The following is a 55,628-nucleotide window of genomic DNA, read 5'->3' as shown; positions in this document are numbered from 1 at the left end:
TTCTCCCCGTATAGTGACGGGGAGAAAGACGCCTTCGCAAAAGATTTCGCCAACCCTCAAGCGTTGCAGGAAGGCTGCCCAGGTTGCGGCCAGCTCCTTCTCCCCGTCCCTATACGGGGAGAAGATGCCGGTAGGCAGATGAGGGGCAGCGCCGACATCCACGATTGGCTTTTCCAACATGAGTTTATCTTAAGCGATTGCCCTGATCAAACACGTACGGCGTGTGCTAGCTTCGCGAACATCACAGACGACCCGGGGTAATTTTTCCGATGACCAGTTTCTCCTCCCGCGTCGCTGCCGCCGCTGCCGCGATCCGCCGGATTTTCCCGGAGACGCCGCTGCAGGAAAACGACTATCTGTCGAAGAAGACCGGCGCGCGCGTGCTGCTGAAACGCGAGGACCTGTCGCCGGTGCGCTCCTACAAGATCAGGGGCGCCTTCAACTTCTTCCGCAAGGCGCTCGATGCCGGCAACGATGCCGAGCTGTTCGTCTGCGCTTCCGCCGGCAACCATGCGCAGGGCTTTGCCTTCGTCTGCCGTCATTTCGGCAGACGAGGCGTGGTGTTCATGCCGGTGACGACGCCACAGCAGAAGATCGACAAGACGCGGCTGTTCGGCGGCGAATTCGTCGAGATCAGGCTGGTCGGCGACTTTTTCGACGACTGCTACCGCGCCGCCTTCGAATTCACCGAGAGTGCTGGCGCGCACATGGTGCCGCCGTTCGACCACAAGGACATCATCGAGGGGCAGGCGACCGTCGCCTACGAGATATCAGGCCAGATGCCGGGCGCGCGGATGCCCGACATCATCATGCTGCCGGTCGGCGGCGGCGGCCTGGCGGCCGGTGTGACGCATTATTTCGCCGACCAGCGCCGCGACGCGCGTTTCGTCTTCTGCGAGCCGGCCGGCGCGCCAAGCCTGAGCGAGAGCCTCGCCACCGGTAAGCGCATCAAGCTCGCCAGGGTCGACAATTTCGTCGACGGCGCGGCGGTGGCCGAAATCGGCCGCGAGCCGTTGCGGCATCTCAGGGCGTTTGCTGCTGACACAGTGCGGCTGATCCCGGAAAACCGGCTCTGCGCGACCATGATCGAGATGCTGAATGTCGAAGGCGTGGTGTTGGAGCCAGCCGGCGCACTGGCGATCGACGCGCTCAAGGATTTTTCGAAGAAGGAAATCAGGGGCAAGACCATCGTCGCGGTGGTTTCGGGCGGCAATTTCGATTTCGAGCGGCTGCCGGACGTGAAGGAAAGGGCGCTGCGTTTCGAGGGGCTGAAGAAGTACTTCATCATCCGCTTTCCGCAGCGGCCGGGCGCGCTGCGCGATTTCCTCGAATTGCTCGGGCCTGACGACGACATTGCCCGCTTCGAATATCTGAAGAAATCGGCGCGCAATTTCGGTTCGGTGCTGATCGGCATCGAAACCAAGGACCGCCGTAATTTCGAGCTGCTCAACGCCAATTTCGAGGCCGAGGGCGTCCAGTATCAGGACATCACCGACAACGAGACTCTGGCCGGGTTCATCATATGAGCGGCCAGGCGAAGATATTCGTTGCGTTGTTTTCCGGCATCAATGTCGGCGGCAACCGCATCGTCAAGATGGCCGAACTCCGGTCGTTCTTCGAGGAGCTCGGCTTTGGCGACGTCGCCACCTATGTGCAGAGCGGAAATGTCGTGTTCCGTTCGGCAAAGGGCGATGCCGCCACTCTGACCAAACAGCTGGAAGCGGCCTTCGAGAAGAAATGGGGATTTCACTCGCGCATCATGGTGCGCGATCTCGGCTGGTTCGTGCGGCTGGTGGCTGAAAATCCCTATCCGGAAGTCGCCGGCGACCCGACGAAGCTCCACGCCTATGTGCTGGAGCACTCCCCGACCGCCGACGAGGTCGCGCGGCTGGCCGAAAAATGCACCGGTCCCGAACGGTTCGAGATCAGGGGCGACGTGCTTTACCTTCACGCCCCGGAAGGCCTCGGCAAATCGGTGTTTGCCAACCTCATCCCGCGCACGCTGAAAGTGCCCGGCACCGCGCGCAACTGGCGCACGGTGCTGATGCTGCTGGAGATGGCCGGTCAGGCTGACCAAACCAGCAGCTGACTGCCGCTTCGTTTACGCTGCCGAAGCCTTTTTCCAGTCGAAGGTCAGCTCTTCGCGGAAAGCGAAGCGTTTGAGGTGATCGGCGACGACCGTTTCCAGGCGCTCCAGCGAGCCGGCTTCGTCAGCGGTTACCGCGATATGCAGCGCTGCCGGATCGGCATCGAGGACCGTGCGGCCCAGTGAGAGGTCGATGGTGCCGTGGTTCGGATCGAACTCGACGGGAAACTTGTGCGCCCAGTGTTTGCAGAGCTGCTGCAGATAGCGGCTCGCATGTTCGGTGGCGACATCGGCATGGCTGGTCGGCATGAATGGATTGTTCCCTGATGTGGCTGGTTACCAGCTTCCGGTATTGGGCATCGAGGCCCAGGGCTCGGCCCTGGGCTTGGCCGGGCCTTTCTGCAAAAGCTCGATCGAGATGCCGTCCGGCGATCTGACGAAGGCCATGTTGCCGTCGCGCGGCGGCCGGTTGATGGTGACGCCCTTGTCCATCAGCCGCTGGCAGGTGGCATAGATGTCGTCGACCTCGTAGGCGAGGTGGCCGAAATTGCGGCCGCCCTTGTAGTCCTCGGGATCCCAATTGTAGGTGAGCTCGATCAGCGGCGCCTTGTCTGCGATGCCGCTTTGCTCGTCTTCGGGCGCGGCGAGGAAGATCAGCGTGTAGCGCCCCTGTTCGTTTTCGTGGCGGCGCACTTCCTTGAGGCCGAGCTTGTTGCAGTAGAAATCGAGCGATGCATCGATGTCGGCGACGCGGACCATGGTGTGGAGGTAGCGCATGTGATCTTCCTCGAAATGTTGCGTTGCGGCGGAACATAGGGGCCACCCGGCCAAAGGGCAATTCCCGATAGCCGGTCCCGCCGGCAAAACAACAAATCCGGTATTCCTGCAATGAACCGTGAAAAAAGGCACGGAAGGTCTTGCACACAGCGGAAGCGGCAGTGTTAATCTAACGTCAAGAATCAGTTGCGGTATTCTTGGAAAAAGGGGGGCGTTGTTATGGGGGAAAAGGCCTCTTTCATGGGGCGGGACGGAACCGGTAACGCCTTGCGAAGGGACGAGAGCGGCGATGCGGCCGATCTCGTCGAAGTTGCGGGCGCCATCAAATGGTTCGACGTGGCCAAGGGCTATGGTTTCATTCTTCCCGATGACGGCGTTTCCGGCGATATTCTCCTCCATGTGACGTGTCTTCGGAAGGACGGTTTCCAGACCGCCCTGGAAGGCGCTCGCGTCGTGTGCCTCGTCAAGCATGGCGAGCGTGGATTGCAGGCGTTCCGTGTGCTCTCCATGGATCTCACCACGGCGACCCATCCGGCGGAAATGCAGGATCAGCGCACCCATGTCTCGGTGACGCCGGAAAGCGGTCTCGAGCGGGCGCTGGTGAAATGGTTCAACCGCACCAAGGGGTTCGGTTTCCTGACCCGGGGCGAGGGCACCGAGGACATCTTCGTCCATATGGAAACGCTGCGCCGCTACGGCATTACCGAGCTCAGGCCGGGGCAGGTCGTGCTGGTCCGCTTCGGGCGCGGCGACAAAGGCCTTATGGCTGCCGAAATTCACCCGGATATGGGTACCTTGCCCGTCTCGCACTAAGGTCCCATCCCGATCGAATCGGGACGCTACCTGGTGCTTTCTACTTGACCATGATCTTTTCCGAACCGTAGGTTCGGGATCATGGTTTAGGACGATGGCCGAGGATTCTGAATGACTTACAGGAACTGGCTGACAACGGGCGTGGTCTGCGCCGCGATCGCCTTTGTCGTCGCCTCAGGCGCTTTCTTCCATTCGCAGCAACCGGCTTCGGCAGACAGCCGGGCGATGATCCTTGCCGTCGACCCGCAGCCGCTGGTCGCGGTGACGAAAGGCGGCGAACGCTCGTTCTCCGTCGAAATCGCCGACACCTCCGCCGAGCGCGAGGCCGGCCTGATGTTTCGCGAGGAGATGGCCGACGATCATGGCATGCTGTTCGTTTTCGAGGAGCCTCGGGATGTGAGCTTCTGGATGAAGAACACGCCGATGCCGCTCGACCTGATCTTTGTCGGTCAGGACGGCAGGATCCGGGCGATCAAGCAAGGCGAGCCGCAATCAGAGGCGATGATCTCGCCCGGCGAGCCGGTTCGCTTCGTGCTCGAGCTCAAGGCGGGCACCGCCGCCAGGGGCGGCATCGAGGCTGGCGACCTGCTGCGTCACCCGGCAATCGGCACTGCGCACGACTGACCGCGCAGGAACCGTCGCAAATGCAGTTTTTCTCCCATGGCAGCTTTGATCTTGCCTTCCTCGACCGCCAGCCGGCAACGGGGCAGGGCGATCCGGTGCTGATGATCCACGGCTTTGCCTCGACCCATTACGTCAACTGGGTGTCGCCCGGATGGTTCAAGACGCTGAACGATGCCGGCTACCGCGCCATCGCCTTCGACAATCGCGGCCATGGCGCCTCGTCGAAGAGCTATGAGGAGGCCGATTATACGCCGGACCGGATGGCGTCCGACGCTGCGGCCCTGCTCGACCATCTCGGCATCGAACGCGCCCATGTCATGGGCTATTCGATGGGCGCGCGGATATCTGCCTTCCTGGCGCTTTCCGACCCGGACAAGGTGGCAACGCTGGTCTTCGGCGGTCTCGGCGTCGGCATGGTCGACGGCGTCGGCGACTGGGATCCGATCGCCGCTGCCCTTCTGGCCGACGACCCTGATGCCACCAGCCATCCGCGCGGCCGTTCGTTTCGCGCTTTCGCCGACCAGACCCGCAGTGACCGCCGGGCGCTGGCCGCCTGCATTGCCACCTCGCGGGAATTGCTGGCCGAGGCCGACATTGCGCGCATTGCCCAGCCGACATTGATTGCCGTCGGCACCAAGGACGATATCGGCGGTTCGCCCGACGAACTGGCCGTCCTGATGCCGAACGCCAGGGCCTTTCACATCGAGGGCCGCGACCACATGCTGGCCGTCGGCGACAAGACCTTCAAGCAGCGGGTGCTGGAATTCTATGCCGAAAATCCGTTGTGAGCACATCGGTGGTTGAGTTGCGCGAGAAGATGAGCGAACCGCCTCCGGCGACATTTTTCCCGTCCGGAGCATCGGGCGTTGAGATCCAGGTCGAGCCCAACCCGGAGATGGCGCAAGCGCCACTCGCTCGCTGCATTCCTCGGCCACTGTAGCGGCATGGATCCATGCCATGACCTTCGAGCGTCGCGGCCTTCGTAGGATGGGCTTGCCGGAGGCTGGAGCCATGGGCCGGTCGACCGGCATCACCTGAAGAGAAACACGCTCTAAGGGCTTTCCGGGTCAGGTCATGCCTCAAGCGCTTCGATCGAACGCGCCATGTTTTGCCGAGCCTGAGCCTCGAACCGCTGGCGGAACTCCTCGGTGTGAAAGATGCGCGGGCGGGCGAGGAAACTCTTCAGAACAGTACTGCGGCCGGCACGCCACATCGGCTCTTCCACCCAGCCATATTCGCGGCGAACCGCCTGTTCATAGGCGTTGAACGCATCAGGCGTCGCACCCAGGATCGCCAGGTCGATGTCGAGAAACAGCGCTGCGTCGCGGGCGGCATTCTCGTCGTCAAACTGCGGCAACTCATGCGTGGCGGTGGCTGATATCATCGCCGTGATGCGGCCAAGGCGCTGCGCATCGGTGCGGCCGGCGAGCTTTTTCTCGGCAAGGGCGGCACTCCTCGCTTCGTTGTCCTTGGCCCGGCTGTCATAGACGGCGTCGTGAAACCAGATCGCCGCTTCGACCGCCTCGGGGTCGTGCAGGGACGCCCGATAGTCGCCGGCCAGCGCCAGCATCGCCTCGATATGGGCAAGGCTGTGATAGTGGCGGCCCTCGGCCCGGTAGAGCGCGGAAAGCTCATTCTTCATCGGCGCGTCGATCAAGGCTTCGTTTTCCATGGCCGCTTGAATTTCCGTGAACCAAATCCATTTGACAAAGCACTAAGGAAAATTGAGTTCAACCGTGCTATGATCTGGCTTATAGAGCATGTCGCGCAAAAGTGCGCAGCGGTTTTGGGACAACGACATGCTCAAAACAGGCACTTGATGCGCATCGCCTGAATCACTTTGATCGCGATTCGCATTATGCGGCCGGAGAATAGGCAAGTCGCCAAGCCGGAGACGTTAGATGGCCGGAGATCATTGATGAACAGCGTTACGATTGCCCGCCCCAGCATGGTGAAGCCGATCGACCCGATCTGGCGCTCGATCCGCGACGAAGCGATGGAGGCGGTCAACCGCGATCCGCTGCTGGCGGCATTCCTCTATTCGACCATCCTCAACCAGGAAAACTTGGAGGAAGCGGTCATCCATCGGCTGGCCGAGCGGCTCGCCCATCAGGATATCGGTTCCGATCTCATTCGCCAGACATTCAAGGCGATGGCGGCCGATGACAACGACTGGTCGTCGACGGTGCGTGTCGACATCCAGGCCTATTACGATCGCGATCCGGCCTGCGACCGCTTCATCATGCCGGTGCTCTATTTCAAGGGTTTTCATGCCATCCAGACCCACCGGCTGGCGCATTGGCTGTGGAACCAAGGCCGCCAGGACTTCGCGCTCTACCTGCAGAGCCGGTCGTCCTCGGTGTTCCAGACCGACATCAATCCGGCCGCCCGCATCGGCAAGGGCATCTTCCTCGACCATGCCACCGGCCTCGTCGTCGGCCAGACGGCGGTGATCGAGGACGACGTGTCGATCCTGCACGGCGTGACGCTGGGCGGCACCGGCAAGGCCGGCGGCGACCGCCATCCAAAAATCCGCTATGGCGTGCTGATCGGCGCCGGCGCCAAGATCCTCGGCAACATCGAAGTCGGCCATTGCTCGAAGATCGCGGCAGGCTCGGTAGTGCTGTCGCCGGTGCCGCACAACAAGACGGTTGCCGGCGTGCCGGCCCGCGTCGTCGGCGAGACCGGCTGCGACCAGCCTTCGCGGCAAATGGACCAGCTTTTGCCGTCGCAGTCGATGGATCACGTCGTCAGCTTCGATATCTGATTTCAAGTCCGCGGGGCGGGCAGCCGAACTCCGTTTGCCGGCTCCGCCGCCTGTCGGTTCTCGCATATCCGGTCAGCTTGCCTTTACATCGCCATTGTCGACGTGCCAGAAGCGCGCTCAAACGAGCAAGACCGACGATCGGAGAAGACTTTTGAAGCCGGACGAAATCAGAAAGCTGGACGCCTATTTCAAGCGCGTCTTCCAGAACCCCAAGCTTGAAGTGAAGGCGCGGCCGCGCAAGGACGATTCGGCCGAGGTCTATGTCGGCGACGAATTCCTCGGCATCGTCTTCAAGGACGAGGACGACGGCGACTATAATTTCTCGATGGCGATCCTCGACATCGATCTGGCCTGAGCCGGGGATTCGCGGTTACCGGCAGGCGCCCGTCATCCCTGGGCGGAGAAGGGGGCTCCGCCGTTTGCGATTTGCCTCCAAAGCGCGTCGCATAATCCCTTCAGACACAAAGCGTTAGCGCCCTGTCTTAAGCATACGCGCAGCCTCGGCGGCGATGGCTGCGTCGAGCGCCTGCCAGTCGCCTAGAAATTCCATGGGAAAGCGGTAGGTGAGGCTGAGACTGTTGCCGACCAGAATGTCGCGTTCGCAGGGCGCCAGCGATTGCGCGGCACTTGGGCCGCTCAGGCAGCGGGCCACGAACGGGTCCTTGCCCCGGCTATTGGCGACCGCCAGCACCTCGTTGAAATAGCCTGAGTTTTCGGTGAAGCCGTAGAGCGTCGTGCCGCCCGGGCCGGGCGTGCCGGGCTGGACAATCAGTGCGCTGTAGATCGGCGCGAAGCGCCCGCTCATGTCACGCGACATGACCTGTCGTTCGAACGACAGAAAGATAATCCTCTTGCTCGATCCGGTGTGGTTGAAATCGTCGCGCGCGGCCTCGCTGTAGCCGTCCATTTCGGGATAGCGCAGATAGAGGTCGAACCGCGAGGCGATGCCATCGCGCCGGGCCTGGTCGAAGCGGATGACATTGGCCGGCACGGCGATGACGTTGTTGCCGATCACAACCTCGTGGATTGTCGTGTCGTCGGTGTATCCGGCCATGGCGATCGAGCGGCCAAGCCATTTGCCGCCAAGGCTGATCGCCACCGAAAGCATTGCCAGCCCCGCGAACACGTAGAACACCCGCTTCATCAGCTTGGAATCGACGACGGTGAGCTGCGGACCGTTGGCGGTGGCTGTCTGCTTCATCGCGATCCCCAATTTCGGCCGCCCGTCCCAAGATGTCCCTGGGTGTCCCCTGGAGACGTCCCTCTTGGGTGTCCTTAAGCAGCACATGTGGCGCGGCACGGCTCTTGCAACGGCGCCTGTCGAACACGACTGTGCGATTTCATGGTAAATGGAAGGTAAAGATGGGTCCGGTCGAACACACACTCTTTGCTTTTATGGTTGGGCTGACGGCGTGCGGCCTGACCGGATCGGCTATGGAGCTGATATCAGGCCGCCGGCTTGCCTTCGTCGAGCCCTCTGTGTCGCCGGCGCATGTGCTGCGCTCGCTCTTCGCGACGGCCTGCGCCGGGCCCCTGATGTTCGCCAACGAAGCCCTCCACGCCTGGCGGGAAGGCCGCATTTCCGCCCCGGCGCTGATCTCTTGCGGTTGCACCGCTACGGTCTGGGCCTTGGCGTTGGGCGTCGTGCTGATCGACATTGCATCCCGAGCGGGCATTCTCCTAGGTTCGGCTGATTTTTCAGTGTGAGACGATTCGGAGGCGAAAAATGCCGCTCTATGCGATCGACGGAAAAGCCCCTGGTTTCGAGGACGCGGACAGCAACTGGATCGCGCCCGACGCGACATTGATCGGCGATGTCAGGGTCGGCCGCAATGCAGGCTTCTGGTTCGGCGTCGTCATCCGCGGCGACATCGAGCCGATCGTTATCGGCGCTGATACCAATGTGCAGGAGCACACGGTCATGCATACCGACGTCGGTTTTCCCCTGACCATCGGGCAAAGCTGCACGATCGGCCACCGGGCCTTGCTGCATGGCTGCACGATTGGCGACAACAGCCTGATCGGCATGGGCGCCATCGTGCTGAACGGCGCGAAAATCGGCAAGAACTCGCTGGTCGGCGCCGGCGCGCTGGTCACCGAAGGCAAGGAATTCCCCGACAATTCGCTGATCATTGGCTCGCCCGCGCGTGTGATGCGAGAGCTGGACGATGCCGCGGTAGCCAGGCTGCGCGCTTCGGCCGCGCACTACGTTGCCAACGGCAAACGCTTCAAAGCGGGACTGACGAAGACCTGAGGCCAGCCTTGCTCAAATCTTCGGCTATGGTTTCACCGGCATCGTCCCCCAACTCACCGTCCATTGGAGCCGCGCCTGGTCATCGCATCGCGCAGCAACGAAGCGCCGGCTTCAAAGCCGGCATTGTCGGCGTCCTCGAGGGCCGTCGTATAGTCGTCGATGCGGGTTTCGAGCGATGGGTCGGCGCCCGCCGCCAACAGCAGGCGGATGGCATCGACGCTACGGATGGCGACCGCATAGTGAAGCGGCGTCCAGTCGTTTACGCCCCGCATGTTCAGGTCTGCGCCACCATCGATCAGGATTCGGACGATTTCCAGTCTGTCAGCCCGGTCGGCGGACAGTGCCGCAATGATTGCCGGAAAACCGCCGTGGTGGTGATAGTTCGGGTCCGAGCCCGCATCCAGTAAGATCGAGATGAAAGCGGCGGGGCTCCAATAGATCGCATACTCCAGTGGATGCCCAAGGCCGAGTTCAAAGGGCATCTGCTCGTCGAACCAGCCGGGTGAGCCGCCGAGAGCCACACCGAGGCCCTCGAAGTCGCCCGCCTTGAACGCGTCATCGATGGCCTTGAACAGGCGGTGGCGCTCGCATCGATCTTCCGGGATTTCCAACATCGCAGCGATCCGGAGGTTGAATTGGCCGCCATATTGCTCCCATCCGCCGCTGCCTGAAAGCCTCATGGGCGGGTTGCGATTGGAGAGCAGGTCGATAGCTTTGCGCAATGGTACGCCGATCTTACCGCATCGACATCAAGTTCGTCATCAGACCTGCCTTGATGTCGAGTGCGGGTCGATGGGCCTCCGGATGACCGATGTCGTTCAGCTGATCGGGCGTCAAGTCGGCTAGTGCCCTGCGTCTTGCGACGGTCCGTCGCCATCCCCCGAAGGCGGCGATCATTTGTGCTATGCTTTTCCTGCTAGATCCAAACAGGCGTTTTTTCGACGCGCTGCGGCCGGTGCGAGTTTCCGTATGAGCCATTTCTAGTCTCCCATTCGATGTTTGTGGGTGGGAGCGTGCCACGCGGGTGTTTTCGGGCTGTTCGGCTGTGCGTGAAAAGAACGGAAAAGTCCGACGAGCTGCCGTTAAATCGGTGTTAAAATTATCTTCTGAAATGTATTCTGCCGCGGCGGTCAAAGTCTGGAGACCATCTGTGCGCATCAGGTTGCTGGGCGGCCTCGAGATTACTTCGCCGGAGCGCCGGCCCGTCCGTTTCGCCACGCGCAAGACTTCGCTGCTTTTTGCCGCCCTGGTGCTGGCGGGCCGCCGCGGCCATCGTCGCGAGCAGCTTTCCGAAGCCTTTTGGCCGGGACGAAGCAATGGCCAGGCCCGCAATAGTTTGCGGCAAGCGCTGGTCGACATCCGGCGCTCGTTCCCGATCAGCAAGGATGCCACCCTCTACATCGATGGGGATCAGGAAGCCGTCGCGCTGATTGCCGGTCCGGATGAGACGGACATCTCGATCTTCGACCGCAAACTGGAGGAGGGCCGGGTGGCGGATCTCGCCTACGCCGCCGACCTCTACCGCGGTGGGGTGCTTGCAGGGGAAGCCATTCCTGAGGAACTGGATGAGTGGTTTGGACCCTATCTGAACAGGTATCAGCGCAAGGCGCTGCAGTTGGTGGATCGGCTGAGCCTCGCGCTGCCTACCCCCGGCTCGGCGGAAGAGACCGCCTGCGAGGGGCTCGCGGAGAGATTGCTCGCCTCAGATCCCACCGCGGAGGCCGCCCATCGGGCGCTGATCCGGATCCACGCGCATCGCGGTCACGAAAACGCGGCCTTGCGCCAGTTCGAGCTCTGTCGGATTGTTCTGAAAAAGCAGCTGGACGCGGAGCCGGAGGCGCAGACAAGCTCACTGGCGGCTTCCCTGCAGTCCCGCGATCGAACTGGACATCAGCGGCCGGGGCCAAGCTCTGGCGTCGCGGCGCCGGCGCAGGTGCTGGCAGTCCCAACGAGACACGATGATCGACCGTCGGTGGCAGTGTTGCCGTTTCAAAATCTGAGCGGCGATCCAACGCAGGACTATTTTGCCGATGGCATTGTCGAGGACATTATCACCGTCCTGGCTCAATTCCGCCATTTGTTCGTCATCGCCCGGAACTCGAGCTTCACGTACAGGGAACGGGCTGTCGACATTAAGCAGATCGGGCTGGAGTTGGGCGTCCGCTATATCGTCGAGGGAAGTGTGCGGAAAGCGGGTGAGCGCCTGCGCATCACCGGACAACTCCTCGACGCTTCGAGCGGCCTCCACCTGTGGGCTGACCGTTTTGAAGGTACTCTAGCCGAGGTTTTTGATTTTCAGGACCAGATCGCCTCGAGCATAGTCGGCGCGATCACCCCAAAGGTCGAGGAGGCGGAAATTGAACGCGCCAAGCGCAAGCCGACTGAGGACCTCGACGCCTACGACTATTATCTGCGCGGGTTGGCGTCCCACGACCGAGCGGTCAACACCAAGGAAACCATGGATGACGCTCTGCGGTTCTTCATGAAGGCGATCGGCTGTGACCCGGTGTTCGCTGCCGCCTATGCCCGGGCGGCGCGCTGCTATGCGGCGCGAAAGAGCAACCGCTGGATGATCGATCGCTTAGAAGAGACTGCCGAGGCGACCCGACTGGCAAAGAGAGCGATCGAACTTGGATGGGACGATGCAATTGCCCTTTCGTACGGCGGATACGTGCTCGGCTATGTAGGCGGCGATGTGGAGGAAAGCGCGGCTTGCATCGAACGTGCGCTTGGCCTGAACCCGAACTTGGCTGCGGCGTGGGGTTACAGCGCCTGGGTTCAAGCGTGCTTAGGCGAGCCGGAGAAAGCCGTCGAGCGCGCCGCGCAGGCAATGCGCCTCAGTCCGTTCGATCCTCGCTTTTTTGTTTGGGAATTTTGCACCGCGCTCGCTCACTTTTGTGCCGGGCGCTACAACGATGCTGCTGAGTGGGCGAAAAGGTCTTTGCGCTCGCAACCAAACTACGCGAGTGCGACGCGTGTGGCGACGGCAAGTTACGTCTTGGCCGGTCGGCTTTCGGAAGCCGAGAAGATGATGGCTCGCCTGCGCGAACTCGATCCTACGTTGCGGCTTTCGAATCTCGCCGAGGTGCTGCCGCCGTTTTATCGACCGGACGATCGCAGCAGATATATCGAAGGCCTTCGCAAGGCGGGCCTGCCGGACTAACGCGGTATCACCGTGAAGCGAGGCATGTCGGCTTCACCGACGCATACTGGATTTCGAAAACCTAGCGTAGCCGGATGCTTATTCAGCCGCAGTGGCGGCGGCGCGGTTGCTGGGCACGCGTCACGTAGCCACGTTGGCTAGAAGAACTCACGCGCCGCCCGCGCATCCTGGCTGTCGTCGAGCTTACCGACAAGCTCGCCGTGAGGCGCGATAAATTCACGCGCTTTCTCGACATCTCCAAGGCTTCGAAGACAGCGAGCGAGTTCCACAGCGATACGCAGTTGGCCAATCGCGGAACGCTGCAAGGTAGCGACGTTCGCAGCGTTGTGGAGCATCTTCTCGATCTCGTCAGGTCCGCCACCGCTCTTTTCGCGGATACAGGCTTCGATCCTAAGTACTTCGGCGAGCTGGAAATAGGTTCCGTTGTAGCGGCCGAGCTCGAGGGCAGCTTCAACCGACTTGCGAGCGCTGTCCAGCCTGCCGCTGTCGCCCAGCGCTTCGGCGTAAAGGCCTATCAGATAGGGCAGCCCCATTTCGGCGCCGGTCCGGCGAATGGCAGATATAGCTTCCTCCATGCCGCGCAGGCCGGCCCCCCGTTCCCCAAGCCGGAATTGCCCCCATCCAACCTGGAACGCGGCTTGGCCGACGAGGAGCGGCAACTGGAATTTCTCTGCTATCTGCAACTCGCTTTCCGCCGCCCGAAGCGCGGCCTCAGGCTCCCCCGCGAACATATGGAGGTAGCTGGTCCCCCAATACGCAAGCGCCATGCTCAGCGGATGCTCGAAACGTCCGGCGAGCCCGGTTGCGTCTTCGCACCGTAGCCTTGCCTTATCCGGCTCGCCGGCCAGCCAGGCTGACAATCCCGAGAAGCAGCGGCAGCAGACGCCCGGGTCGTGACCGGAGTACTTGTACGTAAGATAATGATCGCGGTCGGGGTCGTAGAGGCCGATGGCGCGTTCCGCATGGTTCTGGGCCGCCGCGGTCTCCCCAAGGAAGAAATTGTTTGTCCAGAACATGTGCTCGGTCTCGATCGCGAGACCGGGATCGCTGTCGTCCTTAGCCATGCCAGCCCATCGGCAGGCCAGTTCCTGCGCCGCTGCCGGCTTACCGCTAAGCATGTAGTATTGGGCTCTCCCGCGCAGCGCCGTGAACAGACGCGCCTGGTCGCCGATCTTACCGCAAAGTTCCTCGGCGCGCTCGAACGCGGCGAGCACTTCGGTCGCACCCCAGCCACGAGCCGCCATGAGGGCCACGCCCCTCGCGAGCTGGAACTCGATCTCTTGCTCATCGGCGTCGGCGACATCGTTGCTCCTCAGCAGCCTGACCCCAAGGTCCAGCTGCTCAAGTGCACTGACGTGCGCCGACCGCCTGATCGCCTTGCGAGCCGAGATCAGAAGATAGCCGACGGCTTCGACCCAGAGGTGAGCCTGTTGCGCGTGTCTGGCCAGGCGTTCGCTGTGCTCCTCAAGCCGGTCCGCGTAATGGGCCTTCAATTCGGCAAGCGCAGTCCTGTGGAGCTCAATGAGCGCCGACGATACGATACGTCCTGACACAGCAGTTCGGATGAGGACGTGCTTGAAGCGGACGAAAGCCTCGGGAAAAACCTGAAGCTCCACTAGGAGATCGGCCTTCTTCAAATTCTCGAGGGCGGCATCGAAGCGAAGGTTCGACAGCGTCGCCATCCTTCGTAGCAAGGGCACCGGAATCTCTCCGCCGAAGATCGAGGCGACCTCGGCTACCCGCTTCGAATCCTTGTCGAGACGTTCGAAGCGAGCGTCGACGATCGTCTGGATACTCGCCGAAACGACGATCTCGTCGACCTCGCCAGAAGGCCGGTAGCGGCCCGGCTGCCCTTCCAGCTTGCCGGTCTCGGCGAGAGCGCGGACGGTCTCTTCCAGGAACAATGCATTGCCTTTGCACGCATCCCCGACTGCACCGCGGAGCTGCGCCAGCTCAGGGTCCCCGCCAACCAGGTAGTCAAGAAATGCTGCTGCTTCGGCCGTATTGAACGCCGGCAGGCGGATTTCGGAAGGTCCTGCAGCGGCGAAGGCACCGCGATCGTATTCGGGTCGACAGGTCAGGATAAGCAGGCAGCGGACAGTGGGCAGTGCCTGCGCCAGCCGCACCAGGACCCCCTCACTCTCGGCGTCTATCCAATGAAGGTCCTCGACCAGGAGAACGACGGGCTTCCTGCGGCCAAGGAAGAGCAGAAGCCCAACCGCTGCTTCCTGCATGCGCCGGGATCGCTCCTGGCCAGAAATGATAGCCCAGTTCGGATCCTGAACGGGCAGTTCCATGACTGCCATGATCGGATCGAGGAGCCGCTCATCGAAGCCTTGCGCGCTTTGCGCGGCCAGTACCTTTTCGATTGCGATTGGCGGCGCTTCGGTGTCGCCCACGCCGAACAGGGTTTGCAGCAGCTTCCGAATTACGACGAAGCCGCTGCGCAGGTCCGTTTCGAGCGCGCCGACCTCCAGATTCTCAGCATCATCGTGAGGTATGGCCCCAACGAATTCATGCGTGACACGCGACTTGCCGTGACCGGGATCGCCGACCACGAAAACCGTCTGACCTTCGCCGTCGAATACGTCATGCCAGGCCTTGTTCAGAATCTGCAGCTGCATCTCGCGGCCGACGAACGGCGACAGCTGCGTTTCGGCGCGCAACTGCCAGCGCGAGCGGCCCCGCCTGATCTCGATCACTTCAAAGAGCCGCTGGTTCTTCGGGTATTCCGACAGAAGTGGCGCTGCCAGCGCTTCCATACTGACGAAGCCGCCAGCCGATGCCCGGGTCCTGGCGGTTGCCACCACGAGATCGCGCCCCAACGCCTGGCTCAGCGTATGGGCCACGGACACCGGCCCGCCGCGTACCTCCAAAGCCCCGTCACATGCCGGGCTGACGATCACGACGCCTGTGTCCAGGGCAGCACGAACGCCGGTCATCCAATCGCCATGGCGCAGCGCGAGCTCGCGCAGCGCGAGTGCGGTCCGGCAGGCAAGTGCAGCATGTCCTTCGAGCGGCTCAGGCGCGCCAAACGACGCGACGAGCTCATTCTCGGAAATCGTCAGAACCGTTCCTCCGTTGTCACGCACGAGTGCGGTGGCCTGCATGAGGAAGGGATCGACCCGCTCCAGCGCGACATCGGGAGGCAGGTTCTCCATCACCGGTTCGGCGTATTGGAAATCGGCGCACAGGATCGTTGCCTGTCGCCGCGTCCTCGGGTCGACCGCAACGACCGTTTGCGCCTGAAGCGCCTCGTTGGCAAATGCCGACGCCTCGAGAATGAAGTTGCGGAACGCGGGTTCCTCGGCAAGAAGGATGTGATTGGCGCTTTCCAGTTCGACGAAGCGGGCACCAGTTATCGATCTGGCGAGCTCCAAACCTTCCGAGAAAGGCGCGACCCGGTCGCCGTTGGCATGCAGGACGAGCGCTGGCACATGCAGCCGTTCAAGCGATCGCGATATGTCAATGTCGGCAAAGACATAGCTCAACCGCATCGCGTTTTCCGGCGTGAGTGTCCGGCGCTGCAGCTCATTGAACCAATCCATCTGCACGCGATTGGCGCCCGGTATAAACAGGTTGGTGAACATTTGGCGGAACAATGGGTCGTCCTGACCCCAGCCCCGGCGCATCAACGCCGAGATTGCTTCGCGTCTGACGATCTCCGCCGCATTTCCGCGCGCTCGCCATCCACGAACATATCCCCCCCAAATCAAGAGACCCGCGACCTTCTCGGGATGGCGAATGGCGTATTCGACCGAGAGAGCACAGCCTTGCGATATTCCAAGGAGGACGAAACGGTCGAGGCCCACGGCCTCCACGACGCATTCGAGATCGTCGACGAATGCATCGAAAGACACATCCTCACAGACTGTGTCGGAAAGGCCGTTCAGGCGCCCGTCGTAGCGTACAAGCGTGAAGCCGCTGGACAGGCCGTCGATCCAATGTCCCCAAACCGGGCTTTCCCAATCGAAGTCGAGATGGGACATCCAGTGCGAGGCACGCACGATCGCTGGCCCGGATCCGCTGATGACATAGGCGATCTGGGTGCCATCGCGGGCATTGACGTAGCGTATCTGCTGCTTACCTGACGAAACCTTCGTCGAAGGCGACGGGACGGGTTCGGGCACAGGCCCCGTCAGCGGAGGTTCGGGGGCCGGCCGGCTAACAGGTCCAGCCGTCGTGCCACTTCGGATCGGGGCAGCGGCGACGGTCAGTCGAGCCTGATCGTTAATGCGGGCGATCTCGTCTGCTAGATCATTGTCCGGAAGAAGTGACTGCAGCGTGTGCAGGTGGGGAAGCGCCCGCTCAGGCTCGTCGCCCAGGCGATCGATCAGGGCGCGTAGCGCCTTCAGGTGCAGAATCTCGGTCTCGTTCGAACAATAGACGCGCCAAGCCTCGAACGCCTGGCAGCGCGGCAGATAGAGGTCCGACAAGAACGGGCCGGCGAAAGCCGCAGCGATCGCTTCCAGACGCTCTGTAGGCAGCGAACCAACCGCATCGGCCGACAGGCCCCTGATCAGATCGTAGTCGAGCCAGATCGATCCCGGCTTCAGTTGGACCACGTTGCGATCGGCCGCAAGCCGGGTCTCGCCGTCGGCGTTTAAGATCTGGCGCAGCTTCGAAAGGCTCCAACGCAGCGCGCCCCGAGGATCATCAGGGACGTCCCAGAACATCTCACAAAGCCACTCGCGGCGCTGCTGCTTTTGCTGCACGGCCAGATAGGCGAGTAACGCCCGCGTCTTGCGCGATTGCGTTAGGGCCACAGGCTCGCCGTCACGGCGAACCGTGAGGTCGCCAAAGACCCTTACTTCGAAGGCCGAGCTCAATCCGGTTGTCCTGACCGTATGGTCGGCCTTACATTAGCGACGAAGCATTTGGGTTCGCAACACCCAAACCGATGGCGGACGTGTCTTCACGCCCGCCATCGCATTTGACCCGTACTCCGTCACCGGATCTCAGCCCTGCGAGCGATCTCGCAAAGGCGTCTGAAGTTAATCACCCGGTCGAGGTGCTCCCGGACTGCCTCGAGCGGCGGACCTTTGCGGATGTCTTTCCACAGAGTGGATGTCGGGGTTGCATAGATACCGAATGAGATGTTCATAAAGTTGGCTCCTTGGTTTGCAGCGGACCATTCCGCTTAGTTCCTCGAACATGCGTTCTGCCCGTTGGAGACAGCGTGTGGGAGAGCATGGAAATGCGGAGCCGCCCGGCAGCCTATGGCGGCTAATCGAGCGGCACAGTGTAGGTTGTTGCCGTGCCGGACAGGCAAATCTCGCCTGCCGAGTTTGCGACGGTGGTTGACAGCGTGCAGATCGGCTTGTCTTCCCGCACGCTAAGCACCTCCGCGCGTGCGACGATCTCCTCGCCGATACCGACGGCCTTGAGGAACTTCCACTCGACGCCAAGAAAGACGCTGCCGGGTCCCGGTAAGTCCTCGGCCACCAGAGCATTGAGAAGGCCGGAAGTGACACCGCCCTGAACTATGAGACGGCCGAATACGGTGCGGGCGGATACGACATCATCGTAGTGGAGTGGGTTTCTGTCGCCGGTCATGTCGCTGAACGCAATGATGTCGCTAGCCCGAGTGATGCGCCTTCGCTCTGCACTGGCCCCGACTTCCGGTTGTCCGAACCGGACTCCGGACCATCCGGATCGTATGGTCGTTTGCATAGCCTTGCTCCTTGTTTTGTGTTTCAGATTGCCTCTAGCTGCGACGTCACTAGCCCTTGCGGGAGAGGCGGAACCTCGCGATCGCGCGCCGCCCGGGCCAAGAGCACAGCGACTTCGGATTTCATCGCCTCGCTGAAGCGCTTGTGGCGCTCAGGTAGCTCTTCGAGGGACCAGTCGAAGGCACTGATGGCGTCCGTGGTCTCAAGGATGGGCAGCGCGAGGCTGTCGCGTACTTCCTGGAACTCCCGCAATGCGGACTCGCGACAGGAAAGTATTGCCGTCGCGGCCCCTTCGGCATCACGCAGGGCGTCGGAAATACCATGCGAGGTCAGCGGATCGCGGAAGAAGGCGGCATCGCCGACCAGCATCCAGCCAGGGCCGTATGCCTGCCGCAATCGGCCGGGCGTGCCGCGGAAGGCCTTCAGACGTTCGCCACCATTGCCAAAGACCCGCGATCCCAATCCGGGTGCCAGCGCTGCCAGGGCAAGCTGTGCGGCGGAAAGATCGAAACGGAACTCCGCATCAAACCGCTCGGTCGGAACGGATGCGACGATACAGGCAAGCCCGTCATTCGTCGGTATCACGCCGCCGGATAAGTTCCGGCCGAAACACCAGTGGTATCCCGAGAACGCCGGCGCGGGGGCGTAGCCGAAGACATGTGCCACCGAGCACCGCCCCTGCACCAGCGTCCGTACCTCGACCTTGCGAGCGATAAACGAGCCGAGCCCGTCTGCTCCAACTACGATATCGGCGCTTATCTCGCGAGTTTGGCCGCCGGCATCTCTCAATGTGACGCCGCGAACACGGCGATGTGCGTCGAACATGAGATCATGGACCGGAGTGTCGTGCATAATCGTGGCTCCAGCGGCTCGTGCTGCATCGACCAACATGCGATCAAGCACCGTGCGGCGTGGAGCGATCAGGCCCGGAATATCTGGCTCGGGCCGAATGGGCACCGTGACCTCCTGCTCGCCATAGTGAAAAGTGGTAGACCTGATCACCGGCGCACCGCTTTGGATCAACGGTTGGAGCAGGCCCCAACGCGAAAGCTGCATGACGGCTGGTCGCATCAGCGCGTGTGTAGACAGCGTGTCAGATCCATAGGACTGGCGGTCGACTGCCAGCACCCGCAATCCTGCCCGGGAGAGCAGCATTGCCGTCGAGGCTCCGGCGCAGCGCGCGCCGACGATGATGGCGTCGTAGTGAGAATGTGCGGGGACGACATTGGAAAGCATCGGAATGTCCTTATGCTGCCTTGAGGCCGCTCTGACCGAGATAGTGTGAGACATGGTCGGCGATCGCTTGCGCGTCCGGCCCAACGCCTCCAATGAAATTGGAATCGCGCTTGCGCAGAAAGCGAAAGCCAAGCGCATAGAGGCCGGCGACGGTCGTTATCCCGCCCTTGTGGGCCAGTTCACCATCTGCGGTGATGACGGGCAGTTTCAGCCATGAAAACGAGCGGCTGTAGCCGGTCGCCCATATGATGGTGCCGATGTCGTCGTTCGCGAACGACAGGCGCTTGAGGCAATTCGTCGGCACCTCGATCGGGGCGGGGGCGCCGGCCATGGATTTGTGACCCGCGAACTGGTCGACCTGGCGAAGGAGCCGGTCCTGCTTGGCGTCCGCCGCCGTGATGCTATCTTTGAGATCATCGGCAAAGCCAATTGTCCCGTTCGAGATGCCTTTCAACCGCCCGGTGAGTTCGACTCCGATGCCCTGGAGGGTCGCCAGATCGACATTGGAGCGATCCGCCCGACCGGCAAGTTGAAGTGAAGGCTGTCGTCTGGCGCTGTCGGGATCTGTCAAATCGTCCAGCCGCTGGGACATGAATCCCATATGGTAGAGCCACCAGAAGATATCCTTGTCTCGCCAGATGCGCGGCAAACGCGTGTGCTTGCCGACGGACAGGATTACGCGTCTGCCACTGCGTCGCAGCTCGTCGGCAATCTGGACGCCCGACGACGATGCGCCGACAACCAGCACGCCGCCTGACGCAAGCTGGTCGGGACTTCGGTACTGCGAAGCGTGGATGCTGACCGGTTGGTCCGCGCTGGTATGCAGCGGGAAGGGCATGCTCGGCACGTCGCAATGACCGGTGGCCACAACGACGACTTTCGCCGACCAGTCGCCGGCGGTCGTCCGCAGCCTGAAGCCTTGCCCATCCTGTTCGCACGACAAGACATCGACGTACGAGCGCACCGGCGCTTGCGATCGATGGGCATAGCCAACCAGGGTTTCCACAAACGCGTCGCGGCTCATATAGCCGTCGGGTTCGGAGCCACAATATGGGGAGTCTGGCAGCGCGTTCAGCCAATTGGGCGTCAAAAGGCGGAGCGAACGCCATGTCGAGGACCGCCACCGTTCGCCAATGCGCCCGCGTTCCAGAACGACATGCGAGATCCCGCGTTTTCGAAGGCAATGGCTCAAGGCGATGCCCGCCTGGCCAGCGCCGACGATGACAACGTCAGCCTGTTCCATATTGTTTCCATCAGTTTTGGAGGGCGACGGTTCAGACACCCGTCCGAACCGCCTTTCCGGGTGGATCACTGGATGGTTTTGACACCGACCGAAACGGAAACACCGTTCGTCAGCACGTCGAAGACCGCGGACCGTGCCCGTGCCTGCTCGACCAGTTGCTGGAGCTTCTCGGACGGCGCATCGCCCTCGATTTCGAACGCCACCGTGACGTTCTGAAAGCCGTTTCGGACCTCGTCGGAAATCCCGAGGATGCCGCGCAGATCGATGTCACCATCGACCGAGCACTGCACCTTGGTCAGCTTGATGCCGCGCGCCGCGGCGATGTTGGCGACGCCCGCCATCAGGCAGCTGGCGAGCGCATGCAGCAGCCATTCGACCGGGGTGGGGCCGTGATCGGCGCCGCACAGCACGGCCGGGTGGTCGCTGTCGGCGTAATAGGCTTTGGCATGCTTCTGTTCCTGGCCGGCGCCGTGGAAGCCGAGCATGACGCTCTTGCTGTGGGTGCCTTCGACCCACTCGTTGTGGGCGCGGAACTGGAACTTGGCCAGTTCAGGCTGGCCGGCGACAAAGTTGATCGTTGCCAGAAGGTTCGGCGTGTCGACGCCGTTCAACGGTGGCCTTGAGGCATTGGTGGTGTGTTGCATCGTCTTCTCCAAGTGAATAGTGCGGCGAATTTGCCGGACCGCTTCCTTGTGACGACGCTGCGTTTGAACGAGGGTGGTTGCGTTCGTGGAATTTGCCATGGAATTGCTTGATCCACATGCTTCCACCCTACGAACCGATCTGCGAGACGTGGGCCTTGTTCAAAGCGCCAAAACCCCGGCGAGGTGATCGCCAGGGATTGCGCGGTTGAGTAATTTTTGTGTTGAAGGCCTGGCCCGACTTCGGGGCAACCTCTCGCGCCCGTCGAGCCGAGCCTGTTCAGCAGGCCGGGTCAATGTGGATCAGCATCATTTCGCGTTCAAGCGACCGCGTTGAGCGCTGTTGGCAATTGTAAACCGCATGGACGTGACGTGATCGATCTCCGAGCGGCCGATGCCCATGTCGTTGAGCAGATAGTCGGGCATTGAATGTAGCGTGACTCGCTCGCTGCGCATCTTCAATGCACGGAAGGCCAGGCGGATCGCGGATTTGGCGAAGCCGATAGCGTCGAGCCTGTCTTTCGAGGCGGAATAGTTTGCGTGATCGATAGTGGTCATTTTTGTCTCCATCCTCGCGACGCGACCATTCGCGCTGTCGATTAGAGGAGGTTGCGATAAGACCAGGGGAGTGAGCGTTTGAGCCTCCGTCGAATTATGGTCGAATTCGAGGGAATGGATCCGTTAAACTGCGTATGCAACCACGGGAATCGACAGCCACTGTCAATCCCGGCCGCTGGGCTGGGCCACGGGCGCGTTTGGTTTCAAAGCGCGAACATCGCTAACTTAAGTGCCGATTGTTCTGGCATCGGATGCCTCACGCTGCGAGCTGATCCTCGCGGGCAGCCGCGATCATCACACTTGCGAGCAACGCATAGGCTGCCTCCCAAGCCTCGCGGACCGCCGGCGTGAAGGCCGTGCCGAGGCCGGCCGCCATCGTGTCGATCAGCGCTTGCCCGACGATCGGGTAATGATGCTCCTTGAAACCGCAGGCCACATGACGCTTGGCGAGCTCGCGTACGGTCGGAAGGACGGTGTTGGCACGATCCAGTCCGCGCACGACGGAGCCCAGGCTCGCCATCAGCTCTGCGCCTTGCTTGGGCATGTCGCTCGCCAGAAACAGTGCGCGAAGATCCGAGTCGATCGCGAACAGGCGTTCATAGAACAGAGCCGCGGCTGCCACGCGTATCGGGAGGACCTCGTGGAAACTATCCTGGACAAGTCGAATCTGGTCGGGTGTCATTGGCGACGCTCCTGCGCTCCTGGCCTGCGTGCGGCTCGACCATCCGCCCAAAACGTTTCGCATGCATGTCGCCCGGCGCGTCGATGTGTTTCAGTTGTGTCTCATCGGTTTGCGCTCAGTTGTATTCAGGTTCCTTCTGTGTCCTGACGGTGCCCGGAAATCTCTCAATGTGACCAAGCGTCTAGGAAACATTCCCGAACAGTCCTCTGATCACAGATCACTCGAATTTTCATCGCCTGGTAGCTCACGGCCGAAGCTTATTGCGCCGCTGAATTTGTCGCAATCGGACCAATGTCCGCATCGGTCGTCTCCCGCCATTCCCAACGCGCAAGTCGGATCGTCATCACCAGAAGCCCAATACCGCTTGAAAAAGTGGAGCCGGCCCGGGGACGGGGCCGGCTCCTAAAACCCGGTCTTGGGGACGGGGAGGGTGGGGACTCGACCGGGTTTTTGCGTCGCGTCCTTAGCGGACGCTGGCGACCGCGTCGGAGCGGCCGTCGTTTATCGTTACCCAAGCGCCCGAATTCTGGCTCGATTGGCGCTTCAGGTAGGTGTACTCGGTGGCGGTCCAGGACAGCACCCTGGTTTCGAGATTGTCGAGGATGAACTCTCCGAGGCTGGTGCGCACGGTCAGCACCGCGTGACCGTCTCCGTTCGGCTGGCGCGCAACCGTCATCAGCAGGTCGCCGGCCGGAACGCCGATGTTCATCAACGCGCGGCGCTTTTCCAGCGCATAGTCCTCGCAGTCGCCGAAGCCGCTGTTGGGATAGGACCAGATCTCTTCCTTGCCCGACAGTTCCATATCGGTGCGTGGCGCGACGTTGCTGTTGATGGAATTGTTGATGCTCACGATCTTCGCCCACAGCTTGCGGGTCAGCTCGATCGGCGCCTGCTTCGGCGTCCGCTGATTGCATTCCTGCGGAATCTTCTGGCAGAACTCGTAATGACCGACCGGCTGTGTGGTGCGGCTGCCGGTGTGCATGAAGGCAGGTCCCGCTGCATACGCTGTTCCCCAGGCGGTAAGCTGCATCGCCATTGCCAAGAGCAACAGCTTGCCCCTCTTCTTCTTCATCGTCCAGTCTCCCCGTTTGAGGAGACAATGACACGGTTGGATTTATTCGACGCAAAGGTCCGAAGTAGACATTAAGTAAAACGCCTATAGAATAAACATAAAATTTGAATCGTTTCAGTATAAAATTGTTGAGGCGGTTTCGCGGGAGTCACATCGGCGCGACGCGGTGCCTTGGCGCGGCATCGGTTGGCAGCCCGCGACGGCCGGCGCGGGTCAACAAAAAAAAACGGCCGAAATGGGCCGGTCGATTGCGGCAATGTGCGCTGTTTGTCAGGTGCCGGATGCGTTGAATTCGGAATCGAGTGTTTCGGGCCGCTGGATGACCGCGAACTCGATGGCGACGCCGTCCTCGAAATGGCGCACCACCTGGCCGCGCATGGTGCCGAGCATGACCTGGATGCCGATCGCCGGCTTGACGTCGATCTCGATCGCGGCGCCCGAAAGCGACAGATCGATGATACGGCACTGGTACTGGCGCCCGTCACTGAGCTGAAGCACGCTGGTCGGATTGCGCGGCGCCACGCGTTCGTGACGACGGTCTTCCGGCAGGTCGAGCTCGTGCTTGTTGGCAAGCCAGGTCAATTGCGCGGCAAGCTTGTCCTTCTTGCGTTCCGACGCGATGACCGTCATCGCGAAACCGTCCTGCAAAATGCGGGTGACGACGCCCTCGATGCGGCCGATGTGATCGATATAGGCGATGACTTTCTCGCCCGGCATGCCGATGCGCTCGGTGCGAAGCGCTACATTGCCCGGCGACATGTCGACCACCTGGCACGGATGTTCGGTGCGATCCTCCAGCATGAAGCGTCCGTAGATCTTCACGCGGACGCGCTGAAAGTTACGCCTTTCAGCTCGGGACGGCGCGGTGTCGACCGCCGCTGACCTCATGACTGCCTACACCCCGTTTGGCATTCCGCGCGTTGATGCGAGGAACTTCGTCGGAAAGCTACAGCAAAGCAGGTTAACAAAGGGGAAAGCCTGATCCCGCTACTTTAGCGTTTGGACTATTCCTCGCGCCCGCCGTCGAACACGACCAGATGGCGGATGCGGCGCGCCTGGCCGAGCGCCGAAATCGTCTGGGGCGGATCGAGTTCCGACGGGACAAGCGAAGGAACGTCGATGGCCGGCCGGCTCCTGGGGAATTTCGGTTCCTTCTCCGGATCGACGACACGGATTGAATCGATCAGGGCGTCGGCGATCGGATCGGCACCCAGCCAGAAGGGTTTTTCAGCAGCGCTTATCACGCCGAGGCAGCGCGGATTTTCAACGCCGCCGTCGAGCGGCAGGGCGAGCAGTTCGAACTTGCTGGAGCGGTCGGTGCGGCTGAAACCTTCATAGGTGATGAGCACCACGGATTTCTGATCGAAGACGCCGTGGATCAGTTTTGAGACAAGCCGCTGGTCCTTCTCGCGCCATAGCGAGGGAAAGGAAAACCCCTTGAGCTCACGGCCATAGACCGCGCACAGCCTGGTGCCGGCGAGCCGAAATACCGCTTCGCCGCGCGTATCCTTTTCCAGGATGAAGGTGTCGGCCAGCAGCGACTTGATGTCGGCTGGCTCGACTTCCGAACGCTTCGGGGCAGGGCGCCCGTCACGCAGCCGGTTCCAATAATGGAACAGCGTGATCGATCCGTTCTGGTTCATGCTATGCTGCTCCGCGCAATCTGTCGTCTGATGTCCCATCGGTGAACAGAAGGGCGCCCTCCGAGGACCTACATGCGTTGCGGAGCAGGATGCGTGCCAGCATCGTTAACACTTGTTCACGGGTCGGGGTCGTTAAGGTTAACAAGTGGTTTACGTTGCGCCCCGCCCACGCCCGTGGCACGCTCAAACCACTCCAGAAGCGGTCGTTTCGCAGCGATCGGCAGCAGTTCAATCAAGAGTTTGGGGGAGCACGGGGGCTCGACCAGCCGTTCAAGGGCAACCTTGGACGGCTTCTTTTTGATTCGCGCCAATTTTGATTCGCCCCAGTTTTGACTTGCGTGGGGCGATTCGCCCCTTTGTGAATCTGGTGACCGTGATCTACATGCTCGCGAAGTCGAATCCAGCGACTGAGTGCGAGCCATATGAGCGAACCAGCAGGCCCATCGGAAATCGAACAGGGCAAGGGCGGACCTGTCGGCCGCGAGCCGGAGCCGCGCCGCGAGCCGGTATTCAACATGCCGCCTGTTGTGCTGGCCCTGATCGGCATCTGCGTCGTCGTTCACGTGATCCGGCTCTACTGGCTCACCGAGGACCAGGATTTCTCCCTGCTGATCCGGACCGCGTTCATTCCGATCCGCTATTCCGGTCGCTTCGACCTCGATTTCTACGCGTTTTCGAGCCCCTTCACCTATGCCTTCCTGCATGGCGGCTTTGCTCATCTTGCCGTCAACATGGTGTGGCTGGCGGCTTTCGGCTCGCCGCTGGCGAACCGCTTCGGCGCGCTTCGTTTCAGCCTGTTCTTCGCGGCGACGGGGCTGGCGGCGGTGGTGCTGTTCTGGGCCGTGCATCCGCTCGGCCAGGCGCCACTGGTCGGCGCATCTGGGGCGATTTCCGGCATGATGGGGGCCGCGGCCCGCTTTGGCTTCCGCACCGACCGCTCGTCCGGCAAGGCCGCCTTCGCCGGCGCGCCGCTGCCGATGGCGGCGGTGTTCCGCTCGCGCGGCGTTGTGACTTTTCTTGCCATTTGGATGGTGATCAATCTCGCCACCGGCCTCGTTGCCTTCGCGCCCGGCATCGAAAGCCAGATCGCCTGGGAGGCTCATATCGGCGGTTTCGTCGCCGGCTTCTTCGGCCTGCGCGCTTTCGATCGGCGGCAGCAGGCGGATGAGTTCATGGTCTGAGCCTCGCCGCACTTGAAAAGCATTCGATCGCGGCGCACGATGTGGGGCACTATCGAAAGCCGGTCAGGGCAGGAAACCGGCAAGTACGGAGGAGGACGCCATGACTGTTAAGGCAATTCTCGAGCAGAAAGGCCACGACGTGTTGACGCTCGGGCCGAACGAAAAGCTGAGCGAGGCCATTCGCATCCTGGCCGAACACAGGATCGGTGCGCTGGTCATCACCAATGGCGATCACAAGATCGTCGGCATTCTTTCCGAGCGCGACGTCGTGCGGGTCCTCGCCAGGGAAGGAGCCGCCGCACTGGATATCGCGGTGCGCTCGGCAATGACGCCCAAGGTGAAGATCTGTAATGAGAACCACACCGTCAACGAGGTCATGGAGATCATGACCAGTGGCCGCTTCCGCCATCTGCCGGTGGAAAAGGACGGCCTGCTCGACGGCATCGTATCGATAGGCGACGTGGTCAAGCGGCGCATCGAGGATGTCGAGCGCGAGGCCGCGGAGATCAGGGCCTACATCGCGACGGCGTGACGGCTTGTTTCTTCAGCCGGGCCGGCCGGCTGGATTCGATGTGAAGCGCCAGCTTTGGTTTTGCGCTTGTCTCTTTTTGTGGTTTGCACTAGCGAGTGACTTTCACGTCCGACGTGACGGAATTCACGTTGAGAAGTGAATTCCGTCCCCGATAACTTGCAGGCCACTATGACCCTCATCGACACCCGCACGCCCGACGCCAAACGCCTGATATCAGGCGCCACCGGCGATTGGGAGATCATCATCGGCCTTGAGGTGCACGCGCAGGTGACCTCGCAAGCCAAGCTGTTCTCCGGCGCCTCGACGGCTTTCGGTGCGCCGCCAAACGCCAATGTCAGCCTTGTCGATGCGGCGATGCCAGGCATGCTGCCGGTCATCAACGAGGAATGCGTCAAGCAGGCGATCCGCACCGGCCTCGGGCTGAAGGCCGAGATCAACCACAAGTCGGTCTTCGACCGGAAAAACTATTTTTATCCCGACCTGCCGCAGGGCTATCAGATTTCACAGTTCAAGCAGCCGATCGTCGGCGAGGGCAAGGTGATCGTCTCCGTCGGCCCGGACCGGCAGGGCGAGTTCGAGGATATCGAGGTCGGCATCGAGCGCCTGCACCTGGAACAGGATGCCGGCAAGTCGATGCACGACCAGCATGCGACCATGTCCTATGTCGACCTCAACCGCTCCGGCGTGGCGCTGATGGAGATCGTCTCCAAGCCCGACATGCGCTCCGCCGACGAGGCCAAGGCCTATGTCACCAAGCTGCGCACCATAGTGCGCTATCTCGGCACTTGCGACGGCAATATGGACGAAGGCTCGCTGCGCGCCGACGTCAACGTCTCGGTGCGCCGGCCCGGCGGCGAATTCGGCACGCGCTGCGAGATCAAAAACGTCAACTCGATCCGCTTCATCGGCCAGGCCATCGACTACGAGGCGCGCCGCCAGATCGCCATCCTCGAGGACGGCGGCAAGATCGACCAGGAAACGCGGCTGTTCGACCCCAACAAGGGCGAGACGCGCTCGATGCGTTCCAAGGAAGAAGCGCACGACTACCGCTATTTCCCGGATCCCGATCTTCTGCCGCTGGAATTCGACCAGGCCTATGTCGATGCGCTGGCAAAGGATCTGCCTGAACTTCCCGACGCCAAGAAGGCGCGGCTGATCTCCTCGCTCGGCCTGTCGACTTACGACGCTTCGATCCTGGTGTCGGAAAAGGCGGTCGCCGACTATTTCGAGAAGGTGGCCGCTGGTCGCGACGGCAAGCTCGCCGCCAATTGGGTCATCAACGATCTGCTGGGTGCGTTGAACAGAGCCGGTAAAGGTATTGAAAATGCTACCGTTTCGCCCGATCAGCTCGGCGCGGTCATCGACCTGATCAAGGAGGGCACCATCTCCGGCAAGATCGCCAAGGATCTGTTCGAGATCGTCTGGAACGAGGGCGGCGATCCGCGCCAACTGGTCGAAAGCCGCGGCATGAAGCAGGTCACCGACACCGGCGCCATCGAAACGGCGGTCGACGAGGTGATATCAGCCAATCCGGACAAGGTCGAGCAGGCGCGCGCCAAGCCGAGCATGGCCGGCTGGTTCGTCGGCCAGGTGATGAAGGCGACAGGCGGCAAGGCCAACCCGCAAGCGGTTAACGACCTCGTCAAGACCAAGCTCGGGATCAACTAGGATGATGTTCGTTCGTACCGCTGGCGAGCGCGATCTTGCCGCGGTTCGCGCGCTGCTGGTCGAAACCTGGCATGCAACCTACGATGGTATTTATGGTGCTGCCAAAGTCACCGAGATCACTGATGAATGGCATTCGATCGCCTCGCTCAAGGCGCGGCTGACGCGACCGAATTCCGAATTCCTGGTCGCAGACGACGGCAAGCGCATCGGCGGCATGACTTTCGCCGCAGCCACCACCGATGCGAAGATCGTCATGCTGAACCAGCTCTACGTGCATCCGGCCTGCCAGAGGCAGGGGATCGGCCAGGCGTTGCTGGAAGAGGTCGAAGCCAGCTTTCCGGAGGCGCGGACGCTGCGTGTCGAAGTTGAAGAGGCAAACGCTCAGGCCGTCGCCTTCTACCGCTCGAAAGGGTTTTTGCCGGCCGGCAACACCGCCGACTGTGGCGGTGGTTCAGGGCTGCCGGCGCTGATTTTCGAGAAGGCGATCGGATAGATTTGCCTGCCCGGATATGTCGCAGTCGGTTGCGTTTTACGGGCTGCGCCGGTCGGTTGCGGCGCCCTCAATGTTGTCCCCTGAGGACGACAAGATAGCCTCGTTCGACGTGGAGGCGGAAAGCGACTTGCCCGACGTCTCAGGGTCTTTGAAAGATTTGTCGATGACATAGCCGCCGGGATGGGAGCGCAGCAATCCCTCGGGATTGTCGGTGCTTTCGAACGGCTTCTGCAACCGGGCAAGGAAGATGAATTCAGCAGTGGCAAACGCTGAGGCAAAAAAGGCATGGTGCGACGCACAAAAATATTGCAATGCACTGCAGATGCCGTAACGTCATGGTCCTAGATGAACGAGACGGCTTTTCAAAAAGGCCGCCCACCGCAAAGGATGGAAACTATGACCAAGACCGCCGATAAAACTGCTGAAATCACCGAGAACGCGGAAGTCCCGACCGAGGCAACCGATCAGATCCTCGCTGTCGCCGAAAAGAGCGTCGAGCAGTCGAAAGAAGCCTTGTCGAAATTGGCGACCGGCGCCGAGGCGACCCAGAAGGCTCTTGAGTCGTCCTTCGAAACAGCCAAGACCGCCAGCAATGAGCTGTCGTTGAAGACGATCGCCGCGCTGCGCGCAAATGCTGAGGCCAGCTTTGCTCACCTCGAAGCCCTGGTAGCCGTGAAATCGCCCTCCGAGTTCATCGAACTGCAGACTGACTTCTTGCGCAAGCAGGTGGAAAAGACCGTCGAGCAGAGCAAGGAGTTTCAGGCGGCGGCGACGAAAGCCGCCGAAGACGTATCTAAGCCGATCAAAGATGTCTACGAGAAGGCGATAAAGGATCTCAAGGTCGCCTGATTAGCCTAGGCGGAGGGAACTTCCACATTGTCGATGAGCCGGGTTTTGCCCAGCCAGGCGGCTGCGAGCAGGCGTCCGTCACGGTTTCGCAGCCACGGCGCGAGCGCCAGGCTCTCGCGCGCCGCGACATAGTCGACTTCGTCGAAGCCAGCCTTGACGAGCGCGCGGCCGGCCTCGGCGATCGCGCTGCCTTCATCCGCGCCTGCCGCTAGTGCCGCTGCCGTCCGGCGCAAGATGGCGTTGAGCTGGCGCGCCACCCCGAGCTCGGCTTCGCTCAGATAGGCATTGCGTGACGACATGGCGAGGCCATGTGCGTCGCGTACCGTTGGTGCGCCGAAGATTTCCACCGGCAGATCGAGGTCGCGGCAGAGCTGCCTGACGACGCAAAGCTGTTGGTAGTCCTTTTCACCGAAGACCGCATAATCGGGCAACGTCTGCAGGAAGAGCTTTGCCACGACCGTCGCGACGCCGTCGAAGAAGGTCGGCCGGAAATCGGATTCCAGCCCGGCGGCCGGCCCGCCGACGGAGATCCTGGTGGCGAAGCCGGCCGGGTACATCTCCGCGACATCAGGGATGAAGGCGAGCTGTGCGCCGGGCTCGGCCAGCCGGTCGAGGTCGCGGGCGAGCTGTCGCGGATATTTGTCGAGGTCTTCACTCGGCGCGAACTGCGTCGGGTTGACGAAGATCGAAACAACGCAGCGTTCGGCCTTTTCCAGCGCGATCCTGACCAGCGAGATATGGCCGTCATGCAGCGCACCCATGGTAGGCACCATGGCAACGCTGAGACCATCGCAACGCCAGTCGCGGATTTGCGCGCGAAGAGCGGCGACACTGTCGATGACGAGAGGCCGGCTCATGCTTTGTCCCGGCTCATTCTTTGTCCCCACTCATTCACTGTCCCCACTCATTCTTTGTCCCACTCATTCTTTGTCGTTGTCGGCTGCGGTTGAAAAGACATGGGCCGGGCCGGGGAACGTCCGGCTTCGCACCTCCGCTGCATAGCTGGCCGCCGCCTGCAATATGACGCTGCGCAGGTCGGCATATTGCTTGACGAATTTCGGCACCCGGTCGACGGTCAGGCCGACCATGTCGTCGATGACCAGGATCTGGCCGTCGCAGTCGCCGCTGGCGCCGATGCCGATGGTTGGAATGGAAATATGCCGGGTGAGGTCGGCAGCGACGGTCTCGACGGTGCCTTCGATGACCACAGAAAACGCGCCAGCCTTTTCGACCGCTTCAGCGTCGCGATAAAGCGCCGCCACATTCTCCTCGGTCCGGCCCTTGATCCTGTAGCCGCCGTCGCTTTCCACCGATTGCGGCTGCAAGCCGATATGTCCCATGACCGGAATGCCGGCAGCGACGATCGCCGCGATCTGTCGGGCAACTGTGACACCGCCCTCCAGCTTGACCGCCTGGCAGCCGGTTTCGCCGACGATCCGTCGCGCCGAGGCAACGGCTTGGCGCGGCGTTGCCTCATAGCTTCCGGCCGGCATGTCGACCACCACGCAGGCCCTGGCCGAACCTCGTATCACCGCTTGTCCATGGGCGATCATCATCTCCAGCGAGGCGCCCAGCGTGGTCTTGTGGCCATGGAGAACCATGGCGACGCTGTCGCCGACCAGAAGCAGGTCGACATGGCCGTCGAGCAGGCGAGCGACCGGGTAGGTATAGGCGGTGAGGCAGACGACCGGCACGCCGCCCTTGCGCAGGCGAATGGCGCCGGCACTGATCCGCAGTTCAGGGTCGGATGCATCCGGGGCCATCTTTTTACCTCCCTCAACCGCCAATCAGGCTGGGTACCTGCATGGGACGCGCAGAGCTTTAGAAAGACCAGGCAGCCTTGGCAAGGCATGCCTCGACAGAGGCGAAAGGCTTGCCAGGTTTGCATCGGTTTTCCGACCGCGATTTGCGTGACGCTTGCAGCAAAACCCTTGCCTTAGCGATGGCCTGACGCCATAAGCAGGCAACGGGTGCCGCCGCGAGGACTTGCCGCGAGGATTTTGGATGAAGACGTTCCTTCTGCAGTTTTTTACCTGGTGGAACAGCCAGACGCTGGGCACGCGCTTCCACACCTGGCGGCATGGCAAGAAAGTCGGGCAGGACGAGGCTGGCAACGTCTACTACGAAGGTGGTGTCGATTCGGAAGGCCGCACCCGCCGCTGGGTCATCTATCGCGACTATTCGGAAGCCTCGATGATTCCGCCCGGCTGGCATGGCTGGATGCATCACCGCGTTGATACCGCGCCGCCGAGCGAAAACTACAAGCCACGCGACTGGCAGAAACCGCATCAGCCGAACCTTACCGGAAGTGCCGCCGCCTATCGCCCCAAGGGTTCCATACTCAGCAATCAGCACCGCCCACAGGTGACGGGCGACTACGACGCCTGGACGCCGGGGTCGTAACCGCTGGTCAAGGGCGGATCGGTCCTTTATCGCCACAATTGGCGTTTAGCTGCTTGTCGATCTGACAGCAGCGACTAGCCTTGGGCGCGACAGAATCACCCCGGGCGCCAACCACCGGATCCTTGCATGAGCATTTTCAGCCGAATCTCGATAGGCGGACTGACGGTGGCCGCCGCTCTTGTCGCTTGCGCCATGGCCGCCGCACAGACGCTGGAGGCGCCAATCGAACCGGAGGCCTGGGAGGAGCCAGCGACGCCGGAGGCGCCAGCGACACCGGAGGCGCCAATGGAACCGGATGCGACAGTGGCTCCGGCGGCGCCGGCGGCACCGGAACGCATCACCAATCCCGTCGCCGAATTCGCCGGCATCGACAAGATCACCGGCCGCATCATCACCTTCGATGTCTATATCGACGAGACGGTGCAGTTCGGTGCTTTGCAGGTGACGCCGCGCATCTGCTATTCGCAGCCGCAAACCGAGGAGCCGAAGACCGATTCCTTCGTCGAGGTCGACGAGATCACGCTGGATCGCAAGATCCGCCGCATCTTCACCGGCTGGATGTTTGCCGAAAGCCCCGGTCTCAACGCCGTCGAGCACGCCGTCTACGACGTCTGGCTGAAGGGCTGCAAGCAGAAGTCGGAGGTGCCGGCACCCGACGCTGCTAAATCCAATTAATGCATGTCGCGCAAAAGTGTGCAGCGGTTTTGCGATAACGACATGCATAAAACAACAACCTAAAGCGCGTCGCATGAGGCCGGTAGAGGCCGGTCAAACGCGACGCGCTTTAGGGCGCCAGATGCGGAATCACCTGTTCGGGATCACATGCTGAGCCTTCTGGAACCGCCTTATTCTCCGTGCGTTGGTCATGGCTGGCATTACGGAGATGTCCCCATGATGGCCAACAAGAACGAACTCCTCGATCTCGAAAGAGGGTTCTGGACCGGCGACGCTGCCTATTTCAAAGCCAATGCCGACACCGAATGCCTGGTGGCCTTCCCACAGATGGCGCAAACGATGAGCAATGCCGACCTGGCCGGAACCGCGACGGACCCGAACCGCTGGCGCGATCTCGACATCGACCTCAAGGGCATCATCGAGCCGGGCAGCGACATCGTCATACTGACCTATGAGGCCCATGCCACTCGCGAGAATGGCGAGCCTTATGCGGCGCTGGTCAGCACCGGTTATGTCCATCGCGTCAATGGCTGGAAGATGATGTTCCACGCGCAGACGCCTCTTGAGCCTGCCGCAAAACACTGACCCTGGCGCAGATCACGGGAAAAAGACCGCTTCGCCCTTCAGCGCGTCAGCCAGCATCTTTTCATACTTGCCCCTTGGCACGTCGACCGCGCCGAAGCGTTTGAGGTGCTCGGTGGTGAACTGGGTGTCGAGCAGCGCAAAGCGCCGTTCCTTCAGGCGTTCGACCAGATGCACCAGGCAGACCTTCGACGCGTCCGTTTCCCTGGCGAACATGCTTTCGCCGAAGAACACCCGGCCGAGCGACACGCCGTAGAGGCCGCCAACCAGCCGACCCTCACGCCAGGCTTCGACCGAATGGCAATGGCTCATCCTATGGAGTTCGACATAGGCCTCGCGGATCGGCGCATTGATCCAGGTCGACCGGCGTTCCTCGCGCCTCTCGGCGCAGCCATCGATCGTCGCCTCGAAGTCGAAATCGAAACGGATGTCGAACAGGTTTTTCCGGATCGCCTTCCTCAGGCTTTTGGGCGTGTGAAAACCATCGAGCGGGATGATGCCGCGCGTCTCCGGCCGTACCCAGAACACTTCGGGATCGGTGGCGCTTTCGGCCATCGGGAAGACACCCGAGGCGTAGGCCTTGAGCAACAGGTCGGTCGGGATGCGATAGCCTGGCGCGTAGGGACGGGTCATCGCATCATTATATTCTATAAGTTCACGACCTAATCCTCTTTGGCCAGATATTTTTCCAGCCAGTGGATGTCATACTCGCCATTGGCGATATCGGCATTGCCGACGAGATCGCGAAACAGCGGCAGCGTCGTATTGATGCCGTCGACGACGAATTCGTCGAGTGCCCGCCGCAGCCGCATCATGCATTCGACACGGTTGCGGCCGTGCACGATCAGCTTGCCGATCAGGCTGTCGTAGTAGGGCGGGATCTTGTAGCCGGAATAGACGCCGGAATCGACACGGATGCCGAGGCCGCCCGGCGTGTGGAAGTGGGTGATCGTGCCGGGCGAGGGAGTGAAGGTGCGCGCATCCTCGGCATTGATGCGGCATTCGATGGCGTGGCCCTGGAAGCGGATGTCTTGCTGGCGCACCGAAAGCCCAGCGCCCGAGGCGACGCGGATCTGCTCGTGCACGAGGTCGATGCCGGTGATCGCCTCCGTCACCGGATGCTCGACCTGCAGGCGCGTGTTCATCTCGATGAAGTAGAATTCGCCGTTCTCGTAGAGGAATTCGATAGTGCCGGCGCCGGAATAGCCAAGATCGGCGATCGCCCTGGCGCAGACGCCGCCGATATGCGCGCGCTCCTCGGCATTGAGGGCCGGCGAGGGCGCTTCTTCCCAGACTTTCTGGTGACGGCGCTGCAGCGAGCAGTCGCGCTCGCCGAAATGCACGCCGTGGCCGGCACCGTCACCGAATACCTGCACCTCGATGTGGCGTGGCTTTTGAAGGTATTTCTCGATGTATACGGCGTCGTCGCCGAAGGCAGCACCGGCTTCCGAGCGCGCCGTCTGCAGCGCGACGACAAGATCGGCTTCGCTGCGCGCAACTTTCATGCCGCGTCCGCCGCCGCCGGCCGACGCCTTGATGATCACGGGATAGCCGATCTCGGCGGCGATGCGTTTGGCTTCCTTTTCCTCGGTGACCGCGCCGTCGGACCCGGGCACCACCGGAATACCAAGGCGCTTGGCGGTGCGCTTGGCCTCGATCTTGTCGCCCATGATGCGGATGTGATCGCCGGTCGGGCCGATGAAGGTGATGTTGTGCGCGGCGAGGATATCGGCGAATTTGGCATTCTCCGACAGGAAGCCGTAGCCCGGATGCACCGCGTCGGCGCCGGTGATCTCGCAGGCCGCGACGATCTGGTGGATGTTGAGATAGCTGTCGCGCGACGGCGGCGGCCCGATGCAGACGCTCTCGTCGGCGAGCCGCACATGCATGGCGTCGGCGTCGGCTGTCGAATGCACCACCACCGTCTGGATGCCGAGCTCCTTGCAGGCGCGCAGCACTCTCAAAGCGATTTCGCCGCGATTGGCGATGAGGATTTTCTGGAACATTTTTCGGCTGTTCCCGGCTCTACTCGATCACGACGAGCGGCATGCCGTATTCGACCGGCTGCGCATCCTCGAACAGGATCGCCGTCACCGTGCCGGCACGGGGCGAGGGGATCTGGTTCATCGTCTTCATCGCCTCGATGATCAGCAGCGTCTGGCCTTCCTTGACCTGCTGGCCGACCTCGATGAACGCCTTGGCGTCGGGCGACGGCGCCAGGTAGGCGGTGCCGACCATGGGCGAGGCGACTGCATTCTTGGACACGTCGCCCGCTGCCGGGGCGGCTGCGGCCGCCGGCTGCGCTGCCGGCGGCGCGTAGGCAGGCTGCGGTGCGGCGACCGCATGGACGGCCGGCGCCTGTCGCGACACGCGCACCTTCAAGTCACCCAGCTCGACCTCGATCTCGGTGAGGTTGGTGTCGTTCAGTATGCCCGCCAGATCGCGGATAAGCTGCTGGTCAACACCATTCTTCTTAATCGACATTTTCGAGCCTTCTGTTTGTTGGCCAGTCATAGGCGTGCGGCCAGCGCCTGCAGCGCCAGTGTGTAGCCGAGCGGCCCGAACCCGCAGATCACGCCGACGGCGACCGGCGAGACCACGGAGACGTGGCGGAATGATTCCCGCGCATGGATGTTGGAAAGATGAACTTCGGCGACGGGCAATGGCGCGACTGAGCGGATGGCGTCGTGAATGGCGATCGAGGTGTGGCTGTAGGCGCCCGGATTGATGACGATGCCGACAGCCTTGTCGGCGGCTTCCTGTATCCAGTCGACGAGGTCGCCCTCATGGTTCGACTGACGGAAATCGATCTCGAGCCCAAGCGCCGCACCTGCCTGCTTGCAATCGTCGGCGATCGCGGCAAGCGTCTTGCCGCCATAGATGCCCGGCTCGCGCTTGCCGAGCGCGTTGAGGTTGGGACCGTTCAGGACGAAAACCGTTTTCAAAATGCCGACCTTTTTCCAGTGTGGTTTTGAATCCGAAATTCGCAATATCTTGAAGCAGCGCTTTGAACGAATTTCGGATTCAAATCCACCACATCAGCGCCGGCATCAGTCGGCGCGCCGGACCTCTATAATGGGCTTAGACGCCTGCGAAAAGAGCGCAAGTGGGTTCTTTCGCTGTCCACAACAGGCGGAAAATGCCTTGCGCCGAAACCGATCAGAGTGCGGCCTTGGCCGCCTCGATCTTCTCCGCCAGCACCTGCTGGCCGAGCGCCCCGAACACCACCTCGTTGCCGACCACATAGGAGGGCGTTCCGGTTATGGCCAGCTTGTTGGCAATGTCATAGGTCTTGGAGAGGGCCTCGGCGATCGACGGGTCCTTCATCTTCTCGCGCAGCGTCGCTTCGTCGGCGCCGAGCGAAAGCGCTACCTTGATGGCCGCTGCTTCGGTGGCGCGTCCCTGGGCGCCGAGCAGCGCGTTGTGGAACTCGCCGTATTTCTCCGGCATCATCAGGTGGAAGGCCATCGAGACGACGCTCGCCTTCTGCGAATCCGGGCCGAGGATCGGGAACTCCTTGAGCACGAAGCGCAGGTCCGGATCGGCTGTCGTCAGCGTCTTCATGTCCTCCATGGCGCGTTTGCAGTAGCCGCAATTGTAATCGTAGAACTCGACGATGGTGACCTTACCGTTCGGATTGCCGACGACGCCGTCGAAGGCCGAGTTGAAGATCTGGTCCTTGGCATCTTTGATGATGGCGAGACTGGCGAGGCGCTGCGCCTCCTTCTGCTTGGCCTCGAGCGCTTCCTGAGCCTCCAGCAGCACTTCGGGGTTCTTCAGGAGATAGTCGCGGATGATGCCTTCGACTTCGGCCCGGTCGATCTTGGTGTCGGCGGGCGCCGCCTGGGCGATCTGCACGGCATCGGCCTTTGCCGTCTGCGGACTTCCGGTCACGAACCCGAAACCCAGCATGGCGAGAGCGACCGCCACTCCCGTGGTGCCCAGCAGAATTGCCTTGTTCATCGTCCCTAATCCTCTTGCCTGGTTTCCGGCCCGATTGGTCTGACCTCGATTGGTCCGACTACATGTCGCCGCGCACGGTCGGAAGGTTCACTTTTTCTTGCCTGATGGTGCGTAGTTTATGATGTCCTGCGCGCGGATCCAGCCCGGTTCGCCGCGCTTCATTTTCATCTGCGCGCGCATTGCGAAGATCTTGGCATCCTTGTAGGCGCCGGAATAGAAATGGCCTTCGGCGGTTGCAAGATCGGCGGCCGGAATGTTGCCGAGCTCGCCATAGGCCTGCGCCAGATGGCGGTAACCGACGGCGTTTTCCCGGTCGCGCCCGAGGCCCTTGTTGATCTGCACCACCGCTTTCTCCAGGGATTCGGGCGTGCCGATGGCCATCAGCGCCTGGCCGTAGGAGACCGACAGCAACCCGGATCGCGCCGGATCGAGGCTGACCGCCTTGGCATAGGCTTCGGCGGCGGCCTTCGGTCTGTTCGCCTTCATCAGGATGTCGCCGCGCAATTCCTGGAAATAGGGGTTTTTCGGCTGTGCCTTGATCAGCGCGTTGGTCTTGGCGAGCGCGCCGGCCAGATCGCCGAAAAGATAGCTCGTCTGCGCGTCGCCATATTGCGAGGCGAGGCTGGCCGGGTTCTTGCGCATCAGCCGCGATGCGGCGGCCTTGCCTCCCATATAGGCGGCGATCTTGATGCGCATCATGTCGTGCCGCTGCTGCAGTGCCGGCGTATCGACCTTGTCGACATAGGGGCTCTGCTTGACCAGGACTTCGAGATTGGCGATGCGTTCCCGCGGCAGCGGATGGCTGATCCGGTAGGGATCGACCTGCGCCCCTGACAGCGAGAGCGCGCTCTGAAAGCGGCCGAAGGTCTTCAGCATGCCCAGGCCGGACTGACCGGTGGCATTGAGATAGGTTATCGCCGAGCGGTCGGCGGTCATCTCTTCGGTGCGCTGATAGGCGAGGATACTGCGCTGCGCCATCTCGCCGCCGCCAGCCGCGACCCCCATGCCGGCGCCGGCGAGGCCCCGGCTTTTGGTGGTGGCGCCGGCGACGATGGCGCCGGCGCCAAGCAGCGTCGCGATGATGGCCATCGTCTTGGCGCGTTCGAGCTGGTTGCGCAATTTTTGCTGGTGCCCACCGGCAATGTGGCCGGCTTCGTGTGCGATGACGCCGATGATCTCGTTGGGCGTCTCCGCCGACATCAGGGCGCCGGTGTTGATGAACAGACGGGACCCGGCAACGAAGGCGTTGAAACTCTGGTCGTTGACCAGCACGATGTCGACGCCGTCTTCCGGCAGGCCCGCGGCCCGGAAGATCGGCCGCGCATAATCGCGTACCAGCGCCTCGATCTCGGCATCGCGCACCACCGGCACGTTTTGCGCTAAGGCGCTGATGGTGCCGGTCACAGCGACCGTCGCGGCAAGCGAAAGCGTCGCGAAGGCGCGCGCTGCCCTGGCTATCGTCGATTTGGGTCGGCTAAACATGGCAGGTCCACTGGTAGACGAGCGGGCGAAGGATGAAAAGTCGGCACCGAAACTTTACCGAACTTGTGATCCTCACATCAATCGGGCATTTGTGCGGCGCGGGACGCCAAAGCTCGGCGCCGGCAGCCGACAAGTGCCGACCAAAGGGCCGACCCAAGGGCCGCCCAGGAATGAGGTCAAATGGTTGTATCGCTTTCGCGTCGCGGCGAAGTCGAGCCGTTCCACGCCATGGATATTCTGGCGGAAGCGAATCGGCTGAAGGCAAAGGGCGTGCCGGTTGTTTCCATGGCCGTTGGCCAGCCGTCCGACCCGGCGCCGGCCGGGGTCAGGCAAGCGGCGACGAATGCATTGAAGATGGGGCGCATCGGCTACACCGACGCATTGGGTCTTTCCGGCCTGCGCGAGGCGATCGCGCAGCACTATGCCGACCACTACGGGCATGCCGTTTCACCCGGCCGGATCGCCGTCACCACCGGATCGTCGGCCGCATTCAACCTGGCCTTTCTGGCGATGTTCGATCCAGGCGATTGTGTCGCCATCGCCGCACCCGGTTATCCGGCCTATCGCAACATCATGGCAGCGCTCGGCATCGAGATCGTCGAGATCGAGCTCCACGGTGATGCCTACCTCCACGCCGAACATCTGAAGGCCGCGCATCGCGAAAAGAAGCTGAAGGGTGTGTTGTTTGCCAGCCCGGCCAATCCGACCGGGGCAATTATCCCCGCCGACGAGCTGTCGGCGCTGGTGACGACGGCGCAAGAGCTCGGCATCGCCGTGATCTCCGACGAGATCTATCACCGGCTGGCTTACGCTGCGCCGGACACGACGGCGCTTGCCTACGGCCAGGACGTGACGGTGATCAATTCCTTCTCGAAATATTACTGCATGACCGGTTGGCGTATCGGCTGGATGGTGCTGCCGGAAGCATTGGTGCGGCCGGTCGAGCGCATCGCCCAGAGTCTCTACATCTCACCGCCGGAACTGTCCCAGATCGCCGCGATCGAGGCATTCAAGGCGACCGGGGAATTGGAGGCGGTGAAGGCGCGCTACGCCTGGAATCGCGAGCTTTTGATGACACGCCTGCCCGAAATCGGCTTTGCGCTGGCGGCACCGATGGACGGGGCGTTCTACGCTTTCTGCGATGTCACCAGGCACACCAACGACAGTATGGCCTTCGCGCGCAAGATGCTGGCCGAGGCGCATGTGGCGGCGACGCCCGGCCGCGATTTCGATCCGCTTCAAGGCCATCGAACCATGCGCTTTTCCTACGCCGGCAGCCACGATGAGATGGTCGAGGCGATGATGCGCCTCGAACGCTGGCTGAAGTAGCGCGAATGCCGGAACTCGAACAGGCTTTGACCGAAATTGCCGCCGAAATGGCGGAGCGCACGGATCGCGGCGAAGTCGCGACCTACATTCCACAACTCGGCAAGGTCGATCCGAAAAAGTTCGGTATCGCCGCCGTGACCAATGACGGTCGCGTGCTGATGGCGGGCGACGCCGATGAGCCGTTTTCGATCCAGAGCATTTCGAAGGTGTTCACGCTGACGTTGGCGCTCGGCAACGTCGGCGACGCGTTGTGGCAGCGTGTCGGGCGCGAGCCTTCGGGCAACCCGTTCAACTCGATCGTCCAGCTCGAGCATGAGAACGGCATTCCGCGCAATCCGTTCATCAATGCCGGCGCTATCGTCATTTCCGACATTCTGCTCGCCGGCCACCAGCCGCGCGAGGCGATCGGCGAGATCCTGCGCTTCATCCAGTTCCTGGCCGACGACGAGACCATCATCATCGACCGCGAGGTCGCGGCTTCGGAACGGGCCACCGGTTTTCGCAACTTGGCGCTTGCCAACTACATGAAATCCTTCGGCAATCTCAACCACGCGCCGGACCTGGCGCTGGGCGTCTATTTCCATCATTGCGCCATCGCCATGAGCTGCCGGCAACTGGCTTTGGCCGGCCGCTTCCTTGCCAATGGCGGCAAGAACCCGGCGACCGGCCATTCCGTTGTTTCGGCCGAGCGCGCCCGCCGCATTGGCGCGATGATGCTGACCTGCGGTCATTATGACGGCTCCGGCGATTTCGCCTTTCGCGTCGGCATCCCCGGCAAGAGCGGCGTTGGCGGCGGCATTTTGGCGATCGTGCCGGGCGTGGCTTCGCTCGCCGTCTGGTCGCCCGGCCTCAACGCCAACGGCAATTCCAGGCTGGGGTCGATTGCGCTGGAAAGGCTGGCGAAGATGATGAACTGGTCGGTCTTCGCGCCATAAAGATTTGGGGGCGCCATAGAGATTGTGAGGCTTCAGACAAGAAAATTCCCGCGCTGTCGACAGGACAGCGCGGGATTCTTTTGGTCAAAAGATCAGGCTAAACTACCGAAAAAATTAGAAAAAGCCTTTCCGCTGCCACCAGCCGGCACGCTTCGGCTTTTCCTCGGTCTTTTCCTCTTCGGCAACAGTCGAAGACACGATCGGCTCAACCGGAGCATCTACCGGTACAGGCTTGCGTCGCGATGGGCGGACCTTCGGTTTTTCGTCGACGGTGGCCACGACTGTTTCCTCCGGAACAGGTGCGGGAGCCTCGGCAGAGGTTTCCGGCTCGGCTACCGCCGTCTCGGCGACGACGTCCGCCGCAGCCTTCTTCGGCTTGGCGGCGCGGCGCGGCTTCTTCGGCTTTTCGGCGCTCGGCATGTCGTCATTGGCCGGAGCAAGGTCCACAGGCTCTTCGACCGGCGTTGTTGCTACCGGCTCGCTGGAGACGGCTACGCCCTCCAAGACTTCGCCTTCGGGGCTGTCAGCAAATTCTGCAGTGCCTGCATCGACCTCGCCTTCGTCCTCGCGGCGATTGCGCTTGCCGCCGCGCTTGCCGCGCCGGCGTTTCTTGCCCTGACCTTCATCCACCACTTGATCGTCATCCGACGCTTCCACCGCCTCAGTGACGCCGACCTGGTCCTCGTGGTCTGCTTCGACGCCTTCATCGCTTAACGCCTCGGATACGCCTTCGGCAGTGGCGGGGAGGGACGCGCCTTCCATTGGGGCGCCATGCTCGCGGTCGCGATCCTTGCCGCCGCGCCGTCTGCGGCGCTTGCGGCGCTTGCGGTCGCGGCCTTCGCCATCCTCGCTTGGCCTTGGCTGCTGCGGCTGCTGGGCTTGGCGCGGTTGCTCCGCCGGTGCAACGGCCTCGTCTTCCTCCTCGTCGATGACGATTTCGTCGGCGGGCTCTTCCGGCTCGACATAGGCGGGCAAGGTGCGCACCTCGACGAAGCCTTCAGGCTTTTCAGCCAACGCGCCGCGGAAGATCGCATAGTGCTGGGCGCCGACCGTGTCGTCGGCTTCGACGGTGATGGTCAGGCCGAAGCGGCTTTCGAGCTCCACCAGCGTGCCGCGCTTGTGGTTGAGCACATAGAGCGCGGTCGCCGCCGGCGTCCGCACCGTGATGTGGCTGCGCGAATCCTTGAGCAGAAATTCCTCGATCGCCCGCACCACCATCAGCGCGACAGACGAATCGGACCGCACATGGCCGGTGCCGCCGCAATGCGGGCACGGCTTCATCGTCGATTCCAGCACGCTGGCTCGGATGCGCTGGCGCGACATCTCCATCAGGCCGAAATGCGAGATGCGGCCGACCTGGATGCGGGCGCGATCGTTCTTGAGGTGATCCTTCAGCCGCTTTTCGACGGAGCGGTTGTTGCGGTTCTCCTCCATGTCGATGAAGTCGATGACGATCAGGCCGGCAAGATCGCGCAGCCTCAGCTGCCGTGCGACTTCCTCGGCCGCTTCCAGATTGGTGTGAAGCGCCGTGTCCTCGATCGAGTGCTCCTTGGTGGAGCGGCCCGAATTGACGTCGATGGCGACCAGCGCTTCGGTCTGGTTGATGATGATGTAGCCGCCGCTCTTTAGGGTCACCTGCGGCTGCAGCATGCGGTCGAGTTGCGCCTCGATGCCATTGCGTACGAATATCGGCGTCGTGTCGCGGAACGGCTGCACGACCTTTGCGTGGCTCGGCATCAGCATGCGCATGAAGTCCTTGGCCTCGCGATAGCCCTCTTCGCCGGAAACCAGGATTTCGTCGATATCCTTGTTGTAGAGATCGCGTACCGAGCGCTTGATCAGGCTGCCTTCCTCGTAGACCAGGGCAGGGGCCGTGGACTGCAGCGTCAGATTGCGGACGTTTTCCCAAAGCCGCATCAGATATTCGTAGTCGCGCTTGATCTCGGCCTTGGTGCGGCTTTCGCCGGCTGTGCGCAGGATGACGCCCATGCCCTGCGGCACTTCGAGATCGGCGACGACCTCCTTCAGCCGCTTGCGGTCCTGCGCGTTGGTGATCTTGCGCGAGATGCCGCCGCCACGCGCCGTGTTCGGCATCAGCACCGAATAGCGGCCGGCAAGCGACAGGTAGGTGGTGAGCGCCGCGCCCTTGTTGCCGCGCTCTTCCTTCACGACCTGCACCAGGAGGATCTGCCGGCGCTTGATCACTTCCTGGATCTTGTATTGGCGGCGCACCGGCTTGCGGCGGTTGCGCGCTTCTTCAAGCGCATCCTCGGCGCCGACCGATTCGACCTCATGGTCGTCCGGATGCGAGGACTGCACCTCTTCCAGCATGCCGCGATCATTGTCGGTGGACGTGGCTTCGCCGGCCGAGTCCGGCTGCGCCACGACTTCGGAAATCACATCCGCTTCGATGCTGGCGGCGATGGAATTGGGTCCGCCTTCGGAAGGCCCAGTCTCATCATGGCTCGTCTCATTATGACTCGCGTCAACATGACCGGCGGCATCCTCGCCATGTTCCGAAGTATCCGACGGCGTGTCGACATTTTCGGAAACGGCATCGACGTTCTCCGCGACCGCATCCTTGCCGTGTTCGCCGCCCTCATTGGAACCGCTGTCGTTGGACTCGACAGAATCGTCCGAATCGGCCGCACCTGCATCACGCTTGTGCTCGCCTCGGTCGCGGCTCTTGCCGCCGCGCCGGCGTCCCCGCCGCCCGCGATCGCGGCTCTGGCGGTCGTCGCCTTCGCCGTCCTCATCGTCCTCGTCTTCAGCCTCCTGCGCTTCCGCGCGCAGCAGCGCCTGACGGTCGGCGACCGGAATCTGGTAGTAGTCGGGATGAATTTCACTGAAGGCGAGGAAACCGTGACGATTGCCGCCATATTCGACAAAGGCTGCCTGAAGCGAGGGTTCGACGCGCGTTACGCGGGCGAGGTAGATGTTTCCTTTGAGCTGCTTTTTGTCCTGGGATTCAAAGTCGAATTCTTCAATACGGTTACCGCGAACGACGACAACACGTGTTTCCTCCGGGTGGGAGGCGTCTATCAGCATCTTGTTGGGCATTATTTCGTTTCCCCCCGGCAGCCGTCAGCCGCAGCTTGCGGGGCAAAGCCCGCCGCTGTGAGTGTGGATGAACATGGGTGCCGGGCAATTGAATGTCCGCCGGCCGCTGCCTGAGCGCTATGGCGGTGCCGCCCGCAGCCATAATGGCGCGGTTTACTGCGGACCTTTCCATGATTGCGCTTGAAGCCATCGTAACCAGCAGAACCTTTTTGAACCAAAGCCCGGGAAAACCGGACCAGCTTGTTTGCTCATACAGAGCCGGCGCGGGACAATCCCGGCCGTTTTCCTCACGCAGGCGCTTCCCCCGCCACGGGCTCGCACCTGCGAAATTCATCGCGATCACTTGATACCTTCTTCGCCTGAAGCGAAAGGAGCCGTCGTTCATCTGACCTGTAGCAGGAAGCTGCGGAGAAGGACGGTTCCAGGATTGCAGTGATCCACCATCGCTTTTATGATTTGGCGGGTTGGAAGGCAACCCCGATTTCCGATGCCGGCAAAAAGCAGTTCCGCAACGGAAGCACGGCTTTGAGCGTTGCATGAAAAGGCTTGGTTAACCTTCTCTGGATACCAATCGTTAATCGAGTTCGCGGCCTAACCTGCACTTCGACAAAACGACGACACTCCGACAAACAAGATTGGGCGCCTGGCGCCAAACCGGAGCGACTGGAAAGAGATGGCACTGGCAGTCTTCACGCACAAGAGTGGTCGCGCCGGAGCCATTTTTTTCTACGCTGCCTACTTCCGCGCTGCCCACTTCCGCGATGCTTGTCTGCTGTCGCTGGTTGTCGCTTGCCTGGCCTTTTCGCCGGTTTCCTTTGCCGCCGACGCGCCGCTCGCCGTGACGAGCTACAAAATGGCGGGTGACGCCACCAAGATGCGCATCGTCATGAATTTCGACCGCGAGCCGGACGTCAAATGGTTCCTGCTGCGCGGCCCCCACCGTCTGGTCGTCGACCTGCCAATCACGAAATTCGCCATCAATGCCAAGGATGTGAAGGCGCGCGGCCTGGTCAGGAGCGTGCGCTACGGCGATCTCGGCGAGGGGGTGTCGCGGCTGATTCTCACCGGCAAGGGCCCGTTCGCCGTCGACAGGCTCGACGTGCTCAAGAACGAGGATGGCAGCGGCTACCGCATCGCAATCGACATGTCTGCGGCGTCCGTGCGGGAGTTCGACGCCGCTCTTGCCAATCAGGCGCTGACCACCGGCTCGACGGTCTCTTCCGACAAGGGCGGCAGGGTCGGCACCGGCCCGGTCTCCAATCCAGGCCATCGCTTCACCGTCGTCATCGATCCAGGCCATGGCGGCATCGACGGCGGCGCCGAGGGCCTGAACGGCACGGTCGAAAAGAACGTCACGCTCGCTTTCGCCACCGAATTGCGGGAAAGACTTGCCGCAGTCGGCAAATACGACGTGTTCATGACGCGCGAGACGGACCAATTCCTGCGGCTGGACGACCGCGTGCGAATTGCCCGCCAGCACGAGGCCGATCTGCTCATTTCGATCCACGCCGACACGATCAGGGTCAAGGGCCTTCGCGGCGCAACCGTCTACACCGTCTCCGACAAGGCTTCCGATCCCGAAGCGCAGGCGCTCGCCGACCGTGAAAACCTTTCCGATCAATTCGCCGGCATGGAAATCAAGGACGACGACAAGGAAGTGACCGACATCCTGATCGACCTGATCCGCCGCGAGACGCACGGTTTCTCGATGCGTTTTGCCCAAACTTTGGTCGGCCAGCTTTCCACCAGCGTTGGCCTCATCAACAATCCGCAGCGTTCGGCCAGCTTCAAGGTGTTGAAGGCACCGGATGTCCCCTCCGTGCTGGTCGAACTCGGCTATCTGTCGAACGCCAAGGACGAGGCGCAACTGCTCAGCGCCGATTGGCGCGGCAAGGCGGCCCAGAGCATAACCAATGCCATCGCCCTGTTCGCCTCAACCCGGGCCGGAGGCGGAACCGGAGGCTGAGATGCCAGCCGCGCTACAACCAGAGGCAGCGTTGCACGACGACAACACCCTGCACTTATTTCCGCCATTCGAAGCCGAAATTCCGTGCTGCCGCATTTTGCCCACATGGTGGCGACATGGATTTTCGATTACCGGTCGGGATCGTCTCGAAAGCTTGCGCGAAAGGCGGCTTCGTTTAGGGGATTCCCGAACCAAGGACTGGAGCGGGCATGATTCGTCTCATTGGTTATTTCTTCGGCATCGGCACGGCGCTGGCCCTTTTGGTCGCGGCGGGCGTGGCGATCTATATCAGCCATTTGTCGAAGGATCTGCCCGACTACGAGGTCCTGGCCAAGTATGAACCGCCGGTGACGACCCGCATCCATGCGTCTGACGGTGCGCTGATGGCCGAATATGCGCGCGAGCGGCGCCTGTATTTGCCGATCCAGGCGGTGCCGGACCGTGTCAAGGCGGCCTTCCTGTCCGCCGAGGACAAGAATTTCTACAATCATCCCGGCATCGATATGACCGGCCTTGGCCGCGCTGTGATGGTCAATCTGCAGAATTTCGGCTCGGGCAAGCGCCAGGTCGGCGCCTCGACGATCACCCAGCAGGTGGCGAAAAACTTCCTGTTGTCCTCGGACCAGACCTACGAGCGCAAGATCAAGGAGATGATCCTCGCCTTCCGCATCGAGCAGGCCTATTCGAAGGACCGCATTCTCGAGCTTTACCTCAACGAAATTTTCTTCGGGCTTGGCGCCTATGGCGTCGCCGGCGCGGCACTCACTTATTTCGACAAGGCGGTGAATGAACTCACCGTGGCGGAGGCGGCCTATCTGGCGGCTTTGCCGAAGGGCCCCTCCAACTATCACCCCTTCAAATATGCCGACCGCGCCATCGAGCGCCGCAACTGGGTCATCGACCAGATGGTCGGCAACGGCTACGTCACGCAAGAGGAAGGCGCGAAGGCCAAGGCCGAGGCGCTCGGCGTCAAGCCACGCCGCTCCGGCACCTATCTGTTCGCCGGCGAATACTTCACCGAGGAAGTGCGTCGCCAGATCAGCGCGCGCTACGGCGAGAATGCGCTCTACGAGGGCGGCCTGTCCGTCCGTACGACGCTCGATCCCAAGATGCAGCTGATCGCCCGCAAAGCCATGCAGAACGGCCTGATGAAGTTCGATACGCTGCGCGGCTATCGCGGGCCGGTGAAGACCATCAGCGTATCCGGCGACTGGGGCGTGCCTTTGAGCGAAGTCAAGGGACTGGACGACGTGCCCGAATGGTCGCTCGCCGTCGTGCTCGACAGCTCGGAGAGCGGCCTGTCGATCGGCCTTCGGCCGACCCGGCAGATCTCGGGCGAACTCGTCAAGGATCGCATCGAAGGCACCGTCAGCCGCGAGGACATGAGCTTCGCCATGCGTCATGTGGTCGGCGGCAAGACCGTCAAGGCCAAATCGCTGGCGGACGTGCTGAAGCCGGGCGATGTCATCTTCGTGCAGAAGAAAGAGGGTACGGACGGGGCCTATATCCTGCGCCAGGCCCCCGAAGTGGAAGGTGGCATGATCGCCATGGATCCGCATACCGGCCGTGTTCTGGCCATGGTCGGCGGGTTCTCCTACTCGCAATCCGAATTCAACCGTGCCACGCAAGCCATGCGGCAGCCGGGTTCGTCGTTCAAGCCGATCGTCTATTCGGCCGCCCTCGACAATGGCTATACGCCGGCTTCGGTGATCATGGACGGCCCGATCACCATCAAGAGCGGCAACACGACCTGGACGCCGAAGAACTACGATGGAAGGACAGCTGGCCCGGCGACCTTGCGGTCCGGCATCGAGAGGTCGCGCAATCTGATGACTGTGCGCCTGGCCAACGACATGGGCATGAAGCTGGTCGCGGAATATGCCGAGCGCTTCGGCGTCTATGACCGTCTGGCGCCGTACCTGCCGATGGCGCTGGGTTCGGGCGAGACCACCGTGATGCGCATGGTGTCGGCTTATTCGATCATGGCCAACGGCGGCAAGTCGATCAAGCCGACGCTGATCGACCGCATCCAGGATCGCTACGGCAAGACGGTGTACAGGCAGGACGAACGCGGCTGCGAAAATTGCAACGCCGCCGAATGGCAGAACCAGCCTGAGCCAGAACTGGTCGACAATTCCGAGCAGGTGCTCGATCCGATGACCGCCTATCAGATCACCTCGATGATGGAGGGCGTCGTCGAGCGCGGTACCGGCGCTACCGTCGCCGAACTCGGCCGCCACATCGCCGGCAAGACCGGAACGACAAACGACGAGAAGGATACCTGGTTCATCGGCTACACGCCCAATCTCGTTGTCGGCCTTTATATGGGCTATGATCAGCCGAAAGGTCTTGGCAAGGGCGCGACCGGCGGCGGTCTCGCAGCGCCGATCTTCAAGGACTTCATGCGCGTGGCGCTGGACGGCACGCCCAATGTCGATTTCCAGGTTCCCGAAGGCATGAAGCTGATCGCCATCAACCGCAAGACCGGCATGGCTGCCAACCCAGACGACGCTGGCGCCTTTATCGAAGCCTTCAAGCCGGGCACCGGCCCCGCCGACAGCTATTGGGTGATCGGCATGGGTGCGGACGGCTCCAACGCCTCCGGCGGCGCGCTGTCGCCACAGGCCAACCAAGCCATCCAGTCCGGCGGCGGCGGGCTCTATTGACATAGGACATGGTGTTCTGGGCCGGCTTTCGAGCCGGCCCATTTCGCTTTACAGGCGGCGGTGCCGTCCCTATGTATCGCGCCAACCCAGCTCTGTTTAAGCAACAGGGCACCATTTCAGCACAGGACAGAACGACCAGCCATGCGCGCGGAAACGCAGAACATTGTCGACGAAATCAGGCAGGCGATAACCCTGCTGAGGAGGCATCTTTGACTGGGATCAAGCCATAAAGCGGCTTGAATACCTGAATGTGCGTGCCGAGGATTCGAGTCTCTGGAACGAACCGCTGGAGGCGCAGAAGCTGATGCGTGAGCGCCAGGGCCTCGAGGAAGGCATCGCCGCGGTCAAAGGCCTCACCCAAGCGCTGGAAGACAATATCGGCCTGATCGAGCTTGGCGAGGAAGAGGGCGACGAGAGCGTCATCGCCGAGGCGGAAGCGGCGATCCGCTCGATGCGCGGCGAAGCAAAGGCCCGCCAGATCGAGACGCTGCTTTCGGGCGAGGCGGACGCCAACGACAGTTATCTCGAAGTCCATGCCGGCGCCGGCGGCACCGAAAGCCAGGACTGGGCCTCGATGCTTCTGCGCATGTACACGCGTTGGGCCGAGCGGCGGCGCTTCAAGGTCGAGGTGCTGGAAGTGCATGACGGCGAAGAGGCCGGCATCAAGTCCGCTACGCTGCTGATCAAGGGCCACAATGCCTATGGTTGGCTGAAGACGGAATCCGGCGTTCACCGTCTCGTGCGTATTTCGCCCTACGACAGCAATGCGCGCCGCCACACGTCGTTTGCCAGCGTCTGGGTCTATCCCGTGATCGACGATACGATCGAGATCGACGTTTCCGAATCGGATGTCCGCATCGACACCTATCGTTCGTCGGGATCGGGCGGACAGCACGTCAACACCACCGATTCGGCGGTCCGCATCACCCATCTCGCCACCGGCATCGCGGTCGCCTGCCAGGCCGAGCGCTCCCAGCACAAGAACAAGGCGAAGGCCTGGGAGATGCTGCGCTCGCGGCTCTACGAGGAAGAGCTGAAGAAGCGCGAGGCGGTGGCGAACGCCACCGAAGCATCGAAGAGCGATATCGGCTGGGGCCACCAGATTCGCTCCTACGTTCTGCAGCCCTATCAGCTGGTGAAGGATCTGCGCACTGGCGTCGAGAGCACAAGCCCGTCGAGCGTGCTGGACGGCGACCTCGACGATTTCATGGAGGCGTCGCTGTCGCAGCGCATCGACGGCGGCGCCGGCGAAGTGGTGGCCGATATCGACTGAAGCTCCTACGCCCCAAGCAGCCGGAACATCACGCTAGAGTAACAGGCTCTTCACTGTAATTGAGCGGTTGCTTTATGGCTTTGTTTTTTCACCGAATTTTCCGCAACGACATCTACCTCCGGGTTAGATGTTGCAGCCCTGCCGGCGCCTGGCCCGGAACCACTGCGAGCTGAATCCCGTTATCTGCGGTCCCATCTGCCGGGGTTGATGAAGTCACTGTCGTCAACCCCGGCAGGCTGGTTCCGGCTGCAGATGTCGGCGCTCGGTTTGCACAGCAATTTCTTGCGCCAACAAAGGAATCAGCCCAGCATCCGAAGGCTGGGGGAAAAAGCATTTATGGTCGGACGCGGCGTATCTGCGACCTGACGAGCCGGCCACTGGGAAGATACGTTCCAAGAACGGGCAAGCGAAACGCTTGATAACTCGGTGATAGGAATTGCGCCCATGCCTGCTCTCAAGACCCGATCGGCCTCAGCCGTCCAGACGGCGCGCCGCCTCCTGAATTCAATCATTGCGGTGGTGGCTCTGACGGCCATCATTATATTTGCAGCGCCCGCTTTGGCGCACGACGCCACGCCGACTGCGGCGAGGCCGCAAGGCTGGAGTTACCCATTCTCCTGTTGTTCCGGCTATGATTGCCGCGCGGTCTCGCAGACGTCGATCAGCGAGCGTCCGGAGGGCTATGTCATCAAGGGGACAGGCGAGGTCGTGTCCTACAGCGATGGACGGATCAAGAATTCGCCCGATGGCGAATATCACTGGTGCTCGGTCGCCGGCGCCAATGATGGAAAGACCATCTGCCTGTTCGTGCCACCGTCGTCGTTTTAATGTATGTCGCCCAAAAGGTTGCCCCAAGGGCCTGACCCAGAGCCTGACCCGATCGTGCGCAGCGGTTTTGGGATAACGACATGCATCAAAAAGATTGAAGCGCGCCACGCGTCCGACGCAGGCAAGCGAGTCTGCTGATAGACGGTTGTCAGGAGTGTCTCTTTATGTTGCCTTGCCGCGCGGGCGGCAGGCAATCGTGAGGAGGCGTTCATGACCATAAAGGCAAGCTGCCACTGCAGGGCGACGACGTTCGAAGTTTCGCAAGCGCCGCTAACCGTGACGCAATGCACCTGCTCCTTCTGCTCGAAACGCGGCTCGTTGTGGGCCTATTACACCCCGTCGCAATTCAAGCTCACCAGCCCACTCAAGAATGTCTCCTTCTACCGGTGGGGGTCGAAAACGATCAAACACGGTTTCTGCGCCACCTGCGGCTGCGGCACCTTCACCGAAACGCCGGACTGGTCGACCGGCAAGCCGGATTTCGACAATCCGAAAATCAGCGTTAATTCGCGCCTGTTCGACGATTTCGACCTCGATCAGGTCGAGGTCGTCGTCATCGACGGCAAGAATCTCTGGTAGCCGATAATCTCTGGTAGCCGATCAGAATTGCGCAATACCGCGGCCGTGCAATTGACCGGGAAAAGCCATAGCCAGCCGCTTTTCCCGTTCCATTTTTCGCCGCATTTCATGTTACAAGCATTAGAGCGACGTGCGTCCACTTGGACGCACAAAGTACGCTCTACGACTTTGAATCTATGCATCGTGCTTTCCGAAAATCGATGATTTTCGGGCCGATGCAACGGAAGGGCTGATGCGGCGCGCCACCGGTGGGACCGCGGACTGGAGAGGGACTACCCAATGAGAAAGACTGTGCTCGTCGTCGTGGCGACGGCTGTGCTCGTGAGTGCCTGCACTACAACCGATCCGTATACCGGAGAGCAGAAGGTTTCCAACACTGCGGCCGGCGCCGGCATCGGCGCACTGGCGGGTGCGGGGCTCGGCCTGCTTGCCGGCGGCAACGATCGCCGTAATGCGCTGATCGGCGCTGGTGTCGGCGCGCTCGCCGGCGGCGCCATCGGCGCCACGATGGACCAGAACGAGGCCGAACTGCGCCGGCAGCTTCAGGGCTCCGGCGTCAGCGTCACCCGCACCGGCGACCAGATCATCCTCAACATGCCGTCGGACATCACCTTCAACGTCGACCAGGACGCGGTAAAGCCCGGCTTCTATCAAGTGCTGAATTCGGTCGCGCTTGTGCTGAACAAGTTCCGGCAGACCACGGTCGACGTGTTCGGCCACACCGACTCGACCGGTGGCGACGAACACAATTTCGACCTGTCGCAGCGCCGCGCGCTGGCGGTCGCGAACTATCTGTCCGGGCAGGGCGTCGATTCCCGCCGCTTCGCCGTCACCGGCTTCGGCAAGACGCGTCCGATCGCCTCCAACGCGTCGGCCGCCGGCCGTGCCCAGAACCGCCGCGTCGAGATCCAGCTTTCACCGCTCACCTGAGCAAGACAGGCAAGAAGACGGCATTGCACATGAGAACGGCCAGGGCCGTTCTTGTTTGCTTTTTGCTGGAGTGACGAGCGTCGGCGCCCATCGCTTCGGTTTCATAGCGTCGGGGGCGGGCGGGCCGGCTGATCGACAATTGCCGCAACGATCCGGCGCACGATCGGAAGGACAATCAGCAGGCTCGGAAACGCAACAAGCCACGATACGCCCCCATGCGTATGACCAGGTCGCTACGAAACCGTTCGTCCAACCCGTGCCGATCGCCGTCGAAACCGCCGAGATGATGCAGGTCATGAGGATCGAAAGAACGAACGGCATTACCACTGCACTGTAGGAAGGCGGCAGTTTTCTCAGCTTCAATGTCTTTTGCGGTGATGCTTGCATGGAAATCTCCTAGTCGGAAAATGCGTGAGCGCGATCAGGCGACCTGTGCCGTTTGCAGGGCCAGTTCTCGAATAAAGCTTCGCAACGAACGCGGCTCGCGACCCAAGGCGCAGCGCAATGTCAAGCTGTTTCCGCCGAGGCCGTATTTGGCATAGTGGTCATGGACTTTAGCCAGCAGCTGCAATTGGCGGTCATCGTAGGGAAGGCGGGCGTTCGCTGCCCACTCGCCAAAGGCCGGCTCGCCGGCAGAGATCGGCCGGCCAAGTTCCTCACCCATCATTGAAACGATTTCTTCCCGGCTATGCATACCAGCGCACAGCTCCAGGGTCGCATAGGACAACTGCACTTCGGTCAATGCGATCGCTGCTACTTCAGCGACATCGCGGTAATCGACACGCGCCAGCTTTGCCGTCTTTGGAAATGGTTCCGAGAAAACGCCATCCTTAACGACGGACGGCCAAGCCGCTGCGATATTCTGCATGAAATTGGCGGGATGCAGAATGGTGTATTCCATATTCGTCGAGTAGAGAGCATCTTCGACCGGCACCTTGCTCGCATGGTTTTTGAGCCTCGTATTGGTCGGCTGGATCACTGACGAAAAGACGAATTTTCGAACGCCTGCTCGTGCTGCAGTCTCAACCATCCCAACACTCATGGCCGCTTCATCGGGGGCAAAGGCCGGTCCGATGTGAAAGACGCCGTCGACGCCCTCGACGGCATCTTCGAGGCTCTGAGGGTCGCGCAAATTGCCGATCACGACCTCGGATGCCCCGAGCCTCCGGGCCTTTTCGGCGCTCGCGGGGTCGCGAATGAGTCCTCGAACAGTGGCATTGCGGCGGACAAGTTCAGGCACGACCAATCCGGCAAATCGGCCTGTTGCGCCCACGACCAGGACGGTTGGATTGGGTGCTCGCACGACAATTCCCTTCGATGAAGCCCGCCCTTCGGGATTTCTTCCAGGCAAATAAAAGGTCGCGAACAGCGTTACAATTACTTGGCTTTGCGATAGTTTCTCTCGATTTTCGAGAGAAACGAAGAAGCCATGAGCCGGATAGATGATTTTGAAGCTTTCATGGCAGTCGTCGAGCATGGAAGTTTGACCGCCGCCGCACGTCGGCTGAACCGCTCACTGCAATCGATCAGCCGGTCTTTGGCGACGCTGGAAGAATCCGTCGGGGTCGAGCTTGTGCAGAGAACGACGCGCCGCTCGACACCAAGCGAAGCCGGAGCGGCGTTTTTCCACCGCATCAAACCCGCCATCGACGAAATAAACGACGCAAGACTTCAAGCTGCCAACCAGAGATCGGAGCCATCAGGTATCCTGCGCGTGAGCGCGCCAGTTCTGTTCGGCCCGGATTTCGTTGTACCTGTCATCGCCGACTACATGCAGATGTATCCTCGGGTCGAGGTTGACCTCCAGCTCTCCGATGGATTTGTTGATCTTGGTGCCGAGGGCCTCGATCTGGCAATACGGATCGGCAATCTGCCGGATTCCAGCTTGCGAGCCAGACGCTTGGGCGCGTTGCGGCGCGTCGTGTTCGGCTCGCCTTCCTACTTTGAACGCCGTGGCCGACCAACCCATCCTTTTGAACTGAGCAAGCACAGCTGCATTGTTCGAACCTCCGACCAGCGTCCAGGTGAATGGATGTTTCAGATTGAGGGGAAACCTCGGGCGGTGAAAGTGGCTGGCAGTTTTCGATCCAATTTGATGGCACCGATCTACGCAGCCGCAGCTCACGGATTGGGTTTGGGCTACTCGCCCCTCTGGCAGATAAGGCATTCGGTGGACGATGGCCGCCTAGAGGTGGTTTTAAGCGAATTCGAGCCGGTGCCGGTGCCGATGCACGCCGTGTGGCCGGAAGGCAGATCATCGTCAGCCAAAGTTCGCGCGTTTCTGGATATGTTGCCGTCCCGTCCGGAATTCAAAAACCTGTAACCACCGGATCAGACGAGACGAAAGAGCGCGTTCGACCGCCTCATGGTCATCGGCTTCTAACGCGGCAGCGGCCGACCGAAAAACGGGACGTCAAGATCCAGCTTTCGCGCTACACCTGAGCAAAGCAAATATCGGACATGAAAACGGCCCCGCAAGGTTTTCGTTGGCATTTGAGAATTTCTGCTGTGATCAGACCTTGGCGACGATGCGCATGAAGGCGGGCATATCGTCGCCGAATCCGACGGTCGCGTCATTGTCTTCCTGGCGATGGCGGGCAGGGCGATTGCCGTCGCGCTGCGGCCTGGTGTCGCCACGTTCCGGCGCACGCTGTTCGTTGCGGTTGCGATCGGGCGAAGCCTTGCGTTCGGGCGAAGCTTGTCGCTCGCTATTTTCCGAGCGGATCGCTTCCTTGCGCGCGCGCCGCTCCCCGGCATCGGCGACCGCGGTCTCGGCAGCCACTGGCTGTTCCTCGCGCGCCGCATCCGGTGCTGCAGCTTCGCTTTGCCTGGCGTGGCGTTCGCGTGGCTTGCGTTCGCCCCTGTCCTTGCGGTCATCGTCCTTGCGGCCGGGGGGGGGGGGGGGGGGGGGGGCGCCCGCCGCGCGCCGGGGGCGCCGCCCCCCCCCCCCCCCCCCCCCCCCCCCCCCCCCCCCCACCCCCCCCCCGCCGAAGGGGGGGAAAA

53 protein-coding genes and 2 pseudogenes are annotated in these 55,628 nt (G+C 61.8%); 27 read left to right on the top strand and 28 right to left on the bottom strand.

Annotation, left to right across the window (positions count from 1 at the left end; all coding sequences use genetic code 11):
- Positions 1 to 269 precede the first annotated feature (269 nt).
- On the top strand, positions 270 to 1,526 hold the full coding sequence (gene ilvA / locus AC0L3N_RS06440; protein WP_473546464.1) for a threonine ammonia-lyase IlvA: 1,257 nt from the start codon (positions 270 to 272) through the stop codon (positions 1,524 to 1,526).
- Complete coding sequence (locus tag AC0L3N_RS06435; RefSeq protein WP_473546462.1) at positions 1,523 to 2,089, top strand: DUF1697 domain-containing protein; 567 nt, start codon at positions 1,523 to 1,525, stop codon at positions 2,087 to 2,089. Before ilvA ends, AC0L3N_RS06435 begins: the two co-directional genes overlap by 4 nt.
- A 12-nt stretch (positions 2,090 to 2,101) precedes the next feature.
- Here AC0L3N_RS06435 and AC0L3N_RS06430 read toward each other — a convergent pair whose 3' ends face one another.
- On the bottom strand, positions 2,102 to 2,395 hold the full coding sequence (locus AC0L3N_RS06430; protein ID WP_473546460.1) for a DUF2218 domain-containing protein: 294 nt from the start codon (positions 2,393 to 2,395) through the stop codon (positions 2,102 to 2,104).
- 27 nt (positions 2,396 to 2,422) lie between these two features.
- Complete coding sequence (gloA, locus tag AC0L3N_RS06425; protein WP_473546458.1) at positions 2,423 to 2,863, bottom strand: lactoylglutathione lyase; 441 nt, start codon at positions 2,861 to 2,863, stop codon at positions 2,423 to 2,425.
- Positions 2,864 to 3,103: 240 nt separating this feature from the next.
- Between gloA and AC0L3N_RS06420 the strand changes: the two genes are divergently transcribed.
- The 3 genes from AC0L3N_RS06420 to AC0L3N_RS06410 all read left to right on the top strand — a co-directional run bounded on the left by AC0L3N_RS06420 (position 3,104) and on the right by AC0L3N_RS06410 (position 5,088).
- Positions 3,104 to 3,676: a cold shock domain-containing protein gene (locus tag AC0L3N_RS06420; RefSeq protein ID WP_206072734.1), complete on the top strand. Its 573-nt coding sequence runs from the start codon at positions 3,104 to 3,106 to the stop codon at positions 3,674 to 3,676.
- A gap of 111 nt (positions 3,677 to 3,787) precedes the next feature.
- Complete coding sequence (locus tag AC0L3N_RS06415; RefSeq protein WP_473546456.1) at positions 3,788 to 4,300, top strand: DUF192 domain-containing protein; 513 nt, start codon at positions 3,788 to 3,790, stop codon at positions 4,298 to 4,300.
- A 20-nt stretch (positions 4,301 to 4,320) separates the two neighbouring features.
- Positions 4,321 to 5,088 carry an alpha/beta fold hydrolase gene (locus tag AC0L3N_RS06410; RefSeq protein ID WP_473546454.1) on the top strand — a complete coding sequence of 256 codons (768 nt, stop codon included), beginning with the start codon at positions 4,321 to 4,323 and terminating at the stop codon, positions 5,086 to 5,088.
- A gap of 284 nt (positions 5,089 to 5,372) precedes the next feature.
- Here the strand turns inward: AC0L3N_RS06410 and AC0L3N_RS06405 are convergent, their stop codons facing one another.
- A complete protein-coding gene (locus AC0L3N_RS06405; protein WP_473546452.1) occupies positions 5,373 to 5,972 on the bottom strand; it encodes an HD domain-containing protein in 600 nt (199 codons plus the stop codon).
- A 246-nt stretch (positions 5,973 to 6,218) separates the two neighbouring features.
- Between AC0L3N_RS06405 and cysE the strand changes: the two genes are divergently transcribed.
- Positions 6,219 to 7,067 (top strand): serine O-acetyltransferase, encoded by an 849-nt coding sequence (gene cysE / locus AC0L3N_RS06400; RefSeq protein ID WP_473546450.1) that lies wholly within the window; start codon positions 6,219 to 6,221, stop codon positions 7,065 to 7,067.
- Between the two features lie 151 nt (positions 7,068 to 7,218).
- The gene (locus AC0L3N_RS06395) at positions 7,219 to 7,422 is read left to right on the top strand and encodes a DUF3126 family protein (RefSeq protein WP_013531334.1); all 204 of its coding nucleotides are present in this window, start codon (positions 7,219 to 7,221) and stop codon (positions 7,420 to 7,422) included.
- A gap of 114 nt (positions 7,423 to 7,536) precedes the next feature.
- On the opposite strand, the gene AC0L3N_RS06390 is transcribed toward AC0L3N_RS06395, so the two are convergent.
- Positions 7,537 to 8,268: a hypothetical protein gene (locus tag AC0L3N_RS06390; protein ID WP_473546448.1), complete on the bottom strand. Its 732-nt coding sequence runs from the start codon at positions 8,266 to 8,268 to the stop codon at positions 7,537 to 7,539.
- Positions 8,269 to 8,429: 161 nt separating this feature from the next.
- On the opposite strand from AC0L3N_RS06390, the gene AC0L3N_RS06385 reads away from it, so the two are divergent.
- Together AC0L3N_RS06385 and AC0L3N_RS06380 are read left to right on the top strand one after the other, a co-directional pair.
- Entirely contained in the window at positions 8,430 to 8,774 is a 345-nt protein-coding gene (locus tag AC0L3N_RS06385; RefSeq protein WP_473546446.1) for a DUF6949 family protein, read from the top strand.
- Positions 8,775 to 8,793: 19 nt separating this feature from the next.
- Positions 8,794 to 9,321 carry a gamma carbonic anhydrase family protein gene (locus AC0L3N_RS06380; RefSeq protein ID WP_473546444.1) on the top strand — a complete coding sequence of 176 codons (528 nt, stop codon included), beginning with the start codon at positions 8,794 to 8,796 and terminating at the stop codon, positions 9,319 to 9,321.
- Between the two features lie 53 nt (positions 9,322 to 9,374).
- On the opposite strand, the gene AC0L3N_RS06375 is transcribed toward AC0L3N_RS06380, so the two are convergent.
- On the bottom strand, positions 9,375 to 9,935 hold the full coding sequence (locus tag AC0L3N_RS06375; protein WP_473546442.1) for an ankyrin repeat domain-containing protein: 561 nt from the start codon (positions 9,933 to 9,935) through the stop codon (positions 9,375 to 9,377).
- 121 nt (positions 9,936 to 10,056) lie between these two features.
- On the bottom strand, positions 10,057 to 10,299 hold the full coding sequence (locus tag AC0L3N_RS06370) for a YjiS-like domain-containing protein (protein ID WP_473546802.1): 243 nt from the start codon (positions 10,297 to 10,299) through the stop codon (positions 10,057 to 10,059).
- Positions 10,300 to 10,471: 172 nt separating this feature from the next.
- On the opposite strand from AC0L3N_RS06370, the gene AC0L3N_RS06365 reads away from it, so the two are divergent.
- Entirely contained in the window at positions 10,472 to 12,484 is a 2,013-nt protein-coding gene (locus AC0L3N_RS06365; RefSeq protein WP_473546440.1) for a BTAD domain-containing putative transcriptional regulator, read from the top strand.
- A gap of 137 nt (positions 12,485 to 12,621) precedes the next feature.
- Here AC0L3N_RS06365 and AC0L3N_RS06360 read toward each other — a convergent pair whose 3' ends face one another.
- The 10 genes from AC0L3N_RS06360 to AC0L3N_RS06315 form a co-directional block, all read right to left on the bottom strand.
- Complete coding sequence (locus AC0L3N_RS06360) at positions 12,622 to 17,313, bottom strand: alpha/beta fold hydrolase (protein ID WP_473546439.1); 4,692 nt, start codon at positions 17,311 to 17,313, stop codon at positions 12,622 to 12,624.
- Between the two features lie 397 nt (positions 17,314 to 17,710).
- On the bottom strand, positions 17,711 to 18,157 hold the full coding sequence (locus AC0L3N_RS06355; protein ID WP_473546437.1) for a MaoC family dehydratase: 447 nt from the start codon (positions 18,155 to 18,157) through the stop codon (positions 17,711 to 17,713).
- A gap of 23 nt (positions 18,158 to 18,180) precedes the next feature.
- On the bottom strand, positions 18,181 to 19,392 hold the full coding sequence (locus tag AC0L3N_RS06350; protein WP_473546435.1) for an NAD(P)/FAD-dependent oxidoreductase: 1,212 nt from the start codon (positions 19,390 to 19,392) through the stop codon (positions 18,181 to 18,183).
- A 10-nt stretch (positions 19,393 to 19,402) separates the two neighbouring features.
- Positions 19,403 to 20,635, bottom strand: a complete 1,233-nt coding sequence (locus tag AC0L3N_RS06345; RefSeq protein ID WP_473546433.1) for a flavin-containing monooxygenase — start codon at positions 20,633 to 20,635, stop codon at positions 19,403 to 19,405.
- A 65-nt stretch (positions 20,636 to 20,700) separates the two neighbouring features.
- Entirely contained in the window at positions 20,701 to 21,279 is a 579-nt protein-coding gene (locus AC0L3N_RS06340; RefSeq protein WP_473546431.1) for an OsmC family protein, read from the bottom strand.
- A 306-nt stretch (positions 21,280 to 21,585) separates the two neighbouring features.
- Entirely contained in the window at positions 21,586 to 21,834 is a 249-nt protein-coding gene (locus AC0L3N_RS06335) for a DUF1127 domain-containing protein (protein ID WP_473546429.1), read from the bottom strand.
- A 256-nt stretch (positions 21,835 to 22,090) separates the two neighbouring features.
- Complete coding sequence (locus tag AC0L3N_RS06330) at positions 22,091 to 22,516, bottom strand: globin family protein (protein ID WP_135937609.1); 426 nt, start codon at positions 22,514 to 22,516, stop codon at positions 22,091 to 22,093.
- A gap of 463 nt (positions 22,517 to 22,979) precedes the next feature.
- Positions 22,980 to 23,588: a transglutaminase-like cysteine peptidase gene (locus AC0L3N_RS06325; protein ID WP_473546427.1), complete on the bottom strand. Its 609-nt coding sequence runs from the start codon at positions 23,586 to 23,588 to the stop codon at positions 22,980 to 22,982.
- Positions 23,589 to 23,858: 270 nt separating this feature from the next.
- On the bottom strand, positions 23,859 to 24,476 hold the full coding sequence (locus tag AC0L3N_RS06320) for a PilZ domain-containing protein (RefSeq protein WP_473546425.1): 618 nt from the start codon (positions 24,474 to 24,476) through the stop codon (positions 23,859 to 23,861).
- A gap of 116 nt (positions 24,477 to 24,592) precedes the next feature.
- On the bottom strand, positions 24,593 to 25,231 hold the full coding sequence (locus AC0L3N_RS06315) for a PAS domain-containing protein (protein ID WP_473488670.1): 639 nt from the start codon (positions 25,229 to 25,231) through the stop codon (positions 24,593 to 24,595).
- Positions 25,232 to 25,653: 422 nt separating this feature from the next.
- Here AC0L3N_RS06315 and AC0L3N_RS06310 point away from each other — a divergent pair, with 422 nt between their 5' ends.
- From AC0L3N_RS06310 to AC0L3N_RS06290, 5 genes are all read left to right on the top strand, one after another.
- On the top strand, positions 25,654 to 26,412 hold the full coding sequence (locus tag AC0L3N_RS06310) for a rhomboid family intramembrane serine protease (protein WP_473546423.1): 759 nt from the start codon (positions 25,654 to 25,656) through the stop codon (positions 26,410 to 26,412).
- Positions 26,413 to 26,512: 100 nt separating this feature from the next.
- A complete protein-coding gene (locus AC0L3N_RS06305) occupies positions 26,513 to 26,944 on the top strand; it encodes a CBS domain-containing protein (RefSeq protein ID WP_023798170.1) in 432 nt (143 codons plus the stop codon).
- A gap of 168 nt (positions 26,945 to 27,112) precedes the next feature.
- Entirely contained in the window at positions 27,113 to 28,612 is a 1,500-nt protein-coding gene (gatB, locus tag AC0L3N_RS06300; RefSeq protein WP_473546421.1) for an Asp-tRNA(Asn)/Glu-tRNA(Gln) amidotransferase subunit GatB, read from the top strand.
- A 4-nt stretch (positions 28,613 to 28,616) separates the two neighbouring features.
- Complete coding sequence (locus tag AC0L3N_RS06295; RefSeq protein WP_473546800.1) at positions 28,617 to 29,105, top strand: GNAT family N-acetyltransferase; 489 nt, start codon at positions 28,617 to 28,619, stop codon at positions 29,103 to 29,105.
- Positions 29,106 to 29,501: 396 nt separating this feature from the next.
- On the top strand, positions 29,502 to 29,954 hold the full coding sequence (locus tag AC0L3N_RS06290; protein ID WP_473546419.1) for a phasin: 453 nt from the start codon (positions 29,502 to 29,504) through the stop codon (positions 29,952 to 29,954).
- A gap of 5 nt (positions 29,955 to 29,959) precedes the next feature.
- On the opposite strand, the gene panC is transcribed toward AC0L3N_RS06290, so the two are convergent.
- Positions 29,960 to 30,811 (bottom strand): pantoate--beta-alanine ligase, encoded by an 852-nt coding sequence (gene panC, locus AC0L3N_RS06285; RefSeq protein ID WP_473546417.1) that lies wholly within the window; start codon positions 30,809 to 30,811, stop codon positions 29,960 to 29,962.
- Positions 30,812 to 30,874: 63 nt separating this feature from the next.
- Positions 30,875 to 31,717, bottom strand: coding sequence for a 3-methyl-2-oxobutanoate hydroxymethyltransferase (gene panB, locus AC0L3N_RS06280; protein WP_123151044.1), 843 nt, complete (start codon positions 31,715 to 31,717; stop codon positions 30,875 to 30,877).
- A gap of 241 nt (positions 31,718 to 31,958) precedes the next feature.
- Here panB and AC0L3N_RS06275 point away from each other — a divergent pair, with 241 nt between their 5' ends.
- From AC0L3N_RS06275 to AC0L3N_RS06265, 3 genes are all read left to right on the top strand, one after another.
- Complete coding sequence (locus AC0L3N_RS06275) at positions 31,959 to 32,357, top strand: NADH:ubiquinone oxidoreductase subunit NDUFA12 (RefSeq protein ID WP_123151043.1); 399 nt, start codon at positions 31,959 to 31,961, stop codon at positions 32,355 to 32,357.
- Between the two features lie 126 nt (positions 32,358 to 32,483).
- Complete coding sequence (locus AC0L3N_RS06270) at positions 32,484 to 33,032, top strand: DUF2155 domain-containing protein (protein WP_123151042.1); 549 nt, start codon at positions 32,484 to 32,486, stop codon at positions 33,030 to 33,032.
- 216 nt (positions 33,033 to 33,248) lie between these two features.
- Positions 33,249 to 33,617: a hypothetical protein gene (locus AC0L3N_RS06265; RefSeq protein WP_095492024.1), complete on the top strand. Its 369-nt coding sequence runs from the start codon at positions 33,249 to 33,251 to the stop codon at positions 33,615 to 33,617.
- 12 nt (positions 33,618 to 33,629) lie between these two features.
- On the opposite strand, the gene aat is transcribed toward AC0L3N_RS06265, so the two are convergent.
- From aat to AC0L3N_RS06235, 6 genes are all read right to left on the bottom strand, one after another.
- Positions 33,630 to 34,247 (bottom strand): leucyl/phenylalanyl-tRNA--protein transferase, encoded by a 618-nt coding sequence (aat, locus tag AC0L3N_RS06260; RefSeq protein WP_095492025.1) that lies wholly within the window; start codon positions 34,245 to 34,247, stop codon positions 33,630 to 33,632.
- 29 nt (positions 34,248 to 34,276) lie between these two features.
- On the bottom strand, positions 34,277 to 35,620 hold the full coding sequence (gene accC / locus AC0L3N_RS06255; protein WP_123151041.1) for an acetyl-CoA carboxylase biotin carboxylase subunit: 1,344 nt from the start codon (positions 35,618 to 35,620) through the stop codon (positions 34,277 to 34,279).
- Between the two features lie 19 nt (positions 35,621 to 35,639).
- Complete coding sequence (accB, locus tag AC0L3N_RS06250) at positions 35,640 to 36,098, bottom strand: acetyl-CoA carboxylase biotin carboxyl carrier protein (RefSeq protein ID WP_123151040.1); 459 nt, start codon at positions 36,096 to 36,098, stop codon at positions 35,640 to 35,642.
- 26 nt (positions 36,099 to 36,124) lie between these two features.
- Positions 36,125 to 36,559, bottom strand: a complete 435-nt coding sequence (aroQ, locus tag AC0L3N_RS06245) for a type II 3-dehydroquinate dehydratase (RefSeq protein ID WP_473546414.1) — start codon at positions 36,557 to 36,559, stop codon at positions 36,125 to 36,127.
- Positions 36,560 to 36,773: 214 nt separating this feature from the next.
- Positions 36,774 to 37,577, bottom strand: coding sequence for a DsbA family protein (locus tag AC0L3N_RS06240; RefSeq protein WP_123151038.1), 804 nt, complete (start codon positions 37,575 to 37,577; stop codon positions 36,774 to 36,776).
- Between the two features lie 87 nt (positions 37,578 to 37,664).
- Positions 37,665 to 39,059, bottom strand: a complete 1,395-nt coding sequence (locus tag AC0L3N_RS06235; RefSeq protein WP_123151037.1) for a M48 family metalloprotease — start codon at positions 39,057 to 39,059, stop codon at positions 37,665 to 37,667.
- Positions 39,060 to 39,239: 180 nt separating this feature from the next.
- Between AC0L3N_RS06235 and AC0L3N_RS06230 the strand changes: the two genes are divergently transcribed.
- Both AC0L3N_RS06230 and AC0L3N_RS06225 read left to right on the top strand, forming a co-directional pair.
- Entirely contained in the window at positions 39,240 to 40,388 is a 1,149-nt protein-coding gene (locus AC0L3N_RS06230) for a pyridoxal phosphate-dependent aminotransferase (protein ID WP_473546412.1), read from the top strand.
- A gap of 5 nt (positions 40,389 to 40,393) precedes the next feature.
- The gene (locus AC0L3N_RS06225; RefSeq protein ID WP_165848789.1) at positions 40,394 to 41,323 is read left to right on the top strand and encodes a glutaminase; all 930 of its coding nucleotides are present in this window, start codon (positions 40,394 to 40,396) and stop codon (positions 41,321 to 41,323) included.
- 114 nt (positions 41,324 to 41,437) lie between these two features.
- Here the strand turns inward: AC0L3N_RS06225 and AC0L3N_RS06220 are convergent, their stop codons facing one another.
- Positions 41,438 to 44,383 carry an Rne/Rng family ribonuclease gene (locus AC0L3N_RS06220; protein WP_473546410.1) on the bottom strand — a complete coding sequence of 982 codons (2,946 nt, stop codon included), beginning with the start codon at positions 44,381 to 44,383 and terminating at the stop codon, positions 41,438 to 41,440.
- 673 nt (positions 44,384 to 45,056) lie between these two features.
- On the opposite strand from AC0L3N_RS06220, the gene AC0L3N_RS06215 reads away from it, so the two are divergent.
- From AC0L3N_RS06215 to AC0L3N_RS06190, 6 genes are all read left to right on the top strand, one after another.
- On the top strand, positions 45,057 to 46,349 hold the full coding sequence (locus tag AC0L3N_RS06215; protein ID WP_473546408.1) for an N-acetylmuramoyl-L-alanine amidase: 1,293 nt from the start codon (positions 45,057 to 45,059) through the stop codon (positions 46,347 to 46,349).
- 209 nt (positions 46,350 to 46,558) lie between these two features.
- Complete coding sequence (locus AC0L3N_RS06210; protein WP_123151032.1) at positions 46,559 to 49,015, top strand: penicillin-binding protein 1A; 2,457 nt, start codon at positions 46,559 to 46,561, stop codon at positions 49,013 to 49,015.
- A 141-nt stretch (positions 49,016 to 49,156) separates the two neighbouring features.
- A protein-coding gene (gene prfB, locus AC0L3N_RS06205) for a peptide chain release factor 2 (protein ID WP_473546406.1) occupies positions 49,157 to 50,288 on the top strand; the annotation gives its coding sequence in 2 pieces (ribosomal slippage) (positions 49,157 to 49,222 and positions 49,224 to 50,288; 1,131 coding nt in all).
- 444 nt (positions 50,289 to 50,732) lie between these two features.
- Positions 50,733 to 51,116, top strand: coding sequence for a hypothetical protein (locus AC0L3N_RS06200; RefSeq protein ID WP_473546404.1), 384 nt, complete (start codon positions 50,733 to 50,735; stop codon positions 51,114 to 51,116).
- Positions 51,117 to 51,326: 210 nt separating this feature from the next.
- Entirely contained in the window at positions 51,327 to 51,695 is a 369-nt protein-coding gene (locus AC0L3N_RS06195; protein WP_123151029.1) for a GFA family protein, read from the top strand.
- A gap of 279 nt (positions 51,696 to 51,974) precedes the next feature.
- Positions 51,975 to 52,625 (top strand): YiaD family glycine zipper/OmpA-like lipoprotein, encoded by a 651-nt coding sequence (locus AC0L3N_RS06190; RefSeq protein WP_123151028.1) that lies wholly within the window; start codon positions 51,975 to 51,977, stop codon positions 52,623 to 52,625.
- Positions 52,626 to 52,726: 101 nt separating this feature from the next.
- On the opposite strand, the pseudogene AC0L3N_RS06185 reads toward AC0L3N_RS06190, so the two are convergent.
- Together AC0L3N_RS06185 and AC0L3N_RS06180 are read right to left on the bottom strand one after the other, a co-directional pair.
- Positions 52,727 to 53,012, bottom strand: a pseudogene (locus tag AC0L3N_RS06185) (DUF2798 domain-containing protein).
- 34 nt (positions 53,013 to 53,046) lie between these two features.
- Entirely contained in the window at positions 53,047 to 54,102 is a 1,056-nt protein-coding gene (locus AC0L3N_RS06180) for an NmrA/HSCARG family protein (protein WP_473546402.1), read from the bottom strand.
- Between AC0L3N_RS06180 and AC0L3N_RS06175 the strand changes: the two genes are divergently transcribed.
- The gene (locus AC0L3N_RS06175) at positions 54,085 to 54,948 is read left to right on the top strand and encodes a LysR substrate-binding domain-containing protein (RefSeq protein WP_473546400.1); all 864 of its coding nucleotides are present in this window, start codon (positions 54,085 to 54,087) and stop codon (positions 54,946 to 54,948) included. The two genes, AC0L3N_RS06180 and AC0L3N_RS06175, sit on opposite strands and share 18 nt — an antisense overlap.
- Before the next feature lie 189 nt (positions 54,949 to 55,137).
- On the opposite strand, the pseudogene AC0L3N_RS06170 reads toward AC0L3N_RS06175, so the two are convergent.
- Positions 55,138 to 55,628, bottom strand: a pseudogene (locus AC0L3N_RS06170) (hypothetical protein); the annotation flags it as partial.

The organism is Mesorhizobium sp. WSM4807 (assembly GCF_055811615.1).
This window is presented reverse-complemented; position numbering and strand designations above follow the sequence as displayed.

What these genes read in the sequence shown, in the direction of transcription:
- AC0L3N_RS06325 (WP_473546427.1), bottom strand. Translation starts at nt 23,588, where the DNA reads ATGAAGAAGAAGAGGGGCAAGCTGTTGCTCTTGGCAATGGCGATGCAG.
- AC0L3N_RS06305 (WP_023798170.1), top strand. Translation starts at nt 26,513, where the DNA reads ATGACTGTTAAGGCAATTCTCGAGCAGAAAGGCCACGACGTGTTGACG.
- AC0L3N_RS06275 (WP_123151043.1), top strand. Translation starts at nt 31,959, where the DNA reads ATGAAGACGTTCCTTCTGCAGTTTTTTACCTGGTGGAACAGCCAGACG.
- AC0L3N_RS06295 (WP_473546800.1), top strand. Translation starts at nt 28,617, where the DNA reads ATGTTCGTTCGTACCGCTGGCGAGCGCGATCTTGCCGCGGTTCGCGCG.
- AC0L3N_RS06290 (WP_473546419.1), top strand. Translation starts at nt 29,502, where the DNA reads ATGACCAAGACCGCCGATAAAACTGCTGAAATCACCGAGAACGCGGAA.
- AC0L3N_RS06225 (WP_165848789.1), top strand. Translation starts at nt 40,394, where the DNA reads ATGCCGGAACTCGAACAGGCTTTGACCGAAATTGCCGCCGAAATGGCG.
- AC0L3N_RS06410 (WP_473546454.1), top strand. Translation starts at nt 4,321, where the DNA reads ATGCAGTTTTTCTCCCATGGCAGCTTTGATCTTGCCTTCCTCGACCGC.
- AC0L3N_RS06175 (WP_473546400.1), top strand. Translation starts at nt 54,085, where the DNA reads ATGGCAGTCGTCGAGCATGGAAGTTTGACCGCCGCCGCACGTCGGCTG.
- AC0L3N_RS06355 (WP_473546437.1), bottom strand. Translation starts at nt 18,157, where the DNA reads ATGCAAACGACCATACGATCCGGATGGTCCGGAGTCCGGTTCGGACAA.
- AC0L3N_RS06435 (WP_473546462.1), top strand. Translation starts at nt 1,523, where the DNA reads ATGAGCGGCCAGGCGAAGATATTCGTTGCGTTGTTTTCCGGCATCAAT.
- AC0L3N_RS06405 (WP_473546452.1), bottom strand. Translation starts at nt 5,972, where the DNA reads ATGGAAAACGAAGCCTTGATCGACGCGCCGATGAAGAATGAGCTTTCC.
- AC0L3N_RS06335 (WP_473546429.1), bottom strand. Translation starts at nt 21,834, where the DNA reads ATGACCACTATCGATCACGCAAACTATTCCGCCTCGAAAGACAGGCTC.
- ilvA (WP_473546464.1), top strand. Translation starts at nt 270, where the DNA reads ATGACCAGTTTCTCCTCCCGCGTCGCTGCCGCCGCTGCCGCGATCCGC.
- AC0L3N_RS06345 (WP_473546433.1), bottom strand. Translation starts at nt 20,635, where the DNA reads ATGGAACAGGCTGACGTTGTCATCGTCGGCGCTGGCCAGGCGGGCATC.
- AC0L3N_RS06235 (WP_123151037.1), bottom strand. Translation starts at nt 39,059, where the DNA reads ATGTTTAGCCGACCCAAATCGACGATAGCCAGGGCAGCGCGCGCCTTC.
- AC0L3N_RS06315 (WP_473488670.1), bottom strand. Translation starts at nt 25,231, where the DNA reads ATGAACCAGAACGGATCGATCACGCTGTTCCATTATTGGAACCGGCTG.
- AC0L3N_RS06320 (WP_473546425.1), bottom strand. Translation starts at nt 24,476, where the DNA reads ATGAGGTCAGCGGCGGTCGACACCGCGCCGTCCCGAGCTGAAAGGCGT.
- AC0L3N_RS06370 (WP_473546802.1), bottom strand. Translation starts at nt 10,299, where the DNA reads ATGGCTCATACGGAAACTCGCACCGGCCGCAGCGCGTCGAAAAAACGC.
- gloA (WP_473546458.1), bottom strand. Translation starts at nt 2,863, where the DNA reads ATGCGCTACCTCCACACCATGGTCCGCGTCGCCGACATCGATGCATCG.
- AC0L3N_RS06265 (WP_095492024.1), top strand. Translation starts at nt 33,249, where the DNA reads ATGATGGCCAACAAGAACGAACTCCTCGATCTCGAAAGAGGGTTCTGG.
- gatB (WP_473546421.1), top strand. Translation starts at nt 27,113, where the DNA reads ATGACCCTCATCGACACCCGCACGCCCGACGCCAAACGCCTGATATCA.
- AC0L3N_RS06340 (WP_473546431.1), bottom strand. Translation starts at nt 21,279, where the DNA reads ATGCAACACACCACCAATGCCTCAAGGCCACCGTTGAACGGCGTCGAC.
- AC0L3N_RS06415 (WP_473546456.1), top strand. Translation starts at nt 3,788, where the DNA reads ATGACTTACAGGAACTGGCTGACAACGGGCGTGGTCTGCGCCGCGATC.
- AC0L3N_RS06230 (WP_473546412.1), top strand. Translation starts at nt 39,240, where the DNA reads ATGGTTGTATCGCTTTCGCGTCGCGGCGAAGTCGAGCCGTTCCACGCC.
- AC0L3N_RS06310 (WP_473546423.1), top strand. Translation starts at nt 25,654, where the DNA reads ATGAGCGAACCAGCAGGCCCATCGGAAATCGAACAGGGCAAGGGCGGA.
- AC0L3N_RS06430 (WP_473546460.1), bottom strand. Translation starts at nt 2,395, where the DNA reads ATGCCGACCAGCCATGCCGATGTCGCCACCGAACATGCGAGCCGCTAT.
- AC0L3N_RS06220 (WP_473546410.1), bottom strand. Translation starts at nt 44,383, where the DNA reads ATGCCCAACAAGATGCTGATAGACGCCTCCCACCCGGAGGAAACACGT.
- AC0L3N_RS06190 (WP_123151028.1), top strand. Translation starts at nt 51,975, where the DNA reads ATGAGAAAGACTGTGCTCGTCGTCGTGGCGACGGCTGTGCTCGTGAGT.
- aat (WP_095492025.1), bottom strand. Translation starts at nt 34,247, where the DNA reads ATGACCCGTCCCTACGCGCCAGGCTATCGCATCCCGACCGACCTGTTG.
- AC0L3N_RS06215 (WP_473546408.1), top strand. Translation starts at nt 45,057, where the DNA reads ATGGCACTGGCAGTCTTCACGCACAAGAGTGGTCGCGCCGGAGCCATT.
- AC0L3N_RS06180 (WP_473546402.1), bottom strand. Translation starts at nt 54,102, where the DNA reads ATGCTCGACGACTGCCATGAAAGCTTCAAAATCATCTATCCGGCTCAT.
- AC0L3N_RS06330 (WP_135937609.1), bottom strand. Translation starts at nt 22,516, where the DNA reads ATGACACCCGACCAGATTCGACTTGTCCAGGATAGTTTCCACGAGGTC.
- AC0L3N_RS06210 (WP_123151032.1), top strand. Translation starts at nt 46,559, where the DNA reads ATGATTCGTCTCATTGGTTATTTCTTCGGCATCGGCACGGCGCTGGCC.
- panB (WP_123151044.1), bottom strand. Translation starts at nt 31,717, where the DNA reads ATGGCCCCGGATGCATCCGACCCTGAACTGCGGATCAGTGCCGGCGCC.
- accB (WP_123151040.1), bottom strand. Translation starts at nt 36,098, where the DNA reads ATGTCGATTAAGAAGAATGGTGTTGACCAGCAGCTTATCCGCGATCTG.
- AC0L3N_RS06375 (WP_473546442.1), bottom strand. Translation starts at nt 9,935, where the DNA reads ATGTTGGAAATCCCGGAAGATCGATGCGAGCGCCACCGCCTGTTCAAG.
- AC0L3N_RS06200 (WP_473546404.1), top strand. Translation starts at nt 50,733, where the DNA reads ATGCCTGCTCTCAAGACCCGATCGGCCTCAGCCGTCCAGACGGCGCGC.
- cysE (WP_473546450.1), top strand. Translation starts at nt 6,219, where the DNA reads ATGAACAGCGTTACGATTGCCCGCCCCAGCATGGTGAAGCCGATCGAC.
- AC0L3N_RS06390 (WP_473546448.1), bottom strand. Translation starts at nt 8,268, where the DNA reads ATGAAGCAGACAGCCACCGCCAACGGTCCGCAGCTCACCGTCGTCGAT.
- AC0L3N_RS06380 (WP_473546444.1), top strand. Translation starts at nt 8,794, where the DNA reads ATGCCGCTCTATGCGATCGACGGAAAAGCCCCTGGTTTCGAGGACGCG.
- AC0L3N_RS06195 (WP_123151029.1), top strand. Translation starts at nt 51,327, where the DNA reads ATGACCATAAAGGCAAGCTGCCACTGCAGGGCGACGACGTTCGAAGTT.
- AC0L3N_RS06270 (WP_123151042.1), top strand. Translation starts at nt 32,484, where the DNA reads ATGAGCATTTTCAGCCGAATCTCGATAGGCGGACTGACGGTGGCCGCC.
- AC0L3N_RS06420 (WP_206072734.1), top strand. Translation starts at nt 3,104, where the DNA reads ATGGGGCGGGACGGAACCGGTAACGCCTTGCGAAGGGACGAGAGCGGC.
- panC (WP_473546417.1), bottom strand. Translation starts at nt 30,811, where the DNA reads ATGAGCCGGCCTCTCGTCATCGACAGTGTCGCCGCTCTTCGCGCGCAA.
- accC (WP_123151041.1), bottom strand. Translation starts at nt 35,620, where the DNA reads ATGTTCCAGAAAATCCTCATCGCCAATCGCGGCGAAATCGCTTTGAGA.
- AC0L3N_RS06240 (WP_123151038.1), bottom strand. Translation starts at nt 37,577, where the DNA reads ATGAACAAGGCAATTCTGCTGGGCACCACGGGAGTGGCGGTCGCTCTC.
- AC0L3N_RS06350 (WP_473546435.1), bottom strand. Translation starts at nt 19,392, where the DNA reads ATGCTTTCCAATGTCGTCCCCGCACATTCTCACTACGACGCCATCATC.
- AC0L3N_RS06385 (WP_473546446.1), top strand. Translation starts at nt 8,430, where the DNA reads ATGGGTCCGGTCGAACACACACTCTTTGCTTTTATGGTTGGGCTGACG.